56 protein-coding genes (2 of these 56 running past the window's edge) are annotated in these 55,713 nt (G+C 68.8%); 21 read left to right on the plus strand and 35 right to left on the minus strand.

All coding sequences use genetic code 11. The features are described 5' to 3' along the window. Positions 1–396 carry the 5' portion of an ATP-grasp domain-containing protein gene (locus G6N46_RS04670; RefSeq protein ID WP_138249173.1) on the minus strand. 537 nt of this gene lie to the left of the window's left edge, so 396 of the gene's 933 nt are visible here — the first part of the coding sequence; the start codon lies at positions 394–396; its stop codon lies off the left edge, out of view. A gap of 18 nt (positions 397–414) precedes the next feature. Here G6N46_RS04670 and G6N46_RS04675 point away from each other — a divergent pair, with 18 nt between their 5' ends. Then, complete coding sequence (locus tag G6N46_RS04675; protein ID WP_133427668.1) at positions 415–1,389, plus strand: quinone oxidoreductase family protein; 975 nt, start codon at positions 415–417, stop codon at positions 1,387–1,389. Here G6N46_RS04675 and G6N46_RS04680 read toward each other — a convergent pair. After that, positions 1,386–2,315: a DUF1214 domain-containing protein gene (locus tag G6N46_RS04680; protein WP_163693108.1), complete on the minus strand. Its 930-nt coding sequence runs from the start codon at positions 2,313–2,315 to the stop codon at positions 1,386–1,388. The genes G6N46_RS04675 and G6N46_RS04680 overlap by 4 nt on opposite strands. Before the next feature lie 35 nt (positions 2,316–2,350). Continuing rightward, entirely contained in the window at positions 2,351–3,364 is a 1,014-nt protein-coding gene (locus tag G6N46_RS04685; protein ID WP_163692600.1) for a heme o synthase, read from the minus strand. Positions 3,365–3,592: 228 nt separating this feature from the next. Between G6N46_RS04685 and tkt the strand changes: the two genes are divergently transcribed. From tkt to G6N46_RS04720, 7 genes are all read left to right on the plus strand, one after another. Then, positions 3,593–5,686 carry a transketolase gene (tkt, locus tag G6N46_RS04690; RefSeq protein WP_138249171.1) on the plus strand — a complete coding sequence of 698 codons (2,094 nt, stop codon included), beginning with the start codon at positions 3,593–3,595 and terminating at the stop codon, positions 5,684–5,686. A gap of 26 nt (positions 5,687–5,712) precedes the next feature. Further along, positions 5,713–6,822: a transaldolase gene (gene tal, locus G6N46_RS04695; RefSeq protein ID WP_138249170.1), complete on the plus strand. Its 1,110-nt coding sequence runs from the start codon at positions 5,713–5,715 to the stop codon at positions 6,820–6,822. Then, the gene (gene zwf, locus G6N46_RS04700) at positions 6,819–8,378 is read left to right on the plus strand and encodes a glucose-6-phosphate dehydrogenase (RefSeq protein ID WP_138249169.1); all 1,560 of its coding nucleotides are present in this window, start codon (positions 6,819–6,821) and stop codon (positions 8,376–8,378) included. The genes tal and zwf overlap by 4 nt, the downstream gene beginning before the upstream one ends. Beyond that, positions 8,375–9,286 carry a glucose-6-phosphate dehydrogenase assembly protein OpcA gene (gene opcA / locus G6N46_RS04705; RefSeq protein WP_138249168.1) on the plus strand — a complete coding sequence of 304 codons (912 nt, stop codon included), beginning with the start codon at positions 8,375–8,377 and terminating at the stop codon, positions 9,284–9,286. The genes zwf and opcA overlap by 4 nt, the downstream gene beginning before the upstream one ends. Next, positions 9,279–10,013, plus strand: a complete 735-nt coding sequence (pgl, locus tag G6N46_RS04710) for a 6-phosphogluconolactonase (protein ID WP_138249167.1) — start codon at positions 9,279–9,281, stop codon at positions 10,011–10,013. The genes opcA and pgl overlap by 8 nt, the downstream gene beginning before the upstream one ends. Before the next feature lie 2 nt (positions 10,014–10,015). Next, positions 10,016–10,384 (plus strand): ATPase, encoded by a 369-nt coding sequence (locus G6N46_RS04715; RefSeq protein ID WP_138249166.1) that lies wholly within the window; start codon positions 10,016–10,018, stop codon positions 10,382–10,384. Positions 10,385–10,491: 107 nt separating this feature from the next. Then, the gene (locus G6N46_RS04720) at positions 10,492–11,907 is read left to right on the plus strand and encodes an HNH endonuclease signature motif containing protein (protein ID WP_138249165.1); all 1,416 of its coding nucleotides are present in this window, start codon (positions 10,492–10,494) and stop codon (positions 11,905–11,907) included. Between the two features lie 286 nt (positions 11,908–12,193). On the opposite strand, the gene ppc is transcribed toward G6N46_RS04720, so the two are convergent. From ppc to secG, 4 genes are all read right to left on the minus strand, one after another. After that, positions 12,194–15,001, minus strand: coding sequence for a phosphoenolpyruvate carboxylase (ppc, locus tag G6N46_RS04725; RefSeq protein ID WP_138249164.1), 2,808 nt, complete (start codon positions 14,999–15,001; stop codon positions 12,194–12,196). A 54-nt stretch (positions 15,002–15,055) separates the two neighbouring features. Beyond that, positions 15,056–15,421 (minus strand): hypothetical protein, encoded by a 366-nt coding sequence (locus G6N46_RS04730; protein ID WP_138249163.1) that lies wholly within the window; start codon positions 15,419–15,421, stop codon positions 15,056–15,058. Then, the gene (locus G6N46_RS04735) at positions 15,418–15,987 is read right to left on the minus strand and encodes an MspA family porin (RefSeq protein ID WP_407665185.1); all 570 of its coding nucleotides are present in this window, start codon (positions 15,985–15,987) and stop codon (positions 15,418–15,420) included. Before G6N46_RS04735 ends, G6N46_RS04730 begins: the two co-directional genes overlap by 4 nt. Before the next feature lie 209 nt (positions 15,988–16,196). Then, positions 16,197–16,433 (minus strand): preprotein translocase subunit SecG, encoded by a 237-nt coding sequence (secG, locus tag G6N46_RS04740; RefSeq protein ID WP_029105032.1) that lies wholly within the window; start codon positions 16,431–16,433, stop codon positions 16,197–16,199. 169 nt (positions 16,434–16,602) lie between these two features. Here secG and G6N46_RS04745 point away from each other — a divergent pair, with 169 nt between their 5' ends. Beyond that, positions 16,603–16,911, plus strand: coding sequence for a hypothetical protein (locus G6N46_RS04745; protein WP_138249162.1), 309 nt, complete (start codon positions 16,603–16,605; stop codon positions 16,909–16,911). A 4-nt stretch (positions 16,912–16,915) separates the two neighbouring features. Here G6N46_RS04745 and tpiA read toward each other — a convergent pair whose 3' ends face one another. From tpiA to G6N46_RS04765, 4 genes are all read right to left on the minus strand, one after another. Beyond that, complete coding sequence (tpiA, locus tag G6N46_RS28580) at positions 16,916–17,701, minus strand: triose-phosphate isomerase (protein WP_061000936.1); 786 nt, start codon at positions 17,699–17,701, stop codon at positions 16,916–16,918. A 3-nt stretch (positions 17,702–17,704) separates the two neighbouring features. After that, positions 17,705–18,931, minus strand: coding sequence for a phosphoglycerate kinase (locus tag G6N46_RS28585; RefSeq protein WP_138249161.1), 1,227 nt, complete (start codon positions 18,929–18,931; stop codon positions 17,705–17,707). Positions 18,932–18,955: 24 nt separating this feature from the next. Next, a complete protein-coding gene (gene gap, locus G6N46_RS04760) occupies positions 18,956–19,975 on the minus strand; it encodes a type I glyceraldehyde-3-phosphate dehydrogenase (RefSeq protein ID WP_163692602.1) in 1,020 nt (339 codons plus the stop codon). A gap of 132 nt (positions 19,976–20,107) precedes the next feature. After that, positions 20,108–21,070, minus strand: coding sequence for an NAD-dependent epimerase/dehydratase family protein (locus G6N46_RS04765; RefSeq protein WP_138249160.1), 963 nt, complete (start codon positions 21,068–21,070; stop codon positions 20,108–20,110). 59 nt (positions 21,071–21,129) lie between these two features. Here G6N46_RS04765 and G6N46_RS04770 point away from each other — a divergent pair, with 59 nt between their 5' ends. Next, the gene (locus tag G6N46_RS04770; protein ID WP_138249159.1) at positions 21,130–21,696 is read left to right on the plus strand and encodes a TetR/AcrR family transcriptional regulator; all 567 of its coding nucleotides are present in this window, start codon (positions 21,130–21,132) and stop codon (positions 21,694–21,696) included. Between the two features lie 3 nt (positions 21,697–21,699). Here G6N46_RS04770 and whiA read toward each other — a convergent pair whose 3' ends face one another. From whiA to G6N46_RS04805, 7 genes are read right to left on the minus strand one after another with little or no spacing between them, the layout of a single operon-like run. Further along, entirely contained in the window at positions 21,700–22,677 is a 978-nt protein-coding gene (gene whiA, locus G6N46_RS04775; protein WP_029105256.1) for a DNA-binding protein WhiA, read from the minus strand. After that, the gene (locus G6N46_RS04780; protein WP_064858823.1) at positions 22,674–23,744 is read right to left on the minus strand and encodes a gluconeogenesis factor YvcK family protein; all 1,071 of its coding nucleotides are present in this window, start codon (positions 23,742–23,744) and stop codon (positions 22,674–22,676) included. The genes whiA and G6N46_RS04780 overlap by 4 nt, the downstream gene beginning before the upstream one ends. Next, positions 23,741–24,646, minus strand: coding sequence for an RNase adapter RapZ (gene rapZ, locus G6N46_RS04785; RefSeq protein ID WP_020101596.1), 906 nt, complete (start codon positions 24,644–24,646; stop codon positions 23,741–23,743). Before rapZ ends, G6N46_RS04780 begins: the two co-directional genes overlap by 4 nt. 31 nt (positions 24,647–24,677) lie before the next feature. Beyond that, positions 24,678–26,684, minus strand: coding sequence for an excinuclease ABC subunit UvrC (gene uvrC, locus G6N46_RS04790; RefSeq protein ID WP_138249158.1), 2,007 nt, complete (start codon positions 26,682–26,684; stop codon positions 24,678–24,680). A 9-nt stretch (positions 26,685–26,693) separates the two neighbouring features. Further along, positions 26,694–28,007, minus strand: a complete 1,314-nt coding sequence (gene murD, locus G6N46_RS04795; RefSeq protein ID WP_138249157.1) for a UDP-N-acetylmuramoyl-L-alanine--D-glutamate ligase — start codon at positions 28,005–28,007, stop codon at positions 26,694–26,696. After that, complete coding sequence (locus G6N46_RS04800) at positions 28,004–29,335, minus strand: MurL-like N-terminal domain-containing (RefSeq protein WP_138249156.1); 1,332 nt, start codon at positions 29,333–29,335, stop codon at positions 28,004–28,006. The genes murD and G6N46_RS04800 overlap by 4 nt, the downstream gene beginning before the upstream one ends. Then, entirely contained in the window at positions 29,332–30,060 is a 729-nt protein-coding gene (locus G6N46_RS04805; protein WP_138249155.1) for a hypothetical protein, read from the minus strand. The genes G6N46_RS04800 and G6N46_RS04805 overlap by 4 nt, the downstream gene beginning before the upstream one ends. 34 nt (positions 30,061–30,094) lie before the next feature. On the opposite strand from G6N46_RS04805, the gene G6N46_RS04810 reads away from it, so the two are divergent. Then, complete coding sequence (locus G6N46_RS04810) at positions 30,095–30,589, plus strand: GNAT family N-acetyltransferase (RefSeq protein WP_234880636.1); 495 nt, start codon at positions 30,095–30,097, stop codon at positions 30,587–30,589. On the opposite strand, the gene G6N46_RS04815 is transcribed toward G6N46_RS04810, so the two are convergent. From G6N46_RS04815 to G6N46_RS04835, 5 genes are all read right to left on the minus strand, one after another. Continuing rightward, positions 30,564–31,052 (minus strand): PH domain-containing protein, encoded by a 489-nt coding sequence (locus G6N46_RS04815; RefSeq protein ID WP_138249153.1) that lies wholly within the window; start codon positions 31,050–31,052, stop codon positions 30,564–30,566. The two genes, G6N46_RS04810 and G6N46_RS04815, sit on opposite strands and share 26 nt — an antisense overlap. After that, positions 31,049–31,522, minus strand: coding sequence for a 6,7-dimethyl-8-ribityllumazine synthase (gene ribH, locus G6N46_RS04820; protein ID WP_138249152.1), 474 nt, complete (start codon positions 31,520–31,522; stop codon positions 31,049–31,051). Before ribH ends, G6N46_RS04815 begins: the two co-directional genes overlap by 4 nt. Then, entirely contained in the window at positions 31,519–32,778 is a 1,260-nt protein-coding gene (locus tag G6N46_RS04825) for a bifunctional 3,4-dihydroxy-2-butanone-4-phosphate synthase/GTP cyclohydrolase II (RefSeq protein ID WP_138249151.1), read from the minus strand. Before G6N46_RS04825 ends, ribH begins: the two co-directional genes overlap by 4 nt. A gap of 118 nt (positions 32,779–32,896) precedes the next feature. Next, on the minus strand, positions 32,897–33,505 hold the full coding sequence (locus G6N46_RS04830; protein WP_138249150.1) for a riboflavin synthase: 609 nt from the start codon (positions 33,503–33,505) through the stop codon (positions 32,897–32,899). A gap of 9 nt (positions 33,506–33,514) precedes the next feature. After that, a complete protein-coding gene (locus tag G6N46_RS04835; protein ID WP_138249149.1) occupies positions 33,515–33,997 on the minus strand; it encodes a GNAT family N-acetyltransferase in 483 nt (160 codons plus the stop codon). 65 nt (positions 33,998–34,062) lie between these two features. Here G6N46_RS04835 and G6N46_RS04840 point away from each other — a divergent pair, with 65 nt between their 5' ends. Together G6N46_RS04840 and G6N46_RS04845 are read left to right on the plus strand one after the other, a co-directional pair. Further along, a complete protein-coding gene (locus tag G6N46_RS04840; RefSeq protein WP_163692604.1) occupies positions 34,063–34,779 on the plus strand; it encodes an LppX_LprAFG lipoprotein in 717 nt (238 codons plus the stop codon). Beyond that, a complete protein-coding gene (locus G6N46_RS04845) occupies positions 34,779–36,356 on the plus strand; it encodes an MFS transporter (protein ID WP_138249147.1) in 1,578 nt (525 codons plus the stop codon). Before G6N46_RS04840 ends, G6N46_RS04845 begins: the two co-directional genes overlap by 1 nt. A gap of 69 nt (positions 36,357–36,425) precedes the next feature. Here G6N46_RS04845 and G6N46_RS04850 read toward each other — a convergent pair whose 3' ends face one another. The 7 genes from G6N46_RS04850 to G6N46_RS04880 all read right to left on the minus strand — a co-directional run bounded on the left by G6N46_RS04850 (position 36,426) and on the right by G6N46_RS04880 (position 43,844). Beyond that, positions 36,426–36,671, minus strand: a complete 246-nt coding sequence (locus tag G6N46_RS04850) for a hypothetical protein (RefSeq protein ID WP_138249146.1) — start codon at positions 36,669–36,671, stop codon at positions 36,426–36,428. A gap of 328 nt (positions 36,672–36,999) precedes the next feature. Further along, positions 37,000–38,010 carry a bifunctional diaminohydroxyphosphoribosylaminopyrimidine deaminase/5-amino-6-(5-phosphoribosylamino)uracil reductase RibD gene (gene ribD / locus G6N46_RS04855; protein ID WP_338100903.1) on the minus strand — a complete coding sequence of 337 codons (1,011 nt, stop codon included), beginning with the start codon at positions 38,008–38,010 and terminating at the stop codon, positions 37,000–37,002. After that, the gene (rpe, locus tag G6N46_RS04860; RefSeq protein ID WP_138249145.1) at positions 38,007–38,684 is read right to left on the minus strand and encodes a ribulose-phosphate 3-epimerase; all 678 of its coding nucleotides are present in this window, start codon (positions 38,682–38,684) and stop codon (positions 38,007–38,009) included. The genes ribD and rpe overlap by 4 nt, the downstream gene beginning before the upstream one ends. A gap of 5 nt (positions 38,685–38,689) precedes the next feature. Then, positions 38,690–40,159 carry an RsmB/NOP family class I SAM-dependent RNA methyltransferase gene (locus G6N46_RS04865; RefSeq protein WP_138249144.1) on the minus strand — a complete coding sequence of 490 codons (1,470 nt, stop codon included), beginning with the start codon at positions 40,157–40,159 and terminating at the stop codon, positions 38,690–38,692. After that, entirely contained in the window at positions 40,156–41,082 is a 927-nt protein-coding gene (gene fmt / locus G6N46_RS04870; RefSeq protein ID WP_138249143.1) for a methionyl-tRNA formyltransferase, read from the minus strand. Before fmt ends, G6N46_RS04865 begins: the two co-directional genes overlap by 4 nt. Positions 41,083–41,118: 36 nt before the next feature. Next, positions 41,119–43,119 (minus strand): primosomal protein N', encoded by a 2,001-nt coding sequence (locus G6N46_RS04875; RefSeq protein WP_138249142.1) that lies wholly within the window; start codon positions 43,117–43,119, stop codon positions 41,119–41,121. Next, positions 43,116–43,844 carry a lysoplasmalogenase gene (locus G6N46_RS04880; RefSeq protein ID WP_174814018.1) on the minus strand — a complete coding sequence of 243 codons (729 nt, stop codon included), beginning with the start codon at positions 43,842–43,844 and terminating at the stop codon, positions 43,116–43,118. The genes G6N46_RS04875 and G6N46_RS04880 overlap by 4 nt, the downstream gene beginning before the upstream one ends. On the opposite strand from G6N46_RS04880, the gene G6N46_RS04885 reads away from it, so the two are divergent. The 6 genes from G6N46_RS04885 to G6N46_RS04910 all read left to right on the plus strand — a co-directional run bounded on the left by G6N46_RS04885 (position 43,843) and on the right by G6N46_RS04910 (position 50,197). Further along, positions 43,843–44,766, plus strand: coding sequence for an alpha/beta hydrolase (locus tag G6N46_RS04885; RefSeq protein WP_138249140.1), 924 nt, complete (start codon positions 43,843–43,845; stop codon positions 44,764–44,766). The genes G6N46_RS04880 and G6N46_RS04885 overlap by 2 nt on opposite strands. Positions 44,767–44,769: 3 nt before the next feature. Beyond that, entirely contained in the window at positions 44,770–45,744 is a 975-nt protein-coding gene (locus tag G6N46_RS04890; protein ID WP_138249139.1) for an alpha/beta hydrolase, read from the plus strand. 20 nt (positions 45,745–45,764) lie between these two features. Next, positions 45,765–47,243 carry a flavin-containing monooxygenase gene (locus tag G6N46_RS04895; protein ID WP_138249138.1) on the plus strand — a complete coding sequence of 493 codons (1,479 nt, stop codon included), beginning with the start codon at positions 45,765–45,767 and terminating at the stop codon, positions 47,241–47,243. A 106-nt stretch (positions 47,244–47,349) separates the two neighbouring features. Beyond that, on the plus strand, positions 47,350–47,751 hold the full coding sequence (lpqS, locus tag G6N46_RS04900; protein ID WP_138249137.1) for a putative copper homeostasis (lipo)protein LpqS: 402 nt from the start codon (positions 47,350–47,352) through the stop codon (positions 47,749–47,751). Between the two features lie 95 nt (positions 47,752–47,846). Continuing rightward, positions 47,847–48,965, plus strand: a complete 1,119-nt coding sequence (locus G6N46_RS04905; RefSeq protein ID WP_407665078.1) for a PLP-dependent cysteine synthase family protein — start codon at positions 47,847–47,849, stop codon at positions 48,963–48,965. Beyond that, on the plus strand, positions 48,965–50,197 hold the full coding sequence (locus tag G6N46_RS04910; RefSeq protein ID WP_174814110.1) for an MFS transporter: 1,233 nt from the start codon (positions 48,965–48,967) through the stop codon (positions 50,195–50,197). Before G6N46_RS04905 ends, G6N46_RS04910 begins: the two co-directional genes overlap by 1 nt. A gap of 52 nt (positions 50,198–50,249) precedes the next feature. On the opposite strand, the gene metK is transcribed toward G6N46_RS04910, so the two are convergent. The 5 genes from metK to mihF form a co-directional block, all read right to left on the minus strand. Continuing rightward, a complete protein-coding gene (gene metK / locus G6N46_RS04915; protein WP_061006655.1) occupies positions 50,250–51,458 on the minus strand; it encodes a methionine adenosyltransferase in 1,209 nt (402 codons plus the stop codon). A 112-nt stretch (positions 51,459–51,570) separates the two neighbouring features. After that, complete coding sequence (gene coaBC / locus G6N46_RS04920) at positions 51,571–52,830, minus strand: bifunctional phosphopantothenoylcysteine decarboxylase/phosphopantothenate--cysteine ligase CoaBC (RefSeq protein WP_138249136.1); 1,260 nt, start codon at positions 52,828–52,830, stop codon at positions 51,571–51,573. Positions 52,831–52,849: 19 nt separating this feature from the next. Then, complete coding sequence (rpoZ, locus tag G6N46_RS04925) at positions 52,850–53,143, minus strand: DNA-directed RNA polymerase subunit omega (RefSeq protein WP_020101623.1); 294 nt, start codon at positions 53,141–53,143, stop codon at positions 52,850–52,852. A gap of 95 nt (positions 53,144–53,238) precedes the next feature. Continuing rightward, positions 53,239–53,793: a guanylate kinase gene (gene gmk / locus G6N46_RS04930; RefSeq protein WP_138249135.1), complete on the minus strand. Its 555-nt coding sequence runs from the start codon at positions 53,791–53,793 to the stop codon at positions 53,239–53,241. 39 nt (positions 53,794–53,832) lie between these two features. After that, the gene (gene mihF / locus G6N46_RS04935) at positions 53,833–54,150 is read right to left on the minus strand and encodes an integration host factor, actinobacterial type (protein WP_011894593.1); all 318 of its coding nucleotides are present in this window, start codon (positions 54,148–54,150) and stop codon (positions 53,833–53,835) included. Between the two features lie 787 nt (positions 54,151–54,937). Between mihF and G6N46_RS04940 the strand changes: the two genes are divergently transcribed. Both G6N46_RS04940 and G6N46_RS04945 read left to right on the plus strand, forming a co-directional pair. Beyond that, positions 54,938–55,309, plus strand: a complete 372-nt coding sequence (locus G6N46_RS04940; RefSeq protein ID WP_138249134.1) for a hypothetical protein — start codon at positions 54,938–54,940, stop codon at positions 55,307–55,309. 185 nt (positions 55,310–55,494) lie between these two features. After that, on the plus strand, positions 55,495–55,713 hold the 5' portion of the coding sequence (locus tag G6N46_RS04945) for a hypothetical protein (protein WP_138249133.1). It continues 144 nt past the right edge of the window; the window shows 219 of its 363 coding nt (coding positions 1–219); it begins with the start codon at positions 55,495–55,497; its stop codon lies beyond the right edge, outside the window.

Raw genomic sequence — 55,713 nt, forward strand, 5'->3', positions numbered from 1 at the left:
GGGTTTGACCACAACCTCACCGGCGGCCACGGTCACCGACTCCCCCGGCGCGAAGAAAGCACTCGGCACCGTCGGCACCCCGGCCGCCGCCAGATCTGCCAGGTACCGTTTGTCGCTGTTCCACGCGACCACCTCGGGCGCGTTCAGCAGATTGCGCACCTTCGTGGTCCAGGCCAGGAATTCGTCGTGTCGCTCGGTGTAGTCCCACGTGGCCCGCAGGATCACCAGGTCGGCCGCCAGGGTGGCCGGGTCGTCCCACGCGAGCCAGTTCGCATGCAAGCCGCGGTCCCGCAACGCCTTGACCAACCCGTCGTCGTCGCCGTCGCCTTCGACGAGAGCGTTGCAACCAGCCAAAACGATGCGGGGATGACGGATATCGGGCCGCGCGAGTTTCACGTTGGAATGATAGGTGCCATGCATGCCATCGAAGTCGCCGAACTCGGCGGTCCGGAAGTCCTGTCCTTCGTCGAACGCCCCGAGCCCACCCCCGGCCCGGGCGAGGTCCTGATCAAGGCCGAGGCCATCGGCGTCAACTTCATCGACACGTATTTCCGCTCCGGGCTGTACCCGCGTCCGGTCCCCTACATCCCGGGCCAGGAGGTCTGCGGCACCATCACGGCCGTCGGCGACGACGTCGCGGCACTGGCGGTGGGCGACCGGGTGGTCACCGCGGCGGCGGACGCCACCTACTCCGAATACTGCGTCGCACCAGCCGATTACGTGGCCTACGTCCCGGAGGGCGTGGAGCCCGAGGTGGCCGCCGCGGCGCTTCTCAAAGGCATGACGGCCCACTACCTGATCAAGTCGACCTACCCGGTGCAGCAGGGCGACACCGTGCTGCTGCACGCCGGCGCCGGCGGCGTCGGGCTGATCCTGACCCAGTGGGCCACCAGTATGGCCGTCCGGGTCATCACGACGGTCTCAAACCAGGACAAGGCAGAGTTGTCCCGCAAGGCGGGTGCCATCGAGGTGCTGGACTATCCCGACGACCCCGCCGAGTTCGGCGCCAAGATCCGCGAACTGACGGGCGGCAACGGCGTCGCCGCCGTGTACGACGGTGTGGGTGCCTCCACGTTCGAGGCCAGCCTGGCCAGCCTCGCGGTCCGTGGAACCCTGGCATTGTTCGGCGCTTCGAGCGGACCCGTGCCGCCGTTCGACCTGCAACGACTCAACAGCGCGGGCTCGTTGTTCGTCACCCGGCCGACGCTTGCCCACTACACCCGCACCGCCGATGAATTCTCCTGGCGGGCAGGCGAACTGCTGCAGGCCGTCGCCGACGGCACCATCAACGTGACGGTCAGTCAGCGCTACCCGCTTGCCGACGCCGCTCGCGCACACGCCGACCTGCAGGCCCGCCTGACCGTCGGCTCCGTGGTGCTGGTGCCCTAAGCCGGTTCGGCCACCGGGAACGTCCAGCTGTCGTCGAGAATCTCGGGCCGTGGCCGGTACAACCGCACGGTGTAGTTCCACCCCGGAGTGATCGGCAGCAGGTTCGCGGCGTCGGCGCCGCCGAACTGGATCGTCGTCGAGCCGGCGGCGTCCTTGACGGCGGTGATGTTGTTCAGCGAGTAGGCATTCTGGGGGTTGGCGGTGAAGTAGCCGTCCTTGTTGTAGACCGTCACCGACCAGAAACCGTCCACCGGAACATCTTTGACGGTGAGCCGGTGCACGGTGGTGCCGTCGTTCTGGGACGGCACCGCGGTCAGGTAGAGCGCGTCGCGCTGCGGGTTGCCGCCCCACGCGTTGGCCGATCCGATCAGGTGCCGCACCGGGTCCGTGTCGGCCGCGGTACCGAACATGCCCCTGGTGTCCGGCAGCGTGGTGGCGAGCGTGACGAGTGCATTGCGCACGGTTTTCTGGCTGACCGGGTCCCAGTCGGGTACCACGAAGCTTCCCGGGGCGTCCTGCGCGACGGTGATGGCGTCCTGCAGCGCGTGTACGGCGGCCACGTCGGCGGCGTCGCCCGGATCGACCAAAGTGCGGACCGCTGCCGCGACGTAGCGCGTGCCCACCTCATCGCGCGTGAGCGTCACCGCGGCGGGCGCGTAGGCGACCTGGGTCGTGTAGTGGTCCTCATTGATGATCTGCAGCGACATGAATCGGCCCGCGCTGTCGGGCAGGGTGACCGTGACGGGTCCCGCGTCGAGGTCGAACACCGCGGCCGAGTAGAGGGTGTCGCGGTTCTGCCGGATGACGATCTGGTGGTCGATCGAGCTGAGTTCGCGGTTGTGGAAGAAGGCGCCGAAGCCGTCATCGCGGACGATGCCGCCGAAGTACAGATCCGATTCGGCGCGGGCGAAATTGTCGGGGCTCACCAGTTGGGGCATGGTCCCCAAACTAGCTGGTCGGGTCAGTGGAACAGCATCGGCAGCGCGAGCGCCGAGTCGACCGCCAGCGCGCAGAACAGCACCGCGAGATAGTTGTTCGACTGCAGGAACAGGCGCAGCGGCTTGACCGGCTCACCGCGCTTGACACCCGAGTACAGCTGGTGCGCCATCACCAGGAACCACGCACCGGCGACCAGCGCCACCGCCGCGTACAGCCAACCGGTGGCGAACGCCAGCGCGAGCGTCGTCAGGACAGTTGCCCAGGTGTAGATCAGGATCTGCTTGGTGACCTCGCGCTCGGTGGCGACGACGGGCAGCATCGGTACGCCGGCTGCCTCGTAGTCCTCCTTGTAGCGCATGGCCAGTGCCCAGGTGTGCGGCGGCGTCCAGAAGAAGATGATCAGGAACATCACCAGCGCGGGCCATTGGATGGTGCCGGTGACCGCCGACCACCCGATCATCACCGGCATGCAGCCGGCGGCGCCGCCCCACACCACGTTCTGCGAGGTCCGGCGCTTCAGCAGCAGCGTGTAGACGAAGACGTAAAAGGCGATGGTCGCCAGCGCGAGCAGGCCCGACAGCAGATTCGAGCTGCGCCACAGCCACACGAACGACGTGACGGTGAGGATCAGGCCGAAGATCAGCGCGTTCCGGGTCGGAACGGTCGCCCGCGCCAACGGCCGGCGGGCGGTGCGCTTCATCACCTTGTCGATGTCGGCGTCGGCGACACAGTTCAGGGTGTTCGCGCCTGCGGCGGCGAGCAGGCCACCGACCAGGGTGTTGAGGATCAGCAGCGGCTTGATCGGACCCTGGCTGGCCACGACGTCGAAGCGGTGCGCGAGCAGCATCGCCGGGATCGTGGTCACCAGCAGCAGTTCGATGACGCGCGGCTTGGTGAGCGCGATGTAAGCCAGCAGCGTGTCCCGAACCCGGTTCGGCGACTTGTTCGCCGACGCAGCGTCGTGCTCGTCAGACGCTGCAGCTCCGGGACCGAAACCGTGTGCCCCGTGGACGGAACGGCGCTCGCGAATGCTCACGCAGATATCTCCTCGGAAGTCACGGCCGCGCAGCCTCTACTACAGACGATGGTAGACCGCGCACCTGAGTGCTCCACACCGCAGGGTGCATTCGGGTGAACGGAAACCCAATCACGGACAGGCCAAAGGTGAAGCGGTCTGCACCACACCAGCGGCGCGCACTAGGGTAGTCATGCAGCTCGCTTGCAATTTGCCGAGCCCGAGACGTCCCCCAGTAGGAGTGCGCCCGTGACCACAGTCGAAGAGATTTCCGAACTCACCCGCCCGCACCACCCGGACGACTGGACCGAGCTCGACTCGGCCGCCGTCGACACCGTACGAGTGCTCGCCGCGGACGCGGTGCAGAAGGTCGGAAACGGCCACCCCGGAACCGCGATGAGCCTGGCCCCGCTGGCCTACACCCTGTTCCAGCGCCAGATGCGCCACGACCCGTCCGACACCACCTGGATCGGCCGCGACCGCTTCGTCCTGTCCTGCGGGCACTCCAGCCTGACGCTGTACCTGCAGCTGTACATGGGCGGCTTCGGCCTCGAACTGGCCGACATCGAGGCGCTGCGCACCTGGGGCTCGCTGACCCCCGGCCACCCCGAGTACGGCCACACCAAGGGTGTGGAGATCACCACCGGTCCCCTGGGCCAGGGCCTGGCCTCCTCGGTCGGCATGGCGATGGCCGCGCGCTACGAACGCGGCCTGTTCGATCCCGACGCCGCGCCCGGCGAGAGCCCCTTCGACCACTTCATCTACGTCATCGCCTCCGACGGTGACATCGAAGAGGGCGTCACCAGCGAGGCGTCGTCCCTCGCCGGCACCCAGCAGCTCGGCAACCTGATCGTGCTGTGGGACAACAACAAGATCTCCATCGAGCACGACACCAACATCGCGCTGTCCGAGGACACCTGCGCCCGCTACCGCGCCTACGGCTGGCACGTCCAGGAGGTCGACGGCGGTGAGAACGTCACGGCCATCGAAGCTGCGTTGGCAGAGGCACGAAAGGTGACCGACCGCCCGTCGTTCATCTCGGTGCGCACCATCATCGGCTACCCGGCGCCCACCAAGATGAACACCGGTGGCGTGCACGGTTCGGCACTGGGTGCCGACGAGGTGGCGGCCACCAAGAAGGTGCTCGGCTTCGACCCGGACAAGAGCTTCGAGGTGAAGCCCGAGGTCATCGCCCACACCCGTGAGCTCGTCGCCCGCGGCAAGCAGGCGCATGACGAGTGGCAGGTCGCCTTCGACGCCTGGGCCGCCAAAGAACCCGAGCGCAAGAAGCTGCTGGACCGCCTGCACGCAGGCGAACTGCCCGAGGGCTGGGACGCCGACCTGACGTACTGGGAGCCGGGCAGCAAGGCCGTCGCGACGCGTGCCGCGTTCGGCAAGGTGCTCAACGACGTGGCCGGCAAGCTGCCCGAATTGTGGGGTGGCTCAGCCGATCTCGCGGGTAGCAACAACACGACCATCAACGGCGTGAAGTCGTTCGGCCCGCCGTCGATCTCGACCGAGGACTACACCGCCGACTGGTACGGCCGGGTGCTGCACTTCGGCATCCGCGAGCACGCCATGGGCTCGATCCTCAACGGCATCGTGCTGCACGGCCCGACGCGTCCGTTCGCGGGCACCTTCCTGCAGTTCGCCGACTACATGCGTCCGGCGGTGCGGTTGGCCGCGCTGATGAACATCGACCCGATCTACATCTGGACCCACGACTCCATCGGTCTGGGTGAGGACGGCCCGACACACCAGCCGATCGAGCACCTGGCCGCGCTGCGCGCGATCCCGAACCTGTCGGTGGTTCGTCCCGCCGACCCGAACGAGACCGCCTACACCTGGCGCACCATCCTGCAGCGCACGCACGGCAACAACCCGACCGGTTTCATCCTGACCCGCCAGGGGGTACCCGTCCTCGAGGGCACCGACGCCGACGGCGCTGCCCGTGGTGGCTACGTGCTCGGCGGCGGTAACCCGGCCGACGACGCGGACGTCATCATCATCGCGACCGGTTCCGAGGTGCAGCTGGCCGTCGAGGCACAGAAGCTGTTGGCGGACAAGGACATCGTCGCCTACGTGGTGTCGATGCCGTGTCTGGAATGGTTCGAGGCGCAGCCGAAGGAGTACCGCGACGCGGTGCTGCCGCCCGACGTCTCGGCACGTGTTGCGGTCGAGGCCGGCATCGCGCAGCCTTGGCACAAGCTGGTCGGTGACACCGGCGAGATCATCTCGATCGAGCACTACGGCGCATCGGCCGACGACAAGACCCTGTTCCGGGAGTTCGGCTTCACCGCTGAGGCCGTCGTCGCCGCCGCAGAACGCTCGTTGGACAACTGACAACCAATTCAGAAAAGAGCACCCTCATGACTCAGAACCCGAACCTCGCGGCGCTGAGCGCCGCCGGTGTCTCCGTGTGGCTCGACGACCTGTCGCGTGAGCGGCTGCAGTCGGGGAACCTCACCGAGCTGATCAACACCCGCAGCGTCGTGGGCGTCACGACCAACCCGTCGATCTTCCAGGCTGCGCTGTCCAAGGGCACGGCCTACGACGAGCAGGTGCACGAGCTGGCGTCCCGGGGCGCCGACGTGGACGCCACCATCCGCACCGTCACCACGGACGATGTCCGCAACGCGTGCGACGTGCTGGCCAAGGTGTACGAGGCCACCGGCGGCGTCGACGGCCGGGTGTCCATCGAGGTCGACCCGCGGCTGGCGCACGACACCGACAAGACGATCCTGCAGGCCATCGAGCTGTGGAAGATCGTCGACCGCCCGAACCTCCTGATCAAGATTCCGGCGACGCTGGCGGGCCTGCCGGCGATCACCGCGGTGATCGCCGAGGGCATCTCGGTCAATGTCACCCTGATCTTCTCGGTGGAACGGCACCGCGCCGTGATGGACGCCTACCTGACCGGGCTCGAGAAGGCCCGCGAAGCCGGCCACGACCTGTCGAAGATCCATTCTGTCGCTTCGTTCTTCGTGTCCCGCGTGGACACCGAGATCGACGCCCGGCTGGAGAAGATCGGTGGCTCGGCGCTGGGTCTGCGCGGCAAGGCCGGCGTCGCCAACGCCCGGCTGGCGTACGCGGCCTACGAGCAGGTCTTCGGCGGCCCGCAGTTCGCCAACCTCAAGGCCGAGGGTGCCCGCGTGCAGCGTCCGCTGTGGGCGTCGACCGGCGTGAAGAACCCGGACTACCCGGACACGCTGTACGTCACCGAGCTGGTCGCCGCCGACACCGTCAACACCATGCCGGAGAAGACCCTGGAAGCGGTCGCCGACCACGGCCAGATCACCGGCGACACCATCTCCGGAACGGCTGCCGCGGCGCAGGCCGTGTTCGATGAGCTGTCGGCCGTCGGGATCGACCTGGACGACGTGTTCAACCTGCTCGAGGTCGAGGGCGTGGAGAAGTTCGAGAAATCCTGGGGCGAGCTGCTCGAGGCCACGCAGGGTCAACTCGACGCGTTGAAATGAGCGACAGCAGCGAGCGGCCGGCGAATTGGGTGAACCCCCTGCGGGACAAGCGCGACAAGCGCATGCCCCGCATCGCCGGCCCGTGCGCGGTGGTGATCTTCGGCGTCACGGGCGATCTGGCCCGCAAGAAGCTGATGCCGGCGATCTACGACCTGGCCAACCGTGGGCTGCTGCCGCCCTCGTTCGCCTTGGTCGGCTTCGCGCGCCGGGACTGGGCCGACGAGGACTTCGGTCAGGTCGTCCACGACGCCGTCAGACAGCACGCCCGGACCCCGTTCCGGCAGGAGGTCTGGGACCGCCTGGCCGAGGGATTCCGTTTCGTGCAAGGCACGTTCGACGACGACGCTGCCTTCGAACGGCTGCGTGACGCGCTGCACAAGCTCGACGAGGAGCGCGGCACCGGCGGCAATCACGCGTTCTACCTGTCGATTCCGCCGAACGCGTTCCCGCAGGTGTGCGAACAGCTGTCAAGGTCCGGCTTGGCCGACAAGTCCGGCGGCTCCTGGAGCCGGGTGGTCATCGAGAAGCCGTTTGGTCACGACCTGGCCAGCGCCGAGGCGCTCAACGGCGTCGTCAACAGTGTGTTCCCGGAGTCGTCGGTGTTCCGCATCGACCACTACCTGGGCAAGGAAACCGTCCAGAACATCCTGGCGCTGCGGTTCGCCAACGAGTTGTTCGAGCCCGTGTGGAACGCCCACTACGTCGACAGCGTGCAGATCACCATGGCCGAGGACATCGGACTCGGTGGCCGCGGCGGTTACTACGACGGCGTGGGCGCCGCCCGCGACGTCATTCAGAACCACCTCCTGCAGCTGCTCGCGCTGACGGCGCTGGAGGAGCCGGTCAACTTCTCACCGCACGAACTCCAGGCCGAGAAGATCAAGGTGCTGTCGGCGACACACCTGGCCGAGCCGCTGGACGAGACCACGGCACGCGGTCAGTACGCCGCCGGCTGGCAGGGTGGCGAGAAGGTTGTCGGCCTGCTCGACGAGGAAGGCTTCTCGTCGACGTCGACCACCGAGACCTTCGCGGCGATCACGGTCGAGGTCGACACCCGGCGCTGGGCCGGCGTGCCGTTCTACCTGCGCACCGGAAAACGGTTGGGACGCAGGGTCACAGAGATCGCGTTGCTGTTCAAGCGGGCGCCGCACCTGCCGTTCGACGCCACGATGACCGACGAACTCGGACAGAACGCCCTGGTGATCCGGGTGCAGCCCGACGAAGGCATCACCCTGCGATTCGGTTCCAAGGTGCCGGGGCACCTCATGGAGGTCCGCGACGTCAGCATGGACTTCTCGTACGGTTCCGCGTTTGCCGAGGACTCCCCCGAAGCCTACGAACGACTGATCCTCGACGTCCTGCTCGGCGAACCGTCGCTGTTCCCGGTCAACGCCGAAGTCGAATTGTCCTGGAAGATACTGGATCCCGCGCTCGAACACTGGGCCGCGCAGGACAAGGCCGGCGGCCGGCCCGAGGCCTACGAGTCCGGCACCTGGGGTCCGGAGTCGGCATTCGAGATGCTGCGGCGCAGCGGCCGCGAATGGAGGCGACCGTGATTCTCGATCTGCCCGACACCAACACCGGCGCGATCAACAAGAAGATCGTCGCGCTGCGTGAAGAGGGTGGTGCCATCACCCTCGGGCGGGTACTGACCCTCGTGGTGGCACCCGACACCGAGGCCATCCTCGAGGAGGCCATCGAGGCCGCCAACACCGCCAGCCGCGAACATCCGTGCCGCGTCATCGTGGTGATCCCCGGTGACCGGCTGGCCACCGAGGCCCGCCTGGATGCCCAGCTCCGGGTGGGTCGCGACGCCGGCGCCAATGAGGTTGTGGTGCTTCGCCTTTCGGGCCCGCTGGCCGGCCATGCCAGCAGCGTGGTGACGCCATTCCTGCTGCCGGATACCCCGGTGGTCACCTGGTGGCCCGATGTGGCACCCGCGGTGCCGGCGGCCGATCCGCTGGGCAAGCTCGCGATCCGCCGGATCACCGACGCCACCAACGGTGAAGATCCTCAGACCTGCATCAAGAGCCGGTTGGCCGGCTACACGTCCGGGGACACCGATCTGGCGTGGAGCCGGGTGACGTACTGGCGGGCGCTGCTCGCCGCCGCGCTGGACCAGGCACCTTATGAACCGATCACCGAGGCGCTGGTGTCGGGGCTCAAAGATGAACCGGCACTGGACATCCTGGCCGGCTGGCTGGCGGCCTGCATCGACGGGCCGGTGACCCGCGCGGTCGGTGAGCTCAAAGTCGTGCTGACCCGACCGACCGAGACCATCACACTGAGCCGTCCGCAGACCGGCGTCACCGCCTCGCTCACCCGCACCGGCCGGCCCGAGGCCCGTATTCCGTTGGCACGCCGGGAAGCTCGCGACTGCCTCGCCGAAGAGATGCGCCGGCTCGATGCCGACGAGATCTACCATCGCGCCCTCGTGGGCCTGGACAAGGTCGTATATGTCTGAGCAGATCATCGAGAAGTATCCCGACGCAGATGCTCTGGTGACCGCCGTCGGCGATCGCCTCGTGGCGGCCATCAACGGCGCCATCGAGGCGCGCGGCGTGGCATACATCGTGCTGACCGGCGGCGGTACCGGCATCAAGTTGCTCAAGCATGTCGGCGGGCATCCGATCGACTGGGCCAAGGTGCACCTGTTCTGGGGCGACGACCGGTACGTCCCGGCCGACGATGCCGACCGGAACATCAAGCAGGCCCGCGAGGCGCTGCTGAATTCCGTTGCCATCCCGGCAGACAACGTCCACGCCATGGCCGCCAGCGACGGCGAGTTCGGTGACGACGTCGACGCCGCGGCCGCCGCCTACGCGCGCGAGCTGGCACTGGTCGCCGGGAATGGTTCGCCGACACCGGAATTCGACGTACACCTGTTGGGCATGGGCGGCGAAGGACACGTCAACTCGCTGTTCCCGCACACCGACGCCGTCCGCGAGACCGAGCGGTACGTCGTTGCCGTCACCGACTCCCCCAAGCCGCCGCCGCGGCGGATCACGCTGACCCTGCCCGCGGTCCGTCGCTCCCGCCAGGTGTGGCTTGTCGTGGCCGGCGCCGAGAAGGCCGACGCGGTAGCGGCCGCGGTGGGTGGCGCTGCGGCCGAAGACATTCCGGCGGCCGGCGCGATCGGCACCGAGGCGACGGTATGGTTGCTCGACGCCGCCGCGGCGTCAAAACTGTAGCCATGGTCGACAAAGGCGACGGGCGGTCACGACCCGTGCGCGGCCGCATCCGAACGTTGACGGACGCCGCGTTGAACGCCGACGTCATGGTGTCCCAGGTCGACTCGCTGCTGGTCGACATGGAAGGCACACTGGCGACCCTCAGCACTCTGACCGGTGATCTCGACACCACGATGTCGCGGTTCAACGAGACCATCACCCAGATCGACGAACTCGCGCCGCGCATCTTCGGCGTGGTCGACCGGATGGAAGCGATCGTGACGCGCGTGGAGGCCATCGTCGGGGTCGCCGAGACAGTGCTATCGCCCATCACGGTCACAGAAAACGTCGTGCGAGGCATGGTGAAGTCAGTTCGCGGCTGGGCTCCGTAGCAGCCTCTGCTGAGAACTTTGGTCACTTTGTTTGCGCTGGTCACGGTAGGTCGCTGAGGCCACATTCGTCACAGCGAATTGTCGGTGGTTCGAACTATTGTTCGAATATGGCCACCGACCGCACCACCATCCGCACCGCCTACGCGGCCCTGGCGGATGCCCTCGCGGCGGTCAACAGCCTCGACTACACCGGACTGCCCATCGAGGTCCTACTGGAGCTGCAATCCCAGCGCGAAACCCTCAAATGCTCCGCCGAGGCGGTCGATCACCAGATTCTGGCCGCCGCCCAAACCCAGGCCACCGCCAAAGAGATCGGCGCCAAGGATTGGCCTGAGGTGCTGCATGTGCGGTTGCGGATCAGCCGCGAAGAAGCCCGCCGCCGGGTCCGCGACACGGATAATTTGGGCCCGCGCTCGGCCATCACGGGCGAACCGTTGGGACCGGTGTGGGAACTGGTGGCCGCCGCGCTGGCCGAAGGTGCGATCAACAGTGAGCACGTACAGGTCATCACCTGGTTTTTCCAGAAGCTGCCGCTGTGGGCGGCCGACCCGATCACCCTCGCCCAGTGCGAGACCGACCTGGTGGCCGACGCGAGAGTCAAGACGCCCGAGGACCTCCGCAAAGTCGCAGCGGACCTGTTGTACCGGCTCGATCAGGACGGCCCCGAACCCGACGACACCGAACCCGACCCGAAACGCTCGTTCGTCATGGGCAAGCAGCGACCCGACGGCCGCACCGACGTCACCGCCCAACTCGACCCGGAAGGCCGGGCCTACTGGCAGGCACTGTTCGACAAGTACGCCGCCCCAGGCATGTGCAACCCCGCCGACGAGGTGCCGTGCCTGTCGGGGACACCCACCCAAGAACAAATCGATGCAGATACCCGCACCCTGGCCCAACGCCAATACGACGCGTTCAAAATGGTCGGGCGAATGATGCTGGCCTCATCCAGCGGGGTGCACAACGGGTTCCCCGTCGGGGTAGTCGCCACCTGCACCGTCACCGACCTGGAAAAACGTGCCGGGATGGCTGCGACCCACACCGGGACGAAGCTGCCGGTGAAGGATTTGGTGCGGATGGCCGCACAAGGGTCGGACAACTACCTCGCCGTCTTCGACGACCACACCGGCCAACCGCTCTATTTGGGTCGGGCGGCGCGCACCGCCAGCACCGCACAACGGCTGGCCCTGTTCGCCCGCGACCTGGGCTGCACCCGCCCCAACTGCACCGCCCCCGCCTCGCGCTCCCAGGCCCATCACGTCAACACCAACTGGCGTGATGACGGCCCCACCGACATCACCAACCTCACCCTGGCCTGCGGACCCGACAACCGCCTCGCCGACACCGGCGGCTGGACCACCACCATGGGCCCCGACGGCCGCACCCACTGGACCCCACCACCACTCTTAGACGTCGGCCAACCCCGAACCAACCACTACCACCACCCCACGCTCTACCGCACAGAGCGCGGCGGAGACGCCGACAGCGACAGCGATGGCGAAAGCGACAGTCCCACAGGATGATCCGGCACTCCGATGCGGCGAGCCAGCTTCATCGGCGATGCCCGATGGGCGGATGCCGTCGGTGGCCATGCGAATCGGTGCGGCCGGCCTAGAACGGAAGCCCGGGATCCGAGGGCGGCGCGTCGGGGGTCGTCGTGGTCCTGTAGTCGTAGTGAAGGGTCCCGCCCACAATTGGGGATTCCGTGTTGCAACCGCCGAAAATGCCCGTGGCGGCCACCTTGCGATGTCCGCGGAAGTCGAACGCATGTAAGGCATTTCCTAGACATTGGCCGTCGTTGCAGGGCCGCTACCCGCTGTTGCGCAGTGCGGTGGCCAACCCACTCATGGTCAGGAGGATGCCGCGCTGCACGAGTTCGTCTTCGTCACCGGAGCGGTAACGGCGCAGCAACTCGACCTGGAGATGGTTCAGCGGCTCCAGGTACGGGAACCGGTTGAACACCGACCGGGCCAGTGCCGGGTTGTCGGCCAGCAGGTCGTCGTGCCCGGTGATGAGGGCGTGCATCCGGATGGTGCGCTCATGTTCGGCAGCGATCTTGTCGAACACCCGGTGGCGCAGCGCCTCGTCATCCACGAGCTCTGAATACCGCGCCGCCAGACCGAGATCCGACTTGGCCAGCACCTGCGCCATGTTGGACAGCACCGTCCGGAAGAACGGCCACTTCGCGTACAGGTCCTGCAGGACCTGGAGGCCACCTTCGGTGTTGTCGATGAACTCCTCGAACGCGGTCCCAGTGCCGTACCAGCCGGGCAGCATGACGCGCGACTGGCTCCAGGCCAGCACCCACGGGATGGCCCGCAGATCGGCGATCGAGGTGGTCGGCTTGCGCGATGTCGGGCGGCTCCCGATGTTGAGCGCACCGATCTCGCTGACGGGAGTCGATGCCTTGAAGTACTCGACGAATCCCGGTGTCTCGTGCACCAAGTCGCTGTACGCCCGTTGTGCGCGGGCGGCCAGGTCGTCCAGTACGTCGTAGGCGGGTGCGGCGGCGTCGCCGAGCCCTTCGACGTCGAGCAGAGTCGATTCGAGGGTCGCGGCCAGCAGGGTCTCCAGATTGCGATGTGCCGCATGCGGTTCGGCGTACTTGGCCGCGATCACCTCCCCCTGCTCGGTGATCCGCAGCGAGCCCCTGACCGCGCCGGGCGGCTGCGCGAGAATCGCGTCGTAGCTCGGGCCGCCACCGCGGCCGACGGTGCCACCGCGGCCATGGAACAGCCGCAACCGGATTCCGGTCTTGCGGGCCGATTCCACGAGATCGAGTTCGGCCCGGTACAGCGCCCAGTTGGCCGCCAGGTAGCCGCCGTCCTTGTTCGAGTCGGAGTAGCCGAGCATGACCTCCTGCTGCTCGCCCCGCGCGGTGACGATGGACCGGTACAGCGGAATGGCAAGGGCCGCTCCCAGAATCGCCGATCCGCGTTGCAGGTCGTCGATGGTCTCGAACAGCGGCACGATGCCGACCGGGCTGTAGGGCTCGGGTCCGGCGGCGTCGAGCAGGCCGGCTTCTTTGAGCAGCACCCCGGCTTCGAGCAGATCCGACACCGACTGACACATCGAGATGATGTAGTTGGGCACGGCCTGCGGCCCGAAGACCGCGACCGCTCGGGCCGCCGCGGCGACGATGTCCAGTTCCTTGCGAGCCAGTTCCGACAGCTGCGCTTCGCGGCCCACCAACGGCCGGCGCGTGGACAACTCCGCGACCAGGACGGCGACGCGTTCATCTTCCGGCAATGATGCGTAGTCGGGGTGTACCCCGGCCCACGCCAGCAGCTCGGCCACCACCTGCTCGTGCACTTCGGAGTTCTGCCGAAGGTCCAGCCCACAGAGGTGGAAACCGAAGACCCGCACCGACTCTCGCAACCGGGCCAGCCGGTCGTCGGCCAGCACGCTGGTGCCACCGGCGCGCAACGACGCGTCGATGACGTCCAGGTCGGCGAGCAACTCGGCCGGCGCGGTGTACTGCAGCAGGCCGAGCTCCAGCTCGTGCTCGGGTTGCCGGTCGAGGATCTCGGCGGCGGTGGCCGTCAGGCGCGCGCGGATCACGTGCAGCGCCTGGCGGTACGGTTCGTCGGCGTGCGTCGGCTCGGGATGCTGGTCGGCCAGCGCCTGCAGCGCATCGCTGACCCGCACCAGCCGCGCCGACATCGACAATTCGTGTTCCAGCGCAAGGAGTTCGGCGAAGTACCGGTCGAACGCGGTGTAGGCCGCGCTGCCGGTCGCCAGGCGCACCACGTCGGCGGTGACGTTGGGGTTGCCGTCGCGGTCACCGCCGATCCACGAGCCGGGCCGCAGGATCGGCGTCTCCAGCAGTGGCTCACCCGGCCAGCGGGCCTGCAGCGCGCCGCGCACCTCCGCGTTGACGCGCGGGATGACGTCGAAGAACGCGGCCGGGTAGTAGCGCAGCCCGGTGGCGATCTCGTCTTGAATCTTCAACCGCGACAAGCGGATCAGCGCGGTCTGCCACAGGGTGAGGATGTGCCGGCGCAGCTCGGTCTCGAGGTCGCGGCCGTCGCGCGTCAGGCTGTGCCCGTGCAACCGCAGCCGCATCAGTTCGGTGATCCGGTTCTGGGTGTCGAAGATGGTGCGCCGCCGGGTTTCGGTGGGGTGGGCGGTGATCACCGGCGAGACCAGCGCACCGCGCAGCGCATCGGCGACCGCCGCCCCGTCCAATCCCCCGGCTTCGTCCAGCTTGCGGTACGTCGCGGCTAGGCTGCTGTCCTGCGGTGGCTCGCCCGCCGCCACGTGCACCGCACGCCGTCGTTCCCGGTGGATGTCCTCGGCGACGTTGGCCAGCAGCGCGAAATGCGTGAACGCCCGGATCACCGGGATGGCCTGGTGAATGTCGATACCGGCGAACAACGCCGCCAGCTCTGCCCGGTCAATCTCGGAGCGACGCACCCGGAAGGATTCCACCCGCGCGCGTTCCACGAGATCGAAGACCGCGTCACCGTTCTGCTCGCGCACCGTGTCGCCGAGAATGGCGCCGAGCAACCGGATGTCTTCGCGCATCGGTTCGGTGGCCTCACGGCCCAGTTCGGTGCGCTGAACCGATCCGATCGGCAGCAGTGTGGTGTCAGGAGCGTTCGGAACGTCTGCCATCACCCAAGTATCGACGGCAGCGGCCGCTCGCGCAGGGCAGGCGGTTCGGCACGGTCACGGCGGACCGACCGGGACGATCGGCGGCGACGACGTGGTGGGCGTGGCAGGCGCGCTCGCACGCGACGTCGTGGTCGATGGTTTCTGCCCGTCGGGCACCACAATTGGATTCGCATCGCCGGCGTCGCCGCTACTACCGCCACTGTCCGAGTCGACGTTCGGCGGCCAATCCACCGACGTCGGCGGCCACGCCTTCGCCGACGAGCTGCCGCCACCCGGTGGCGCGCAACCGGACCCGGCGCCGAAGTCCCCCGCGCCGGTGCAGTCGGCCGCGGCGACCGGTGCGAAGACCAGGAACCAGGCCGACGCCGCGACGCCGACCACCGCGGCCCGGATTCTCACCGGCATTCGTACGCCGCTCATAGCTGCAGGATGTCCCCGTAGGCGTTCACGCTGTCGTCGTTCCTGTCGGTGTCGATGGTCACCGTCGAGAAGAACCGGATGGCCACCGCCCCGCCGCAGGCGTCGACCTTGACGTGGGCGTCGTGCACGGTGATGCCGCCGGTACGGCCCTTCAGCGCTTTCTTGCCCAGCACCACGTTGGTGATCGTGCCCGGCAGCAGGTTCACCGAGACGTTGCCTTCCAGATCGGCATAGGGGCCGATGGCATTCAGCACGTTTCCGCTGAAACCCGGGTTGATGCCGATGTCGGCGTCGCCGCCGACGCTGGCGCCCTCACTGAGATCGACTTGGCAGCCGAGCTGCAGGCCGACGATCAGCGTCCCGTTGTTGACCGCCGACGAGCCGCTGCCGTCGATCGACGCCTCGGCCCGGCCGGTGACGAAACCTTCTCGCGTGAAAGCCGTCGCAGCCATGTTCGGGACCGAGTTGACGGTCATCTGGGTGAGCGAAACCCCAAGGCGCCAACCGTCTTCGGTGTTGACGGCCTGCCGGACGTCGGCGACCGGGAGTGGATCGGCCGCCGCCATACCCGGGGCCACGCCACCGGCCGCGCAGAGCAGCACCACCGCGCCTGCGCCGATACGAAGAAGATGCACCACGCGGCGAGCGTAGGTGCCGGCGCTAAGTGCGCCCTGTCATCGACATAAGCGCCGGCCCAGCGAACGCTGGGTACTTGCTGTCAGACAAACAGAACCGGCCACGCCTGACAGGCGTGGCCGGTTCGTGAAGTCCGAGGCTAGGCGCCGTACTTGATCTGCAGCGCGATGCCGATGATCGACACCAGCCAGATGCCGGTGATGAAGTACGTCAGCCGGTCGAGGTTCTTCTCGACCACGGTGGAGCCCGACAGGCTGGACTGCACACCGCCGCCGAACAGCGTCGACAGACCGCCACCCTTGGCCCGGTGGAGCAACACCAGCAACACAACCAACACACTGGTGATGATCAACGTGATCTGCAGGGCCAAAATCATGAGCCACAGCTTACCGGGTGGAGCGCCGTCACCCGGCCGCGGTCCGCCGTCGCGTCGTCGCCGTCACCACAATTGCGTTGCTGATTCGGCCGCAGCGGGCGCGGCGACGGCGCACCATGGACAGATCAACATCCACTACTCGGCCTGTTTGGAGGCCAACATGTCCGTCGTGAAACTTGCTTCAGCCACTTTGCTGGCTGCCGCATTGGCCGTCACCACGGCCCCGGTGTCGATCGCCGCGCCCAGCGACGACACCTGGGACATCGAGGCGTACGACAACTGCATGAAGAAGACCGTCCGGAATGCCGACCTGTGCTGCATCGAGTCCGGCGGCATCCCTGGCATGGATCCGGAGACAGGCTGCCACGCACCGCCCGCCAAGGCGGCGGACGCCCCGTTGACCACCACGAGCCGACCACTGCCCGGAGGAATCAACAGGGGCAACCTGCCCACCATGGTGCTGGAGCCGGCGAACTAGCCCGTCAGGGCAGCGGACCGCCTGCGGCGATCGCCGACAGCGTCGCGAACTGCTCGCCGTCGAGTGACGCACCCCCGACGAGTGCGCCGTCGATGTCGGGCTTCGCCACCAGCTCGCCGACGTTCTTGGCGTTGACGGAGCCGCCGTAGAGCACACGCACGGTCGCGGCGATCTCGGGCGAGGCCAGCTCGGCCAGCGTCGAGCGGACCGCGGCGCACACCTCCTGCGCGTCGGCGGCGCTGGCGACCCGGCCGGTGCCGATGGCCCAGACGGGTTCGTAGGCGATCACGACCTGGCTGATCTGCTCGGACGACAGCCCGGCCAGCGAGCCCTGCAGCTGAGCGGTGCAGTGCTCGACGTGATTACCGGCCTCGCGGATGTCGAGCCCCTCACCGATACACACGATCGGGGTCAGGCCGTGCTTGAGCGCGGCCTTGGCCTTGGCGGCCACCAGGGCATCGTCCTCGTGGTGGTAGGTCCGGCGCTCGGAGTGCCCGACGACGACGAACGTGCAGCCCAGCTTGGCCAGGAACGCGCCACTGATCTCACCGGTGTAGGCACCGGAGTCGTGTTGGGACACGTCCTGCGCACCGTAGGTGAGCAGGAGCTTGTCGCCGTCGACCAGCGTCTGCACACTGCGCAGATCGGTGAACGGCGGCAGGACGGTGACGTCGACCTTGGCGAAGTACTTGTCCGGCAAGGCGAATGCGATCTTCTGCACCAGCGCGATGGCCTCGAAGTGGTTGAGGTTCATCTTCCAGTTGCCGGCGATGAGCGGCTTGCGTGCCATGTTCTACGACCCCAGCACTTCGATGCCCGGGAGGGTCTTGCCCTCGAGGTACTCCAGCGACGCGCCGCCACCGGTCGAGATGTGCGAGAAGCCGTCCTCGGCCAGTTCGAGCTGGCGTACCGCGGCAGCCGAATCGCCGCCACCGACGACGCTGAACGCGCCCTTGGACGTTGCGGTGATGATGGCCTCGGCGACGCCCTTGGTGCCGTCGGCGAACGCCGGGAACTCGAAGACACCCATCGGGCCGTTCCAGAACACGGTCTTGGCGTTGGACAGCAGCGCCGTGAAGCGCTTGACCGACTCGGGGCCGATGTCCAGGCCCATCTTGCCGTCCGGGATGCGGTCCGAAGCCACGGTCTCCGGTTCGGCGTCGGCGGCGAACTTGTCCGCCACCACGATGTCGACAGGGAGGTGGATGACGTCGGCGTAGGTGTCCAGCAGCCGCTTACAGGTGTCGATCATCTCCTCCTGCAGCAGCGAGGTACCGACCGAAAGCCCTTGGGCCGCAAGGAAAGTGAAGCACATGCCGCCGCCGATGACGATGCTGTCGGCCTTGGTGGCGAGATTCTCGATCACCGCGAGCTTGTCGGATACCTTGGAGCCGCCGAGCACGACGGCGTAGGGCCGCTCGGTCGAGCTGGTCAGCTGCTCGAGCACCTTGACCTCGGTGGCCACCAACGTGCCGGCGTAGTGCGGCAGGATCTTCGCGACGTCGTACACCGACGCCTGCTTGCGGTGCACGACGCCGAAGCCGTCGGAGACGAACGCGCCGGGCGAACCGTCGGGACCCTCGACCAGAGCCGCCAGCTCGCGGGCCAGGGCCGCGCGCTCGGCGTCGTCCTTGCTGGTCTCACGCGGGTCGAACCGGATGTTCTCCAGCAGCAACACGTCACCGTCGGTCAGACCCTCGGCGCGGGCGAGCGCATCGGTGCCGACGACGTCACCGGCGAGCTGGACGTGCCGGCCCAGCTTCTCCCCCAGCGCGGCGGCGACCGGCGCGAGCGAGAACTTGGCGTCCGGTCCACCCTTCGGGCGGCCGAGGTGCGCGGTGATGACGACCTTGGCGCCGGCATCGGCCAGCGCGGCCAGCGTCGGGACCGACGCGATGATCCGGCCCGGGTCGGTGATGTTGCCGTTCTCGTCGAGCGGGACGTTCAGGTCGGAGCGGACCAGGACGCCCCGCCCCTCTACGCCTTCGGCCAACAGCTCATCGAGGGTCTTGATGCTCATACCTGTCTTTCTCTTACGTGCCGTCTACAGCGACTTGCCGACCAGCGCGGCCAAATCGGCGATCCGGTTGGAGTAGCCCCACTCGTTGTCATACCAGGACACGACCTTGGCTTGGTTGTCGATGACCTTGGTCAGCCCCGCATCGAACAGCGAACTGTGCGGGTCGGTGACGATATCGGACGACACGATCGGCGCGTCGTAGTACTTCAAAATCCCCTTGAGCGGCCCCTCGGCCGCCGCCTGCATCGCCGCGTTGATCTCCGCAGCCGACGCCGACTTGCCCAGCTCGGCGGTCAGATCGGTGACCGACCCGGTAGGCACCGGCACCCGCAGCGCGTACCCGTCCAACTTGCCCTTGAGCTCGGGCAGCACCAGGCCGATGGCCTTGGCCGCGCCGGTGGAGGTCGGCACGATGTTGATCGCCGCCGCCCGGGCCCGGCGCAGATCCTTGTGCGGCCCGTCCTGCAGATTCTGATCCTGGGTGTAGGCGTGGATCGTGGTCATCAACCCGCGCACGATCCCGAACTCGTCGTTGAGGACCTTGGCGATCGGGCCCAGACAGTTCGTGGTGCACGAGGCATTCGAGATGATGTCCTGACTGCCGTCGTACTTGTCGTCGTTGACCCCCATCACGATGGTGATGTCCTCACCGGTCGCCGGCGCCGAGATGATGACCTTCTTGGCCCCCGCCTCCAGGTGGCCGCGGGCCTTGGCGGCGTCGGTGAAGATACCGGTGGACTCGACCACGATGTCCACACCCAGATCCCCCCACGGCAACGCCGCCGGGCCTTCCTTGACCGCCAGGGCCTTGATCTTGGTCTCACCCACGATCAGCGTGTCCCCATCAGCACGCACGTCATAGGGCAGCCGGCCCAGGATCGAATCGAACTTCAACAGATGCGCCAACGCATCCGTCGAGGTCAGGTCATTGACCGCCACGATCTCCAGATCGGCGTTCTTACCCCCCGCTTTTTGCACATCCAGGGCCCGGAAAAAGTTACGCCCGATACGCCCGAAACCATTGACGCCGATCCGAATAGTCACTGCTGTGCTCCCTCGCCGGTACTCCTGGACAGGTCATGCGGTGAATCCTCAGCCAGCCTAGTGCGGTGAGGAACCTCACGTGCGGTACCGGACCCGCGCCCAGCGAGTCGGAGATGTCCTACCGTCCCGAGCTCAGTTGAGCCTTCGCGGAAGCAGCCGGTACCGGGTCCGTTCCGGATCGGCCTGGAACCAGTCGAGTGTCCCGCGGATGCCGTCGTCCCAGCCGGTGGCCGTCAGGCCGGTGAGTTCACGAAACTTGCTGTCGTCCAAGACAAATGGCCGTTCGAATTGGTAGAGCAACTCGCCGCCTTCGCGGACCAGCGGAACGAAGGGACTCAGTAGTCGAACCGTTCTCGCCGTCATGCGCCTGACACCGGGCGTGGTACCGGCCTGCCGCCCGGCGATGGCAATCAAGGCGCGTCCGGTGGTCGGCGCGGCGACCGGAACGTGGAACACCTCGCCCCCGACACCGGCTCGCTGCCCGAGATCGGCCAGCGCCCTGCCGAAATCGCCGATGTAGGTCGGGGTTATCGGCATGTCCGGGTCCCCCGGCCACACGGCACGCCGCCCTGTGAGTGCGGCGGCGAAGACGTTGGACGCAACGAGCGACACCACCCGCGGACCGTAGAGCTCACCGGCGCGACCGATGACCGTCTCGGTCTGCCCCCGCATGTGCGCCGCGGAAATCATTTCGGCGACCAGCGCGCGCAGGGCCCCCTTGTAGGCCACCGGGCGGATCGGCGAGTCTTCCCGCATCGGGCCGTCGACCTTGCCGTACATCCAGGTGTCGTCCGCGTACACCAACCGGGCCCCGACGTAACCGGCCGCACTGATGAGCGACGTCGCCAGGTCCACATATGTGGGCAGCCACGCGTCCATGGGCGGCAGCGCGCAGTGGTAAATGGCGTCGGCGCCACCGCAGACCTCGATCATCTGCCCGGTGTCCGTCGCGTCGGCCGCGATCGCTTGGACTCCCGGCGGCGCGCCGCGCCCACTCCGGCTGACGGCCCGCACGGTGTGGCCCGCCGCCGATAGTTCGGTGCACACCACCGAGCCGGCGGCTCCATTTGCTCCTACGACAACGTGAATACCCATGTCCTCATCCTCTACTTTTGTAGAGGATAGTACTCTACAAAAGTAGAGAGGAGACGCGCGTGATTGAAGATCGTCGTACGGTCGTGGCTGAGGCCGCCATCGCCGCGCTCGCGACCAGGGGTGCGCGCGGCCTGACGCATCGGGCGGTTGATCAGCTGGCCGGCCTGCCCGAAGGCTCGACGTCGTACTACTTCCGCACCCGCGCCGCCCTGCTCCAGGCGTGCGCGGAGCACCTCGTCGCCCGGACGCAGCGCGAGCTGGGACCGGCGCTCGAAGAACGTGCCCAGCTCACCCTTCAGGAACTCGCCGCGCTCGCCGCGCAAGCCGTCTGCGCCTGGACGGCGGAGGGTGGGCTGCTTGTGCTCGCCCGTCACGAGTTGCTCCTGGAATCCGCCAGGCAGCCCGAAATACACCAGACGTTGACTGCAGCCAGCGGCTATCTACAGAAGTGGCTGGAGGACCGGATCGCCGAACTCGGCCTACCGGCGGCGCCCGCGCGTGCCGCCGAACTCATCGCCTGCCTCGACGGCATAGCCCTGGCGGCCGCGGTGGCGGGGCAACCAGACGGGGACGCTGTGGGCCGCAGCGTCACTCGAGTGGTGAACGGGCTACTGACCGAACCGTAGCGGCTAGGCGTCGTCGAGCAGGTCCGGGGTGACGGCCGACTCGGTGTCCGGAATGCCTTCCAGCTTGGCTTTCCGGTCGGCCATCGACAGCAGGCGCCGAATCCGGCCTGCGACAGCATCTTTCGTCATCGGCGGGTCGGCCAGCCGGCCCAGTTCCTCGAGCGACGCCTGCCGGTGCTCGACACGCAACCGGCCCGCGGCCGAAAGGTGGTCGGGCACCGTGTCGCCGAGGATGTCCAGCGCCCGCTCGACCCGGGCCGCGGCCGCGACAGCCGCCCGGGCGGACCGGCGCAGGTTCGCGTCGTCGAAGTTGGCCAGCCGGTTGGCGGTGGCGCGCACCTCGCGGCGCATCCGCCGTTCTTCCCAATTGAGCCGCGTGTCCTGGGCGCCCATCCGGGTCAGCAACGCACCGATGGCCTCGCCGTCGCGCACCACCACGCGGTCACTGCCGCGCACCTCGCGCGCCTTGGCGCTGACCCCGAGCCGGCGGGCCGCACCGACCAACGCCAGTGCCGCCTCCGGTCCGGGGCAACTGACCTCGAGCGCCGACGACCGCCCGGGCTCGGTCAGCGAACCGTGCGCGAGGAACGCGCCGCGCCACGCCGCCTCGGCGTCGCCGACGCTGCCGCCGACCACCTGGGCCGGCAGGCCACGGACGGGCCGGCCACGCAGATCGAGCAGTCCGGTCTGACGCGCCAGTGCCTCACCGTCCTGCGCGACGCGCACCACGTACCGGGTGCTCTTGCGGATGCCGCTGGCCGACAGCACGTGCACGACGGCGTTGTAGCCGTACAGGTCGTAGATGTCCTTGCGCAGGCGCCGGGCGATGCTGCCCAGGTCGACCTCGGCCTCGACGACGACGCGTCCGGCCACGATGTGCAGGCCGCCGGCGAAGCGCAGCAGCGACGCCACCTCGGCCCGGCGTGCGGTCACCGAGTTGACGACCAGCCGGCTCAGCTCGTCCTTCACTTCCGACGTCATCGCCACGAATCGTCACCTCTTGGTCCTTCAGGGGCCGGCTGCTGACGGAATCCGTCGGCCGACCGAGCGGCGGGAGTGGATGGCTCGTATGCGGGCCGGGCCGGTGCGCTGCCATTGAGACGCACCCGCTCCAGAGCTGCCGCAAGCCGTGCCGGGTCATGTAAAGGTGTACCAGGTCGGGATACGTCAGCAAACTCGACCTGAGCCTCGAGAAACGACGCCGCCCGACGCAGTTGGTCGCGTTCCCGCTCACTGGGGACACTGGCCGCGTCCACGATGATGTCGTGCACCGTCAGGCCCGGGGCGTGCTGCGACAGCACGTGCACGTGCCGTTCGGCGGAGAACCCGGCGGTTTCCCCCGGTTCGGCGGCGAGGTTGAGCACCAGGGCCCGGCGCGCCGAGGTCGCCTGCAGGGCAGCCAGCAGCTGGGGCACCAGCACATGCGGGATCACACTGCTGAACCAGGAACCCGGACCGAGCACCACCAGGTCGGCCGACATGATGGCGTCGACGGCCTGCCGGGTGGCCGGCGGATCACCCGGCAGCAGCCGGACCCGCCGCACCTTGCCCGGTGTGGTGGCGACCGCGACCTGACCGCGGATCACGCGGCTCATCCGCGGATCGGCCTCGAGCCCGGACACGTCGGCCTCGATCTGCAGCGCGATGGGACACATCGGCAGCACGCGGCCCTTGACCCCCAGGATCCGGCCGAGCTCGTCGAGCGCCGCGACCGGGTCGGCGAGCACCTCGTTGAGGCCGGCGAGCAGGAGGTTGCCGATCGGGTGACCGGCCAGAGCGCCGCTGCCGTTGAAGCGGTGCTGGATGATGGTGGCCCACAACTGCCCGTGCGGACTGTCAGATGCCAAGGCCGCCAACGCCATTCGGAGATCGCCCGGGGGCACGATGTCCAGTTCGGAACGCAGCCGGCCCGACGACCCACCGTCATCGGCGACGGTGACGACGGCGGTGACGTGCGGCGTCAGCCGACGCGCCGCGGACAGCGTCGCGTACAGGCCGTGCCCGCCGCCGAGCGCGACGATGCGCGCGGGAGCCCGATCCTCCGTCATTCGCGCCCCAGATCCCGGTGCAGCACACGCACGGTCAGGTGGTCACCGCCACGTAGCCGGTTGGCCAGCGCTTCGGCGATCGCCACACTGCGATGCTTGCCGCCGGTGCAGCCGATGGCCACGGTCATGTAGCGCTTCCCCTCCCTGCGATAGCCGTCGATCACAACCCCCAGCAGCCGATGGTAGGTGTCCAGGAACTCGGCGGCGCCCTCTTGTCCCAGCACGTAGTCCCGAACCGCCGGATGCTGCCCGGTATGGGGCCGCAACTCGTCGACCCAATGCGGATTCGGCAGGAACCGGACATCCATCACGGTGTCGGCGTCCATCGGCAGACCATATTTATAGCCGAAACTCTCGACCGTAACGCTCGTCCCGGCGACGGCCTCCCCGCTGAAGGCGCGTTCGATGCCGGCCCGCAGCGCCGGCACCGGCAGTGTCGAGGTGTCGATGATCAGATCGGCCGTGGCGCGCACCGACTCCAGCAATCTCCGTTCGGCGGCAATGCCTTCCGCGAGCGTCTGGTTGCCCTGCAGGGGGTGACTGCGCCGGTTCTGCTCGTAGCGGCGCACCAGGATGTCGTCCGACGCCTCCAGGAACAGCACCCGCGGGAAGACGCTGCGAGTCGCCAATTCACGGCGCACAAAATCGAGGTCGCCCGTGAAGCCGCGGGACCGGACGTCCATCACCACGGCCAGCTTGGTGATGCGCGATCCGGCAGCCAGGCCCAGCTCGACCATCCGGGTGATCAGCTCCGGGGGCAGATTGTCGGCGACGTACCAGCCGAGGTCCTCGAGCACCTTGGCGGCGGTGCCGCGCCCGGCGCCGGACAGACCCGTGACCAGAACCACGTCGATCTCACCGGCAGCACCGTCCATCTGATCGTCCGTCACGACTTCGTCCATCCCCCGCTGCTCATCGACTGGTGCTGCGCGCTCACTGCTCTGTCCGATCATTGCCGATAACCGTCGGCGCCGCCCCAGAATCCGGCTGGGAATCGGACCGCAGCGCATCCACCACCGCCTGCGCCGTCGCCGCCCCGATGCCCGGCACCGCCGTCAGTTCGTCGACGCCGGCCTCCTTCAACCGTGCCACCGAACCGAAGTGGGTGACCAATGCCTTGCGCCGATGTTCACCCAGGCCGGGGATCGCGTCGAGCACCGACGCCGTCATCCGCTTCGATCGTTTGCTGCGGTGATAGCTGATGGCGAATCGGTGGGCTTCATCACGCACGCGCTGCAGCAGATACAGGCCCTCGCCGTTGCGCGGCATGATCAGCGGGTCCGGCTGCTCGGGAACCCACACCTCTTCCAGGCGTTTGGCCAGCCCGATGACCGCCACATCGGTGACGCCCAATTCGTCGAGCACCGCGGCCGCCGCGTTCACCTGCGGCGCACCGCCGTCGACCACGAACAGGTTGGGTGGATACGCGAATCGCTTTGGCCGTACCGGGGTTTCGGTGGCGTCGGTCACGTCTGTGTTCTCCAGCACCTGGGTGTCCGCGACATGACGCGCGAAGCGCCGGCGGGTGACCTCGGCGATGGACGCGACGTCGTCGGACCGGCCGCCGCCCGCGGCCTCACGAATCGCGTAGTGCCGGTAGTCGGACTTGCGCGGCAGGCCATCCTCGAACACCACCAGCGAGGCCACCACGTCGGTACCCTGCACGTGACTGATGTCGACGCACTCGATACGCAGTGGCGCATCATCGAGCTCCAGCGAATCCTGGATGCTCTGCAGCGCTTCGGATCTGGCGTTGAAGTCGCCGGCGCGCTTGAGCTTGTGCTGCGCCAGCGCGTCCTTCGCATTGCGCTGCACCGTGTCCGCCAGCGCGCGCTTGTCGCCGCGCTGCGCCACCCGCAGCTGCACACGCGAACCCCGCAGCCCGGACAGCCAGACGGCGAGTTCGTCGGCGTTGTCCGGAAGTACCGGCACCAGAACCTCTTTGGGCACCGGATTGGTGGTCTCATCGGCCGGTCCGGCGCCGCGCAGTTCGGCCTGATCGCCGTAGAACTGCGTGAGGAACTGGCTCACCAGATAGTCCTCGCCGGACTCCCCCGGTTCGCCGGACTTCTCGATGACCCAGCCACGCTGACCCCGGACCCGGCCACCGCGGACGTGGAACACCTGTACGGCGGCTTCCAGGTCGTCATCGGCGAAGGCCACCACGTCGGCGTCGGTGCCGTCACCGAGCACCACGGCCTGCTTCTCCAGCGCCCGCTTGAGTGCCGAGATGTTGTCCCGCAGCCGCGCCGCCCGCTCGAACTCCAGTTCCTCGGCGGCCTCGGCCATCTGCTGTTCCATGTCCCGCGCCAGTCGGTCGGTCTTACCGGCCAGGAAGTCGCAGAAGTCGTCGACGATCTTGCGGTGCTCGGCGGCGGTCACCCGCCCGACGCACGGGGCCGAGCACTTGTCGATGTAGCCCAGCAGGCAGGGCCGACCGATCTGGTTGTGCCGCTTGAACACTCCGTTCGAGCAGGTGCGCGCCGGGAAGACCCGCGTCAGCAGGTCCAGCGTCTCGCGGATGGCCCAGGCGTGCGAGTACGGGCCGAAGTACCGGACGCCTTTGCGCCGCGGGCCGCGGTAGACGAACAGCCGCGGGTACTCCTCGTTGAGGGTGACCGCCAGCACGGGGTACGACTTGTCGTCGCGGTACCGGATGTTGAATCGCGGATCGAATTCCTTGATCCAGTTGTATTCCAGTTGCAGCGCTTCGACTTCGGTCGTGACGACCGTCCACTCGACGCTGCCGGCCGTGGTCACCATCTGCCGGGTGCGCGGCGAGAGCGCCGACAGGTCGGCGAAGTACGAGTTCAGGCGGCTCCGCAGGCTCTTGGCCTTGCCGACATAAATGACCCGACCGTGCGGATCCCGGAACCGGTACACCCCCGGTTCCAACGGGATGGTTCCCGGCGCAGGCCGGTACGTCGATGGATCAGGCACCGTTACAGGTTAGTTCGACGGGCTGACAGCATCGATGAGCTCGCAGAACGCCGCGGCCTTGGCCACGTAGTTCGCGTACAGGTCATAGCTCGCCGCACCCGGCGACAACAGCACGGCCGTCACTCCCGGCACGGCGGCCGCGACCTGCACCGCCGCCTGCAGACTGTCCACCGGGTGCACGCACGCGGGCTGCGCCGCGGCGAAGCGGCGACCGATCGCGGTGCCGTTGGTCGGTCCCTGGATGAGGTGAACGTCACGTGCGCCCGAGAGCAGATAGTCGTCGATCTGGTCGTAGTCGAGCTGACGGTCCATGCCGCCGACGATGAGCGCCACCCGGTCGTCGGGCCGCATCGAGCGCAGCGCGGCGACGACGCTCTCCCCGGTGGTGGCCAGGGTGTCGTCGATCCAGCGCACTCCCCCGGTGCGGCGCACGACCTGCAGCCGGTGCGGCAGCGCCTCGAATGTCGTTACCGCGCCGAGGAATTCGTCCTCGGTGACCGGCCGGCCGAGCACCTCGGCGGCCGCGACGGCCGCCAGTGCGCCGTTGACGACGTTGTGTTCGTAGGCCATGACGTAATCCCCCTCGGGACGCGTCACGTCCGCCGCGTCGACGGTGCGCACCACCGGTGGCGGCGCGATACCCAGTCGCTCGAGAGCCGCCAGCACCTGCGGCGTGGTGATCAGCACCTCGCCGCCGTGGCTGAAGATGTTGGCCTTCGCGCCGTGGTAGGCGTCGATGTCGCCGTGCCAGTCCAGGTGGTCCTCGAAGAGGTTGGTGATCACCGAGATCCGCGGTGACGCAGTCACCAGCGCGCACTGCTGGCTGGACAGCTCGGCGACGACGACGGCGTCCGGCGCCGGCGCCAGGTCCGACAGCGGGGTGCCGATGTTTCCCGCCACCACGGCATCGGCGCCGAGCCGCCGCAGCAGGTGCGACAGGAACGACGCCGTCGTGCTCTTGCCCTTGGTCCCGGTGACGCCGACGGTCTGTGCCGCGTAGCGGTGCAGGTACCAGTCGGCGGCGCTCGACAAGGTGGCGCCTGCGGCGCGCAGCTCGGCGAAAAACGGCTGATGCCAGGGTATCCCGGGGCTGAGGAACACCACGTCACAGTCCGCCAGTCGGGTCAGGTGTTCGGCGCCGCGCCACAGGCTCAGGTTGGCGATGTCGGTCGGCGCGTCCAGGGTGCCGCGGCCGGCGTCGTCGACGGCGTCGATCCGCGCCGCGCCCTCGGCCGCCGCGGTCCGGGCCAGCGACTGGCCCTCCTTGCCGAAGCCCCAGATGCCGACGGCGACACCGGCGAGCTGCGGACGTTGTGACGTCACGGCCGGTCGTCCAGGGCGGCGCGGTAGCGCTCGGGTACGTACTGCACTGCCGGGCTGTCGTCGTGGTCGGCGGCGACGCGCTCCAGATCGGCTCGCGCACTGCGGAACTGCTCGACCAGCGGCAGGCCGGCCCAGGCCTCGTCGTCGAGGATGGTCAGCATCGACTCGGCGGCCTCGTAGTACTCACCGACGCACTCGAACGGCTTGTGCGCGCCGACCCCGAGGATGTCCTCGAACTCGGCCCGGCTGTCGGTGTCCTCGAACAGGTTTCGCCCGAAGATCGCCTCGACCTCGTCGCGGCCCAGCCGCGGCGCCATCAGCACGAAGACGAACTGACACTTCGGGCAATGCCCGCACCAGGTGGCGCCGCGGCGGCCGGCATCGAGCGCGAACGGCCGGTTACAGCTGATGAACGCGCGGAAGTACTGCGGACTGGCCGCGAACCGGTCGGCGATCTGCGACTCCGAGAGGCCACGCAGCAGCGAGAAATACCGGTCGGGGTTCAGCCCGTACGCGGCGAGGGTGTCTCGCAACAGCGTCTCGTAGGTGACGCTCTTGGACCACTGGTGGTTGATGTCCTGGCCCATCCACTCGACGTTGCCGACGTTGGACGAGCGCTCGTTGGACAGCACCACCGGACCGAGGCCCCTGGCGTCGGCCACGATCAAGCCGATGATGCTGTTGATCGCGGTGACCGGGATGTGCCCGTTGTAGGCGCCGGCCGCGTTGACGTCGATGAGGGTGCGGTCGATGGTCCGCATGACACGCACGTGCGGCAGCCCGCTGATCTCGACGCACCGGTCGATCGGGTCGAACCTGTTGACGTTGAACAACACCGGCTGCAGCGGGGCGAGCGCCTCGATGGTCACCACCGAGTCCTTACCGCCGCCGACCGGCACCAGCGGCGGCGCGTCGGCGTTCCAGGTGTCCGGCTGCTGTTCGCCGATCTCGGCGCGGTCGCCGGTGAGCTCCGGGCTCAACGCGCCCGGCAGGTTGTTGCGGTAGGCGTACTCGCCGAGGCCGCCGGCCAGCACCTGACGCAGATACTCCCGTTCGAAATCGTAAGTCGCGAAAGCGATCTCGATCTGCGGTGGCGCGGCGGCCTTGTAATAGCTCAGCGCGCAGGTCAGCGTCAGCAGCCGCAGCAGCCGGTCGTCGGGCCGGCCACCGCCCAGGGTGTCGCCGAAGTCGACGGTCTCGGCGAAGCTGACGTCGTCGGCGGAGTCGGCCCCGCACATGGTGTAGCGCCCGTGGAACACGCCGCCCTCGATGTCGTAGCCGTCGATGCGGAACGACTTGTAGGACTGTGGGACAAAAGGTTTGGTCACAGCTGCTCCAGGAACGGCGGTTGGGCGGAATCAACGGGAACGGCGTGGTCGCCGAGTTGTGCGACGGGATGCGTGCGGTACTGCGGTGAGATCCACCAGGCGCGCAGCACCTGGTCGGCGGGCACGGCGGCGCGCCACGCGACGGATCGCACCACACCGCACGCCTGCAATTGCTCGAGGATCGAGACGGGTTCGGTGTTCTCGACGCCCACCAGTTCGGCGCCGATGTCGAGGACCAGCGCGCCGGCCACGGCGGGTGTGACGTCGGGGCCGGGCCCGATGCCGTCCACGCAGCCCTGTTCGGCCAACCGGCGCAGCAGCAGGTCCACGGTGCCCAGGCTGGTCGTCCGGGCCGCCATCCGCAGCCACTTCTCGTCGGTCGCCGCCGGTGGGGTCCAGTCGCTGTCGCGCCGGCCGATCCGGACCGGCTCGGGTTCGTACAGCTGCGAGGGTGTGCCCGTCACCGCGCACCGGCCACCGTCGGTGATCGTGACGGTCACGGCCACCAGCTGCCCCTCGAACCGGGCCACCGCGGCACCCAGATCGGCCTCGGACGGCATGGTCAGCCCGAAATAGTCCGCGGGTTCGGCGAGGTGGCGCCACAGCCACGCGGTGTCGACGGGCCGGCCCTGGTAGATCGGCACGGTCACCGTCGGGTACGCACCAAGGCGGCCGACCAGTTCGGCGGGTGCGATCGCCACGACGTCCGGCGGCGGCGAAGGCATGCGAAAATCGGTCACTATCAGCAAATTCTATCCCATGGGAGGGAGCACCCAGGTGGGGGTGATCCGGCTCACCGAAGCCGACTGGCGGGTGTTCGCGGCCCTGCGGCTGCGCGCGCTGGCCGATTCCGCGGGGACCGACGATGCCGAATACCGCACCGAGATGAGCTTCACCGGGACACAGTGGCGCCGGCGGCTGCGGGCGCATGCCCAGTTCGCCGTGGCTCACGAGGACCGGCTGGTGGGCCTGATCGCGGCGCATCGGTCCAGTCCGAGCTCGGTGTACCTCTACTCGCTGTGGACCGATCCGGCCGCCCGTGGCCACGGGGTGGCGCGCACGCTGCTGTCCGCGGCCATCGACTGGGGCCGCGGCCTGGGCGCGCAGATCGTGACCCTGCGGGTGCACCGCGACAACACCGCCGCGCTCGGGGTCTACCGCGCCTTCGGGTTTGTCGCCACGGCCGACCCGGCCGAGGGCTCCCAAAGCTCCGGCCCGGCAGACGAACTCACGATGTCTTTGACGCTGAGCTGAGATCCGGGCGGTATTTCGCGACGAGCTCCCGCAGGCGATCCATCGCGTCGACGGCCCGGGCCTTGTCGACGGTCTGGATGGCCATGATCGGGACGTATTCATCGTCGGGCAGATCGACCCGGGCCCAGCGGGCGCCCAGCGGGAACGAGACCCCCACAATGTCGGACCAGGCAATGGTCTTGTCGCTCAAGACGTTACGGACGACGATGCCGGCCGGTCCGACCCGCAGCCGGGACCGCGTCGGCAGCAACACCGCACCGGCCAGGATGATGCCGAGCAGCGCCATCGACACCTGGTCGGCGGTCTGGAAGATCACCCCGGTGGCACCGATTTTCAGCAGCGCACCGACCGTGACGTGCACGGCGATGATGACGGCGGCCGCGGCGTAGGCGACGTACTTCACGCGCTGCGGCCGGACCTCCAGGTCCCAGCTGCCGGTTTCCCTGGCCATCGGCACGGTCATCGACGCAGGTCGCGCAGGGTGATCGCGGTGGCGAGCGCGGCCGAGGCGGCCTGCTCGCCCTTGTCCTCCGCCGAGCCCGGCAGGCCGGCGCGGTCGATGGCCTGCTCCTCGGTGTTGACCGTCAGCACGCCGTTGGCGACCGGTGTCGACTCGTCGAGCGACACCCGCGTCAGACCCTGCGTGACGGCGTCGCACACGTAATCGAAATGCGGCGTGCCGCCCCGGATCACCACACCGAGTGCGATCACGGCGTCGTGGTTCTTGGCCAATTCCTGTGCCACGACCGGGATTTCGATGGCACCGAGCACCCGGACGATGGTCGGTTCGGCAATACCCGATGCCGTGGCCACCCGGCGGGCGCCGTCGAGCAGCGCGTCACAGATGGTGGTGTGCCAGGTGCTGGCGACGATGGCCAGCTTCAATCCGGAGGCGTCGATCGCCGGCATCTCCGGAACACCGACGCCACTCATTTACCGTCTCCGTCTGTTGCGTCACCGGCGAAATCGTCGAGCCCGTGGAGGTCGTGGCCCATGCGGTCCCGCTTGGTCATGAGGTACCGGATGTTGTCGGCGTTGGGCCCGATGGGCAGGGGCACCCGCTCGATGATGTGCAGGCCGTAGCCGTCCAGGCCGACGCGCTTGGCCGGGTTGTTCGTGAGCAGCCGCATGGACCGGATGCCCAGGTCGACCAGAATCTGGGCGCCGATGCCGTAGTCCCGGGCATCGGCGGGCAGGCCGAGTTCCAGGTTGGCATCGACGGTGTCGGCGCCGGCATCCTGCAGCTGGTAGGCCTGCAGCTTGTGCAGCAGGCCGATGCCGCGGCCCTCGTGCCCGCGCATGTAGAGCACCACGCCCCGGCCCTCGTTCGCCACCATCTCCATGGCGGCGTCGAGCTGGGGGCCGCAGTCGCAGCGCCGGGAACCGAACACGTCACCGGTCAGGCACTCGGAGTGCACGCGCACCAGCACGTCGTCTCCGCCCCGGTCGGAGACGTCGCCCCGCACCAGCGCGACGTGCTCGACGTCCTCGTACATGCTGGTGTAGCCGACGGCCCGGAACTCGCCGTGCCGGGTCGGAATCCGGGCCTCGGCGACGCGCTCGATGTGCTTCTCGTGCTTGCGCCGCCACTCGATGAGGTCGGCGATGGAGATCAGCGCCAGGTCGTGGTCGTCGGCGAAGACGCGCAGTTCCTCGGTCTGGGCCATGGAGCCCTCGTCCTTCTGGCTGACGATTTCGCAGATCGCGCCGGCGGGCTGCAGCCCGGCCAGCCGGGCCAGATCGACCGCGGCCTCGGTGTGGCCGGGGCGGCGCAGGACGCCACCGTCCTTGGCGCGCAACGGAACAACGTGGCCGGGCTTGCTGAAGTCCTCGGCAATGGACGCCGGGTCCGCCAGCGCCTGCATGGTCTTGGCCCGGTCGGATGCCGAAATACCGGTTCCCACACCCTTTTTCGCGTCGACCGTGACGGTGTAGGCGGTGCCGTGCTTGTCCTGGTTCACCGCGTACATCGGCAGCAGACCCAGCCGGTCGCAGACCTCGCCGGACAGCGGAACACACAGGTAGCCCGAGGTGTAGCGGACCATGAAGGCCACCAGTTCCGGGGTTGCCTTCTCCGCGGCGAAAATCAGATCGCCCTCGTTCTCGCGATCTTCGTCGTCAATGACGACGACAGCCTTGCCCGCCGCGATATCGGCTATCGCCCGCTCGACGGAATCAAGCCTCGTCATCTCCACCACCCTTGCCGTGGCCACATCAGGGCCATCTTGATCACCTACCAGTATGAACCACTGGTACAGGCCGACTTACTCCCGCCGGTCCGCTCAGCGGACACGGCATGACCGGGCGCTACTGCGCCGGGGTGAGCAGCCGTTCGACGTATTTGGCGATGACGTCGACTTCCAGGTTCACCGTGGTCCCCACCGGGGCCCGGCCCAGCGTCGTCAGCTGCAACGTCGTTGGGATCAGAGAGATCTCGAACCAGTCGCCCTGCTCGTCGCGGCCCAAGCCCGACACCGTCAGGGACACCCCGTCGACGGTGATGGAGCCCTTCTCGACGACATAGCGGGCCAGCTGCGGCGGCAGCGCGATGCGCACGACCTCCCAGTGCTCCGACGGTGTGCGCGACAGCACAGTGCCCGTCCCGTCGACGTGACCCTGGACGATGTGCCCGCCCAGCCGGCTGTTGATCGCTGCGGCGCGCTCGAGGTTGACCCGTCCCCCGACCTCGACGCCGGCCAGGCTGGACCGGTTGAGGGTCTCGGCCATCACATCGGCCGAGAAGGCGCCGTCGGGCAGCACGTCGACGACGGTCAGGCACACGCCGTTCACCGCGATCGAGTCACCGTGCCCGGCATCAGTGGTGACCAACGGGCCGCGGATGACGAACCGGGCCGCGTCGGCCAGTTGGTCCTTGCTGACGATCTCGCCGAGCTCTTCGACAATGCCGGTGAACATGGCCTCAGCTTAAAGCTGCTTCTCGCCGAAGTAGTGCGCCACCGGGTTGCCGTTGAAATTCGCGATCGGCCGGTACCCCTCCGACTCGTACAGCCGCTGGGCATGGGGTTGACGTGAGCCGGTGTCGAGCCTGGCTACCGTGTAACCCAGCCCGCGGGCGGCGTCCTCCAAGGCCCGCAACAGGATTCGCGCGAGGACCTGCCCACGCGCCTCGGGTGCCACGTACATGCGCTTGATCTCGCAGGTCCCGTCGGGCAGCCGCTTGAGCCCGCCACCGCACACCGGTCGGCCGTCACGGTATCCGGCCAGGTAGACGCCGTGCGGCGGGCCGAGTTCGGCCGGTCCGGCCTTCGGCATGTTCGGCGCGTTGAGATCGAGTCCGCTCCGGACGTCGGCATACAGCTCGGCCATCTCGGCCTCCATTGCGCCCACCAGTGCCGCGCCGTCCCCGATATCGATCGGAACCGCCCGAAATTCGAGTTCAGCAACCATGGTTGTGGTTCTACAGGCCGATCGAGGCAACTTGTTAGTCGGGCGCACCTATTACGATGCAGGACATGCAGACGCGCAAACGCTCCGCCATGCTTGTTTCCCTACTCTCCACCGTGATGGCCGGGGTGCTCCTGGTCTCCGGTTGCTCGAAGTCCGAAGAGTCCAAGACCCCGCTGCCCGAGGCCGCGCCGCTGCTCAAGCAGTCCGCCGACACCACCCGTGGCCAGCAGAGTGTGCACCTCGTGCTCCTCGTCAACGGCAAGATCGCCAAGATGACGGTCACCAAGCTGACTGGTGACATGACGCTCACCCCGGCCGTCGCCGGCCAGGGCAAGGCCAACCTGTCGGTCGGCGGCATGGGCGTCCAGGACGCGCCGTTCGTCGTCTACGACAACCACCTGTACGCCTCGCTGTCGTCCGGTGGCCCGCTGTCCGACTTCGGGCCCGCCGACGCCATCTACGACATCTCGGCGATCCTGCGTCCGGAGACCGGCCTGGCCAACATCCTGGACAACTTCACCGACGCCAAGGCCGTGGGCCGCGAGGACATCAACGGCGTGAAGACCGTCAAGGTCACCGGCACCGTCAGCGCCGAGGCCGTCAACAAGATCGCCCCGCAGCTGAAGGTCACCTCCGCACTGCCGGGCACCGCCTGGATCGAAGAGGGCGGCAACCACCAGCTGGCACAGGCGCAGCTGGAGACCAGCCCGGGCAACAACCTGCAGATGACGCTGACCGACTGGGGTAAGCCGGTCACCGTCAACAAGCCCGACGTTCAGTAATGGCCGGGGGTAGCAACCGCCACGTCGCCATAGCCGCAGGCAGTCTCGCGGTCCTGCTCGGCGCGCTCGACACTTATGTCGTCGTGACGATCATGACCGACATGATGAAGGACCCGCCGGACGGGATCGGCATCCCGATCAACAAGATCCAGCAGGTCACGCCCGTGGTCACGTGGTACCTGCTGGGCTACATCGCGGCGATGCCACTGCTGGGCCGGGCCTCCGACCGCTTCGGCCGCAAGCTGGTGCTCCAGGCGAGCCTCGCGCTGTTCGCGGTCGGCTCGATCGTCACGGCGATTGCCGGCATGTTCGCCCCGGCGAACGAGATGGTCGAGCCGCTGATCCAGCTGATCGTCGGCCGGACCATCCAGGGCGTCGCCAGTGGCGCGCTGCTGCCGGTGACGCTCGCGCTGGCCGCCGATCTGTGGGCCGCGCGCAACCGCGCCGGTGTGCTGGGCGGTATCGGTGCCGCGCAGGAGCTGGGCAGCGTGCTCGGCCCGCTGTACGGCGTGGCCGTGGTCTGGCTGCTGCACGACTGGCGCGATGTGTTCTGGATCAACGTGCCGCTGACCCTCGCGGCCATGGTGATGATCCACTTCAGCCTGCCGTCACGTGCCGAGACCGAGACGCCGGAGAAGATCGACGTCCTCGGCGGCGTGCTGCTGGCCGTCGCGCTCGGACTGGCGACGTGGGGTCTGTACAACCCCAACCCGGACGGCAAGCAGGTGCTTCCGGAAAACGGCCCGCCGTTGCTGATCGCTGCCGCGGTCGTCGCGGTCGCGTTCTTCGTATGGGAGAAGATCGCCCGCACCAAGCTGATCGATCCGGTGGGTGTGCACTTCCGGCCGTTCCTGGCGGGCCTGGCGTCCTCGCTGTGCGCGGGCGCGGCGCTGATGGTGACGCTGGTCAACGTCGAGCTGTTCAGCCGCGGCGTGCTCGGCATCGACCAGTCTCACGCGGTCTTCAAGCTGGCCTGGTTCCTGGGCGCGCTGCCGGTCGGTGCGCTCGTCGGCGGGTGGATCGCCACCCGGGTCGGCGACCGGATCGTCGCCTTCGCCGGCCTGGTCATCGCGGCGGGCGCGTACCTGCTGGTGTCGCACTGGGACATGAACGTGCTGGAGGCCACCCACGACCTCGTGGTCGTCTCGCTGCCGAAGCTGCCGACGGACCTGATCATCGCGGGCCTGGGCCTGGGTCTGGTCATCGGACCGCTGACGTCGGCGACGCTGCGGGTGGTTCCGACCGCACAGCACGGCATCGCCTCGGCCGCCGTCGTGGTGTCCCGCATGATCGGCATGCTGATCGGCATGGCGGCGCTGTCGGCATGGGGTCTGTACAAGTTCAATCAGAACCTGGCGGCGCTGCCGCCGGCCAAGGGCGGCAGCCTTGCCGACGCGGCGGCCCAGATCGCGAAAAACGTGAAGACCGCGTACACCATGCAGTACAGCTCGATCTTCCTGATCACCGCCATCGTGTGTGTGGTGGGCGCGCTGGCCGGTCTGCTGATCGCCGGCCGCCACGAGCAGGCCGACGAACCGGAGACCGCGCCCGAGGTTGATCCGGCACCGGTGGCATAGGCCATAACGCAACGGAGCCGCAGAGTCGATCGACTCTGCGGCTCCGTTGTATCTGGCCTCTTTCCCGGGCTAGCAGCGTTCCAGACCTGGGCGCATCAGCACCACATTGGCCGGGATGTACGCCGGGGTCGGGGCGGGCGCGGGCGCGGAGTGGGACCCGTTCGCGTGGGCCGCGAGGCGCTCCAGCGCCACGTCCACGGCCTCGTCGAACTCTTCGACGACACTCAGCACCGCCCGTAAGGGCCGGCGGAACATCATGTCCTTGATGCCATCGTCACTCGGACGGAAGCTGAGCCAGTCCTGCAGTGCAGTCATGCTCGTATCCTTTGCTCGTGATCACCTTCGCTCTAACAACATCGGTGAGCGCGATATTTCAGCCGGATCCAGGTGATCCGGTGTCTGTCCTCAATTTTACGGATGCGAAATCAGGGCTTCCTGCACGAATGTCGCGGCGTTGATCTCGAACTGATAACGATTAGCAAAACTAAAGATGGGCCGCGGTGAGCCCAATCACATTGGGCGCGACGGTGAATCGCACATCTCACGCATTTTGGGGAATCGGTTCGGGTCTGTCAGTCGGCCACTCTGCGCAGCCGAGCCGCCGCGGGCAGGCGCAAAAAGTTCGCTGGAAGCCCCCGAGCAATCAGTTCGGCACCAGGCTGAGCCGGACGTCGGCACCGACGGTCGTGACGCCGTCGAACCGCCAGCGGCGGGCCTGTGCGATGGTCGACACCCCGGCGTCGTCGATCGCTGTGATGGGTCCGCCCAGCAGCGTCGGCGCCAGATACGCCAGAATCCGGTCCACGAGTCCCGCCCGGACGAACGCCCCGGCCAGGGTCGGACCGCCTTCGAGGATCACATCGGTGCGGTCCGACAGCGCCTGGAGCACCTCGAGCGGATCATGGGTCCGGATCACCATGGTCCGGGAATCGTCGTTCAGGACGTTGGCCTCCGACGAGATTTCGCGTTCCCCGACCACCACCCGCAGCGGCTGACGGGCCGTCGGGGTGCCGTCGGACCGACGGGCCGTCAGCGTCGGGTCATCGGCCAGCACCGTCCCGGTGCCGACGACGATGGCGTCGGCCACCGCACGGTGCCGATGCACGTCGGCCCGGGCCGCGGGGCCCGTGATCCACTGGCTGGTGCCGTCGGCGGCGGCGCTGCGCCCATCGAGGCTCGCCGCGAATTTCCATGTCACATGGGGCCGGCCGGTGCGCTGGCGGTGCAGCCACTCGCGCAGCGGGCCACCGCTGACCTCGTCGGCCAGGACGCCCGAGGACACCCGCACACCGGCGTCGGTCAGCCGCTGGGCGCCGCCCGCGGCCACCGGATTGGGGTCGGCCACGGCGAACACCACGGCCGCCACCCCGGCGTCCAGCAGTGCGTCCACGCACGGGCCGGTGCGGCCCTGGTGGTTGCACGGCTCGAGCGTCACCACCGCGGTGCCGCCCGCGGCCCGGGTACCGGCCCGCCGCAGGGCCATGACCTCGGCGTGTGCCTCCCCCGGCGGCTGGGTCCCGCCGACGCCGGCCACCTCGCCGTCGCGGTCCAGGATCACCGCGCCGACCGGCGGGTTCGGGTAGGTGGTGCCTTTGACCGCGTCGGCCTGGCCGATGGCCAGTCGCATGGCCGTCTCGATGGCCTCCGGCGTCACAGCACCAGGTGCGGTGACGCGGCCGCGGCCTGACGCCGCAGGGATTCCACCGCGGCACCCGGATCCGCCGCGTTGTACACCGCGGAACCCGCGACGAAGCAGTCCACACCGGCCGCGGCGGCGGCTTCGATGGTGTCGTCGTTGATGCCGCCGTCGATCTCGACGACCAGGGTCAGCTCACCGGAGTCGACCAGCCGGCGCACCGCGGTGACCTTGGGCAGCACCTCGGCGATGAACTTCTGTCCACCGAATCCCGGCTCGACCGACATCACCAGCAGGGTGTCGAAGTCGCGCAGGATGTCCAGGTAGGGCTCGATCGGGGTACCGGGTTTGACGGACAGGCCCGCCTTGGCGCCGGCCGCGCGGATGTCGCGGGCGACGGAGATCGGGTCATCGGTGGCCTCGGCGTGGAACGTCACGTTGTAGGCGCCGGCTTCGGCGTAGGCGGGGGCCCAGCGCTTGGGGTCCTCGATCATCAGATGGCAGTCCATCGGGATGTCGGTGACCTTCAGCAGGCTCTCGACGACCGGCAGACCCAGCGTCAGGTTGGGGACGAAATGGTTGTCCATGACGTCGACGTGCAGCCAGTCGGCACCCTCGACCGCTGCCGTTTCTTCGGCGAGCCGGGCGAAGTCGGCGGAGAGGATGGACGGGGCGATCAGTGGTCCTGCCATGGCGGTCAGACTACTTTGAGCGCGGCCGCGAACATCGCATCGGTGCCATGCCGATGTGGCCATAACTGCACATGTGGTCCGAGGCCGAGCCGATCGGCCGGGGCGAACAGCGGACGGGTGTCGATCTGTTCGACCGGCTGACGTCGCACCGCGTCGGCGATCACCCCGACGGTTTCGGCCAGGTGCGGCGAACACGTCGCGTACAGCACCACCCCACCGGGCCGGGTGAGTTTGATTGCCGCCGCGAGCAATTCACGCTGCAGCCGGGCCAGGCCCGGCACATCCGACGGCTGCCGGCGCCACCGCGCCTCGGGCCGCCGACGCAGCGCGCCCAGGCCGGTGCAGGGCGCGTCGACCAGCACCCGGTCGAAGGATCCGGGCTCCAGCCCCGACTCGCGGCCGTCGACCCGCAGCACCTCGACACCCATGCCGAGGGTGTTGCGCTCCACCAGGTCGGCGCGATGCTCCGTCGGTTCGACCGCGGTCACCGTGGCGCCGCACTGCGCGGCGATGGCCGCGAGCATCGCGGTCTTGCCGCCGGGTCCCGAACACAGATCCAGCCAGCGGGTGTCGTTGCCCTCCAGCGGCACCTCGGTGAGGGCGCGGGCCACCAGCTGGCTGCCCTCGTCCTGCACCTGTGCCAGACCGTCGCGGATCGGGTCCAGCTGGCCGGGGTCGCCGCCGGGCAGGTACACCGCGTACGGCGAGAACCGGCCGACATCGCCGCCGGTCGCCGCGGCAAGCTCCTCGGCACTGATCTCGCCGGGGCGGGCCGCGAGGTGCACGACGGGGCGTTCGTCGTCGCTGGTGAGCATCGCGTCGAGCTCCCCCGCATCGGCGCCGAGTGCGTCGGCGAATGACTGCGCCACCCAGCGCGGGTGCGCATGCGTGAACGCGGTGTGGCCGATCGGGTCGGCGGCGGCCGACGGCGCGAGCTCGGCCACCCAGGCGGCCTCATCCTTGCTCGCGATGGTGCGCAGCACGCCGTTGACGAAACCCGCACGCACCGAATCGAATTCGATGCCGGCCTGCTCGACGGTCGTGTCCACCGCGGCGTGGGCGTCGACGCGGGTGCGCAGCAGCTGGTAGGCGCCGAGCCGCAGCAGGTCGAGCAGGACCGGGTCGATCCGGTCGGTGGGCCGCCCGGCGGCGCTCTCGATCACCGCGTCGAGCAGCCCGACGCAGCGGCAGGTGCCGTAGGTCAGCTCGGTGGCGAAAGCCGCGTCGCGGCCGGTGATGTCGCGCTCGCGCAGGATGGCCGGCAGCGCGAGGTTGGCGTAGGCATCGCGCTGCGACACCGCGCGCAGCACGTCGAACGCGGCCCGGCGGGCCGGATCGAGCGGCTTGCGGCGCGGGCCGCGTGGCGCCTGCGACCGGCTCGGCTGGCGGTCCTGACGGTCCCGGCCACCCGCGAGGCCCTGGTTGTTGGGACGACCCTGCCGGCCCCCGCGCCCATTGTTACCGCGTTCAGTCACCGGGCCACCACACCTTCGTCCAGCCGGGCACCGCGCGCCCAGTCCGCCGCATTCATCAGTTTCTTCCCCGGCGGTTGCACCATGCCCAGACGCACCGGAGTGCTCCCGGTGCCGACCAGCACGCCCGACTTCTGCACCCGAATTGCCCCGGGCGCCAACGGTTCTGCCTCGACCGGAACCACCGGCCCGAGCTTCACCCGCAGGTCGCCGATCTCGGTCCAGGCGCCCGGATTCGGCGTGACCGCGCGGATGCGGCGGTCGACGACGTGCGCCGGCAGGTCCCAGCGCACCCGCGCGTCCTCGACGGTGACCTTGGGCGCGATCGTCACGCCGTCTGTGGGCTGCGGCACCGCGGTCAGCGCACCGTCCTCGACACCGTCGAGCGTCGACTCCAGCAGACCGGCGCCGGCGTCGGCCAGTCGGGCCAGCACGTCGCCCGCGGTGTCGATGGGTCGCACCGTCTCGGTCAGCACGCCGTACACCGGGCCGGAGTCCAGGGCGCGTTCGATCTGGAAGGTGGTGGCGCCGGTCACCTCGTCGCCCGCCGCGATGGCGGCCTGCACCGGGGCGGCACCGCGCCACGCCGGCAGCACCGAGAAGTGCAGGTTGATCCAGCCCAGGCGGGGCACCGCCAGCAGCTCGTCCCGCAGCAGCGCACCGTAGGCGACGACGGCGCAGCAGTCGGGGGCCAGCTCGGCGAGTTCGGCGACGAACTCGGGCTCATTGGGCTTGGCGGGCCGCAGCACCGGAATACCTTCGGCGAGAGCGAGTTCCGCGACCGGGGACGGCGCGGGCTTGCCGCGGCGACCGGAGGCCGCGTCCGGACGGGTCAGCACCGCGACCACCTCATGGCGGGGCGACGCGATGAGCCGACGCAATGACGGCAGCGCGGGTTCCGGGGTTCCGGCGAAGACGATACGCACGATCCACCAGGCTACTTGTGCAGCGGCCGAACCTTCTCATCCGATGTGCAGCGGATCGATCTGCACCCGCACCGGCTCCTGATCGTGGCGGGCGCTGAGCACGCCGGTCGCCCGTCGCAGCGCCGCCGCCAACACCAGCCCACGATCGCGCGAGACCCGCACCAGCATCCGGTGCACGGGAACGCCCGGGTCCACACCGGGCGGACGGCGGGCGCCGAACGGCAGATCGACCGGGCCCAGCACCTCGGCATCGGGCGGCAGGGCGGCCGCCTCCAGCAGCGCGTCCGCCGCCTCGGGCACCCCGTCGACGGCCGCCAGATGCACAGCGGGCGGCAGCCCGACCTCGGCACGGCCGTCGAGCTCGGCCTCCGCGTGCCCGACCGGGTCCCAGCGCACCAGCGCCTGCACCGTCGGGATCGACGACTCCGCCACCACCGCGACCGTGCCCCCGGCCGCGCGGTCGAGCACCATGGCCGATGCCGACAGCCACCGGCGCAGCGTGTCCTCGGCCGCGCGCAGATCCTGACGGCCCAGCAGCGCCCAGCCGTCCAGCAACAGCGCCGCACCGTAGCCGCCGTCGGCACGCGGTTCGGCGCCGGGAGTCGCCACGACGACCGCAGGCCGGGCGGGTACCTCGGTCACCACGGCGTCACCGCCGGAGGTGACGACGGGCACGCCCGGGAAGGCCCGGCCCAGCTCCTCGGCGGTGCGCCTGGCCCCGACCACCACGGCGCGTACCGCGTCCGAGCCGCACCGGCCGCAGCGCAGCGTGATGTCCTGGCGGCCGCACCACCGGCACACCGCGCCGACGGTGTCGCGGTCGGGCAGCGACAGCGGCCCGGTGCAGTGCCGGCACCGGGCGATGGTCCGGCATTTGCCGCAGGCCAGTGCGGGAACGTAGCCGCGGCGCGGCACCTGGACCAGCACCGGCCGGCCGGCGCTCAGCGCGGCCCGCGCCGCCCCCAGCGCCATCGACGGCAACCGCGCGGTACGGGCCGCGGCGTCGCGTTCGTGGGTGTGGGCGTCGTCGTCGAGCGCGATGACCCGCGGCGCCCTGGCGCGCACCACGCTGCGGCCGGCCACCAGGTCGTGCGCCCACTTGCCGCGCACCAGCGCCTGCGCCTCGGCAGTGCGCGCGAAGCCCCCGATGATTGCGCCGCAACGCAATTGGTGCGCCCGCAGCATCGCGACCTCGCGGGCGTGCGGATACGGCGCGCGGGGTTCCGCCAGCGAGTCGTCGCCGTCGTCCCACACGACGATGAATCCCAGGTCGGCGACGGGTGCGAAAACCGCGCTGCGGGTACCGATCACGAGGCGCGCCTGGCCGCGCAGCACCGACAGCCAGCGCCGGTAGCGCTGCGACGGGCCGAGACCGGCCGACAGCGCCACCACCCGGGACTCGTCGACGAGCGTCAGCGCCGCGGCGTGGACGGCGTCGACGTCGCGCTGATCCGGCACGATCAGCAGTGCCCCACGGCCGGCGTTGACGACGACGGCCGCCGCCTCGCAGAGCCGCCGGGCCCAGTCCTCCCCCGGCAGCGCCTGCCACACCGCGCGCGCGGCCCGGCCCTCGGCGAGCGCCTCCAGGAACTGCTCGCCGCGGCCGTACTGCTGCCAGGCGCCGGCGTCGACGTCCCGCGGCACGAGCGGCGGCAGTTCGGGCGGCGGTTGTTTCTCCACGGTCGCGTGCCGGGGCGGAATGGCCAGCCGCAGCACGTCGGGCCGGCTGCCGGCGTACCGGGCCGCCACCGCCTCGGCGAGACGCTGCACATCGGGGGTCAGGACCCGCTCGGCCGACACCACGCGGTCCAGCCAGCCGAGCTTGCCGGAATGGTCGGTGTCAGAACGTCTTTCGAGGATGAAGGCGTCGACCAATCGGCCGTTGAACCGCACCTTGGCACGGACGCCCGGCTGGGCGTCGTCGGACAGCTCGGCCGGCACGAGGTAGTCGAACTCGCGGTCCAGGTGCGGCACCGACAGCATGGGCAGCACCCGAGCCACGGGCTCGTGCTCGGCCTGCTGTCTGGTCGCGGTCACGCAGTCGGTGTAGCAGACACGGCCGACACGTGCGACACCGTCCGGCCTGCGAAGAAGCCGGCGGTGATCAGGAGCAACGAGGCGGCGTACGCCCACCAGATCGGGACCGCCAGCCTCTCGTCACCGAGCACGAACTTGCTGATGCCGATCATGCCGTCACTCACCGCGAAGCACAGCGCGCCGAGCGCGGTCCAGCGGGTCGGCAGGTCGGCGAACAGCGCCGTGCACACCATGGCCACCAGGACCGCCATGTACACGGTGACGGGGATGGTCATCTGCTGGGCGACCAGGCTGGGCCAGAACCAGATGATGAGCCCGACGCAGATGACGATGAGGATCGCCGCGCCGGCGGTGGCCGCCGGGGTGCGACGGGCCAACGGCAGCAGGGCGGCCAGGAAACACAGGTGCGCGATCAGGAACGAGCCGAGTCCGAACACGAAACCCATGGGCCAGCCCGGCACGGCCAGCAGGAAGTCCCCGCCCGCCGAGAACACCAGCGCCGCCACCAGCCAGTTGCGTTCACGGACGATCGGATGTCCGGCGGCGGCCACCGCCAGCAGCAGCGCGGGCAGTGCCTTGATCTCGGGCTGTAGCGCGAACTGGCCGGTCAGGTCGGCGCCCGAGGGCAGCCGCAAGGCCGTCACGATGAGGAAGATGCCGTAGCCGGCGGCGACGACGGCGGCCGCTATCCACAGCCACCGACGCACTGCGTACGGTGAACTCATGTCGGACACTGCGCGTCCCCCGCTCGATCCCATTCTGCAAAAGGTACTGGAAGCGGTTCCGTTCCAATTGACCATGGACGGCGGCGTCGAAGCCGCGCGGGCCCGGTTCCGCGAGCTGCCCCGCAAGCCCGTCTTCCCTGAGGTCCGCGCCGAGGACCGCGTCATCGACGGCGTGCCGGTCCGCGTCTACTGGCCCACCGACGTCGAACCGTCGGCGCCGGTCGTGCTGTTCTTCCACGGCGGCGGCTGGGTGGTCGGTGATCTGGACACCTATGACGGCACCGCCCGCCTGCATGCCGCGGGGACCGGCGCCGTGGTGGTGTCGGTGGATTACCGACTCGCCCCCGAGCACCCGTTCCCCGCCGCGGTCGACGACGTCTGGGCCGTCACGCAGTGGGTGGCCGCCCACGCCGACGAGATCGGCGGCGACCCGAATCGTCTTGCCGTGGCCGGTGATTCGGCCGGCGGCAACCTGGCCGCGGCGGTCGCGCAGCTGGCCCGCGACGCCGGCATCACGCTGCGCGCCCAGCTGCTGTGGTACCCCGCGACCACCTGGGACACGTCGCTGCCGTCGTTCGCCGAGAACGCCGACGCCCCGGTCCTGGGCCGCGACGCCGTCGGCGGCTTCTCGTTGCTGTACGCCACGGGCGTCGACCTGCGGAACCCGCCGCCCACGCTCGTCCCGGCGCGCGCCGAGTCGCTGGCCGGGCTGGCACCGGCGTACATCGCCGTCGCCGGATACGACCCACTGCGCGACGACGGCATCCGTTACGGCGAGATGCTCACCGCGGCCGGGGTTTCCGTCGAGGTGCACAACGCCGAGACGCTGGTACACGGTTACCTCGGTTACTACGGCGTCGTGCCGGCGACGACCGAGGCGGCCGACAAGGCGCTGGTGGCGCTGCGGGCCGCGCTAGCCTGAGGCATGACTTCAGATGTGACGCCGGACACCCGGCCCGCCATCGACCCCATCCTCAAAGCCCTCCTGGACGCCGTGCCGCTGGAGTTCACGATCGACGACGGTGTCGAGGTGGCGCGGGCCAAGCTCGCCGCGGTGCGACCGCCCGCCGCGATGCTGCCGGATCTGCGGATCGAGAACCGCGTGCTCGATTGCGGTGCGGCAGGCCAGATTCCGGCCCGCATCTACTGGCCGCCCATCGACGGCGAGACCCGTCCACTGCCGGTCGTGGTCTTCTACCACGGCGGCGGCTGGGCCATCGGTGACCTGGATTCGCACGACCATGTGGCCCGCGCCCACGCCGTCGGCGCCCGCGCCATCGTGGTGTCGGTCGAGTACCGGCTGGCGCCCGAGCACCCGTTCCCGGCCGCCATCGAGGATTCCTGGGCCGCGCTGCAGTGGGTCGGCGCGCACGCCGCCGAGCTCGGCGGCGACCCGACGCGTCTCGCGGTCGCGGGTGACTCCGCCGGCGGCAACATCTCCGCGGTGATGGCGCTGCGGGCGCGCGACGCGGGTGGCCCCGCACTGAAGTTCCAGCTGCTCTGGTATCCGGTCGCCACCGGTGACGTCACGCTGCCGTCGTTCACCGAGAACGCCGACGCCCCCATGCTCAACAGCAATGTGACGGCGGCCTTCCTGGCCTGGTACCTGCCCGGCATGGACCTCACCGACGCCTCGACGCTGCCGACCGATCTGGCCCCGGCGAACGCCGAGTCGCTCGAGGGTTTGCCGCCGGCCTACATCGGGACCGCCGAGCACGACCCGCTTCGTGACGACGGCGCGCACTACGCCAAACTGCTTGCCGCGGCCGGTGTTCCGGTCGAGTTGAGCAACGAGCCGACCATGGTGCACGGCTTCGTCAGCCTGGCTCTGGCCTCTCCGGTGGCGACCGAGGCCACCAACCGTGGTCTTGCGGCCCTGAAAGCCGCCCTCTACGCCTGAGTTTGCGCAAGTATGGACCCATGACAACGCCTGATGTCCAAACGGTGATCGTCGGCGCCGGCTTCTCCGGGATCGGGGCCGGCATCCTGCTGGACCGCGCCGGGCTCGGCGACTACCGGATCCTCGAGGCCGGCTCCGGTCCCGGCGGTACCTGGTTCTGGAACACCTACCCCGGTGTCGCCGTGGATATTCCGTCGTTCTCCTATCAGTTCTCATTCGAGCAGAGCGCCGACTGGTCGCGCACCTACGCCAAGGGCCACGAGCTCAAGGCCTACGCCGAGCACTGCGTCGACAAGTACGGATTGCGGGACCGGATCCGGTTCGGCGCCGAGGTAACCGGTGCCGAGTACGACGACGACGCCGACCTGTGGCGCGTACACACCAGCGGCGGCACCATCACCGCGCGGTTCCTCATCAACGGCAGCGGCGTCCTGACCGTGCCCAAGCCACCGGACATCGACGGCGTCGAGGACTTCGCCGGCATCACGCTGCACACCGCGCGCTGGGACAGCAGCATCGACCTGCGTGGCAAGCGGGTCGCGATCATCGGCACCGGCGCCTCGGCGGTGCAGGTGATCCCCGAGATCGCACCGGTCGTGGAGCACCTCACGGTATTTCAGCGGACGCCGATCTGGTGCTTCCCCAAGCTGGACCTCCCGCTGCCCGCGGCGGCCCGGTGGGCGATGCGGGTCCCCGGCGGCAAGACGCTGCAGCGGCTGGCCAGCCAGGCCTACGTCGAGCTGACCTTCCCGCTGTCGGCGCAGTACTACAGCGTGTTCCCGTTGGCCGACGGTGCGGCCCGGATGGGCCGGTCGTTCCTGCGGCGCGAGGTGCACGACCCCGTGGTGCGCGACAAGCTCACGCCGCGCTACGCCGTGGGCTGTAAACGACCGGGCTTCCACAACACCTACCTCGCGACCTACAACCGCGAAAACGTCAGCCTGGTAACCGAATCCATCGAGCGCATCACGCCGACGGGGGTACGCACCGCCGACGGTCAGGAGCACGAGGTGGATGTGCTGATCCTGGCCACCGGATTCAAGGTGATGGACGTCGACAGCGTGCCGACGTTCCCCGTCACCGGCGCCGGCGGACACACCCTCGGCGAGTTCTGGGAGAAGCAGCGGCTGCAAGCCTACGAGGGCGTCAGCATCCCCGGTTTCCCGAACTTCTTCACCGTCATGGGCCCGTACGGCTACGTCGGTTCGTCGTACTTCGCGCTGATCGAAGCGCAGACTCACCACATCGTGCGGTGCCTGCAGCGCGCGGAAAAGCTCGGCGCCCACCGGGTGGAGGTCTCGCAGGAGGCCAACGACCGCTACTTCGACGAGATGATGCGCAAGCGTCACCGCCAGGTGTTCTGGCAGGACAGTTGCCAGTCGGCCAACAGCTACTACTTCGACAAGAACGGTGACGTGCCGCTGCGGCCCGCCACCACGGTGGAGGCCTACGTCCGCAGCCGCCGTTTCGACCTCGACGACTACGAGTTCAGTGCCTGACATTCCTGCCGCCGCGGATATGAAAGTTCTTTGAACCCGGTAACTTTTCCGCATGCGTTGGCATCGGCACGGCTATGGGCGCTGAATCGTCGGTACAGTCGCGGAGGTGACTTCCCGGCCGATGCGATGGCGGACAGCGGCAGTGCTGCTCGTCGCGCTGCTCGGGATCGGCCTGGGAATCCAGCTGGGCGCCAAGCCCGTTGCCACCGCGCACGCGCACGCCGCCCCCATGCTCGTCGCCCCCGGACACACGCTGCCGTCGGTGACCCCCGAACACCCGCACGCGCGCGACGGCTCGATCCTGCCGGCTCCTGAGCTGTTCGCCACCGCGGGTCTCCCCCGGTCCGCCACCACGCTCCTGGCTCTCGGCCTGGCCGTGGCGCTGTGTGTCGCCACGGCGTGCTGGTGCGCGCTGCGGACGGTCACCAGTCGTGGTCCGCCCCGGCGCGCGGCCACGATCATTACCGGCCGGGCGGTCCTGACCCGGCTCTGCATCTCCCGACGCTGATCGGTCAGCTCAGGTCGGCCACGGTTCGTGGCTGATCGGTGTTCGCTGTCCGATCCCGCTGCCGCGCCGCGGCCCAAGCGAAAAGTGATGCACCCATGAACAATTCGTCCAACCTCACCCTGCCCAGGAAACCCTCTCGACCGGCGTCGGGGCCGTGCCGGCTGGCCCGCTACGACCGGCCGGGCACCATGGTCGGCGGCACGCCGGTGCTCCGCATCGCCGCCCCGTTCACCACCGACGACCGTGGCTTCTGGGCCAAGCTCGAAGGCGTCAACCCGGGCGGCATGAAAGACCGGCCCGCCATGTACATGGTCGAGCGCGGCCGCGCCCGCGGCGACCTGCTGCCCGGTGCGCGCATCGTCGAATCCACCAGCGGCACACTCGGGCTCGGTCTGGCCCTGGCCGGCACGGTGTACGGGCATCCGGTCACGCTGGTGACCGATCCGGGTATGGAACCGATGATGCTGCGCATGCTGGCCGCGTACGGCGCCGACATCGACCTGGTCACCGAGCCGCATCCGACCGGCGGCTGGCAGCAGGCCCGCCGCGACCGGGTGGCCCAGATCCTGGCTTCCGATCCCACCGCCTGGTACCCCGACCAGTACAACAACCCCGACAACGTCGACGCGTACCGCGACCTCGCGCTCGAACTGCAGTCGCAGCTGGGTTCCGTCGACATCCTGGTGTGCTCTGTCGGCACCGGCGGGCACTCGGCCGGGGTGGCGAAAGTGCTGCGCGAGTTCAATCCCGACCTGAAGTTGATCGGCGTCGACACCATCGGGTCGACGATCTTCGGCCAGCCCGCGCAGAGCCGGCTGATGCGTGGCCTGGGGTCGAGCATCTACCCCGACAACGTCGACTACGCCGCGTTCTCGGAAGTGCACTGGGTGGCACCCGCCGAAGCGGTGTGGGCGTGCCGGGCACTGGCCTCGACGAGCTACGCCAGCAGCGGCTGGAGCGGCGGCGCGGTGGCGTTGGTCGCCGGCTGGGCGGCCCGACACCACGACGCGGACACCACGATCGCCGCGATCTTTCCCGATGGGCCGCAACGGTATTTCGACACCGTCTACAACGACGACTACTGCCGCCGGCACAACCTCCTCGGCATCGAGCCGCCCGCCGAGCCCGCGGTGATCGCGGACCACACTGAGCGCGTGGTGGATTCGTGGACCCGCTGCACCACGGTGCGCAGGCCCGAAGCTGCGACGCTCTGATGGAGGTGCTGACGCAGTTCCGCAGCTTCGGCTGGCCCAGCCGGGTGCTGATGCTCAACCAGTTCGGCATCAACCTCGGCTTCTACATGCTGATGCCGTACCTGGCCGGGTATCTGGCCGGCCCGCTCGGCCTGGCCGGCTGGGCCGTCGGCCTGGTGCTCGGGGTGCGGAACTTCTCGCAGCAGGGCATGTTCATCGTCGGTGGGACGTTGGCCGACCGGCTCGGCTACAAGCCGCTGATCGTGGCGGGCTGTCTGTTGCGCACCGCCGCGTTCGGCCTGCTTGCCGTCGCACAGTCCCTGCCGGCGCTGCTGATCGCCTCGGCGGCAACCGGTTTCGCGGGCGCACTGTTCAACCCGGCGGTGCGGGCCTACCTGGCCGCGGATGCCGGCGAGCGCCGGGTGGCGGCGTTCACGGTGTTCAATGTCTTCTACCAGGGCGGCATCCTCGCCGGCCCGCTGGTGGGGCTGGCCCTGATGGCGCTGGACTTCCGGGTGACGGCAGGGATGGCGGCTGTGGTGTTCGCGGTGCTGACCATCGCGCAGCTCTTCGCGCTGCCCAAAGACCACGCCGATCATGCTGTCGCCGAACGTGTCTCGGTCCTGCACGACTGGCGCACCGTGCTGGCCAACCGCCCGTTCCTGTTGTTCGCCCTGTCGATGGTGGGCACCTACGTGGTGACGTTCCAGGTGTACCTGGCGTTGCCGCTGCACGCCGGAATGCTCGCGCCGCACCATGAATCGGCCATCGTGGCAGCGGTTTTCGCGGTGTCGGGGCTGGTGGCGATCGGCGGCCAAATCCGCGTCACGGCCTGGTTCACGGCACGCTACGGCCGCGCCCAGTCACTGACCATCGGCGTGCTGGTCCTCGCGGCGGCGTTCGTCCCGCTCATCGTGGTGCCCGACGACCGGTGGGGACAGCCTGCCGCGGTGGCCGCGCTGCTGCTGACGGCCGCGCTGCTGGCCGTCGGCTCGGCCGCGGTCTACCCGTTCGAGATGGACACCGTGGTGTCGCTGGCCGGCGACCGGCTGGTCGCGACGTACTACGGCTTCTACAACACCATCGTCGGCATCGGCATCCTGGTGGGAAATCTCGCCACGGGCGCGCTGATGGAGACGGCGCGTCACGCCGGCCGGCCGGAACTGGTCTGGGTGTCGCTCACGGCGATCAGCCTGCTGGTGGCCCTCGCCCTGTACCGAAGCCGTCGGCTGGAACCGGCACCCGTCGCCTGACCAGACGCAGATGGCCCCGCACCAGACGGTGCGGGGCCATCGCGCAGAAAAACTAGACCGAGGCCTTCAGGTCGTCGACCTTGTCCAACTGCTCCCAGGGGAGCTCGATGTCGGTGCGGCCGAAGTGGCCGTACGCGGCGGTCGGCGCGTAGATCGGCCGCAGCAGGTCGAGGTCGCGGATGATGGCGCCGGGGCGCAGGTCGAAGACCGAGGTGATGGCCTTCTCGATGCGGGCCGGGTCGAAGTGCTCGGTGCCGAAGGTCTCGACGAACAGACCCACCGGGGCGGCCTTGCCGATGGCGTAGGCGACCTGGACCTCGACGCGGTCGGCCAGGCCGGCCGCAACGACGTTCTTGGCCACCCAGCGCATCGCGTACGCCGCCGAGCGGTCCACCTTTGACGGGTCCTTGCCGGAGAAGGCGCCGCCGCCGTGGCGGGCCCAGCCGCCGTAGGTGTCGACGATGATCTTGCGGCCGGTCAGGCCGGCGTCACCCATCGGGCCACCGACGACGAAGTTGCCGGTCGGGTTGACCAGCAGCCGGAAGTCGGAGGTGTCCATGGTGTCGTGGCCCAGGTCGGCCAGCACGGTCTCGACGACGTGGCGGCGGATGTCCGGGGCCAGCGTCTTGTCGAGATCGACGCCCTCGGCGTGCTGGGTGGACAGGACCACGGTGTCCAGGCGGACGGGGACGTTGTCGCGGTACTCGATGGTGACCTGGGTCTTGCCGTCGGGCCGCAGGTAGTCGACGGTGTTGTTCTTGCGGACCTCGGTGAGGCGCCGCGACAGCCGGTGCGCCAGCGCGATCGGCAGCGGCATCAGCTCCGGGGTGTCGTTGATGGCGTAACCGAACATCAGGCCCTGATCGCCGGCGCCCTGGGCGTCGAGCGGGTCGCCGGCGCCCTCGACACGCGCCTCGTGCGCAGTGTCGACGCCCGCGGCGATGTCCGGAGACTGTGCGCCGATGCCGATGTTGACGCCGCAGGTGGCGTAGTCGAAGCCCTTGTCGGAGTGGTCGTAACCGATCTGACGGATCCGGTCACGGACGATCAGCGGGATGTCGGCAAACGCTTCCTTGGCGCTGGTGGTCACCTCGCCCACGACATGGACCTGACCCGTCGTCACGAGGGTCTCCACCGCGACCCGCGACTTGGGATCCTGCGCGAGGAGCGCGTCCAGCACCGAATCGCTGATGGCGTCGCAGATCTTGTCCGGATGTCCTTCGGTCACTGACTCGCTGGTAAACAGCCGACCTTCACTCACGTCGCAAATCCCTTCCAAAACTTTAGTCCGGCGCATAATATCCGCGCCCGGCTACCGACTGTCGTGTACCCCTGCGCAGCAAACCCGTCCCGCGGCGCGGTTCAGGCTACGTTCATTCGTCCTTGCCACGCAGGAAGGCCGCCGTCGCATCGGCGATGCGACTGGCCATCAAGGTCTTGGACCCGTGCTCCAGCGCTGACTCGGTGCCGTCGGCGGCCAGCAGCCAGCCGTCGTTGACGTCGACCTCGAAGGCCTTGCCATTGCCCACCGCGTTGACAACCAGCAGGTCACAGCCCTTGCGCTGCAGTTTGGCCCGGGCGTGGAACAGGACGTCGCCGTTGGCGTCACCGGTCTCGGCGGCGAAACCCACGATGGCGCGGAGCGCCGGCAACTGACCGTCGGTACGAGCGCGCACCGCGCCGGCCAGGATGTCGTCGGTCCGGGTCAGTTCGATGACGGGGGCTCCGTCGGCTTCGCCGGGGCCGTGCGTCTTTTTGATCTTGGTGGTCGCTACCTCGGTGGGACGGAAATCGGCGACCGCGGCGGCCATCACGAGGACATGCGCGTCGGACACGTACTTGAACACCGCATCGCGCAGCTGAGCCGCCGAACTGATGTGCACGACGTCGACGCCCGCCGGGTCGGCCAGGCCCACGGTGTTGCCGGCGATCAGGGTGACCTCGGCGCCGCGCTGGGCCATCACGCGCGCCACGGCGTAGCCCTGCTTGCCGGAACTGCGGTTGCCGATGAAGCGGACCGGATCGATGGCCTCGCGGGTGCCGCCGGCGGTGACGACGACCTTGACCCCGGCCAGATCGCGGGGCAGCGCGTCGCCGCGCTCCAGGAGCAGCTGGGCGAACGTGGTGATCTCTTCGGCCTCGGGCAGCCGTCCGGCACCGCTGTCGGCGCCGGTGAGGCGCCCGGAGGCCGGGTCCAGCACGACGACACCCCGACGCCGCAATGTCGCGACGTTGTCGACGGTGGCCGGGTGCATCCACATCTCGGTGTGCATCGCCGGGGCGAACAGCACCGGACAGCGCGCGGTGAGCAGCGTGGCGGTCAACAGATCGTCGCCGCGCCCCGCCACCGCCCGTGCCATCAGGTCGGCGGTGGCCGGTGCGACCACGACCAGGTCGGCCTGCTGGCCGAACCGGACGTGGGGCACCTCGGAGACGTCCTCGAACACGCCCGTGTGGACGGGATTGCCGGACAGTGCTTCAAAAGTGGCGGCGCCGACGAACTTGAGCGCCGACTCGGTCGGCACCACGCGGACCGAATGCCCGGCCTCGCTCAGTTGACGAACCAGGGTGCACGCCTTGTAGGCGGCGATGCCTCCGGCGACTCCGACGACGATGCGTTTGCGGTCGGCCATGTTCGGCGCCTACGCGGCCTTACTCGCCCTCGGTGTGCTCGAGCAGGTCGCCGTGGATCTCGCGCATGGCGATCGACAGCGGCTTCTCCTGCAGGCCCGGCTCGACCAGGGGGCCGACGTACTCGAGGATGCCGTCACCGAGCTGGTTGTAGTAGTCGTTGATCTGGCGCGCCCGCTTCGCGGCGTAGATGACCAGCGCGTACTTGCTCGACACGCGATCGAGCAGCTCGTCGATCGGCGGGTTGGTGATACCCAGCGGCGTGTCGTAGGCGATGGCGGCGTCGGAGTCGATGCTCTCGACAGTGGTGCTCACGAAGGATTCTCCCGGCGTTCGGCTGTGTTGATGGCTCAGTACGGCGCTGCTATCAGCGATATCTGTGCTTTGAGGTGGCTTGAAGCGCAGACCGCTCAGCGGCCCACCAGCAAGGATACCAATTCTGCACAGGCGGATTCCAACTGACTGTTGACAACAGTCACATCGAAACTGTCCTGAGCGGCCAGTTCGGCCCGCGCGGTGTCCAGGCGGCGGGCCTGTACCTCGGCGCTCTCGGTGCCGCGGCCGATGAGACGGCTCTCGAGCGCCTCCCAGCTGGGCGGCGCGAGGAACACCGTCAACACCTCGGGCATGGCCTGTTTGACGGCCCGGGCCCCGGCCAGATCGACCTCGATCAAAACCGGCCGACCAGCGGCGATGGCGTCCCGGACCGGGCGGGCGGGCGTGCCCGAGCGCTGCAGTCCCCCATGAATTTCGGCCCATTCCAGCAGCTCACCGTCATCGATGAGGCGCTGGAACTCGTCAGCCGAGACGAATGTGTAGTCGACACCGTCGACCTCGCCCGGACGCGGTGCACGCGTCGTGGCGGAAACACTGAAATGCAGGTCGGGCACCCGCTCTCGCAGGCAGCGCACGACCGTGGATTTGCCCACGGCAGAGGGGCCGGACAGCACAACAACACGGTTCATCGCCGTCCGGCCCCTACTGCTCGTCAGTCTTGCGTCAGATCAGGAAAAGTCGAACTTTTCCAGCAGGGCCTTGCGCTGACGGTCGCCCAGGCCGCGCAGACGGCGGGTCGGAGCGATCTCCAGCTCGGTCATGATCTCCTGCGCCTTGACCTTGCCGACCTTGGGCAGGGCTTCCAGCAGAGCGGAAACCTTCATCTTGCCGAGGACCTCATCGGTCTCGGCGTCCGTCAGGACCTGCTTGAGGTTGGTGCCGCCGCGCTTGAGCCGGTCTTTCAACTCGGCACGTGCTCGACGTGCGGCAGCAGCCTTCTCCAACGCTGCCGCGCGCTGTTCGTCGGTCAACTGGGGAAGGGCCACGGGGTTCCTCCGTATCTCCGTCAAATAATTTCTGTCACGGCTGGGGTGAACCAGCCAGCGACGACGACCGTACCCACGCTTCCCGACAAGCGCTAACCCCACCCCCCGGGTAACGAAGCTAAAAGCCCAGCGTGTAGTGCGAACGGCGGCTCCGGGTGGCCGCGAAGTGCAAGCTCCACAAGGCCCGTCGCGGGGCACTACAGCCACAGATCTGCCTGCGTATCAAGGGTTTTGAGCACTCAGTGGGAGGACGGCCGATCCGCCGCGGCGCGGCCGCGCGCATTTTCGGGCCGCCGGCCGGGGTTCATCAGGAAAATTTTCGCAGGTCACGGCGTGTCGGGCGTGTCGGTGTGGGGCCGAACGGGTCGGTGCACCGCCGACGCGGCCGTCGGCGGATTTGGGCGGTCGGACCACCCAAATCGAGGCGGTTTCGCCGGCCCGAGGACTGGTTCAGTACCCCGCAACGCGGCCGGCGCGCCGCGGCCGCGCGCCGCTGCGCAGACTCCGCAAACTCGGCCTGTTCCCGTCTCACCGACGTAGCCGACCCCCGACACCTCGCCCCGGAGACCGGTTGGTGATGAAACCGTTTCCCGGCCAATGCCTTCCATACGAGCCAGGTTCCACACAGGCAACGATCAGCGCTCGGTGACCGAACCGTTGCGACACGCACAGCACACACCTAACGACACCAAAGTTCGCGCACATTAGGCGCACCTAACTTCAATTCCAGTGCGACGGCGATACGCCCACCACATGCAAAACCCATCACGAGGAGGACTTCGCAGCGATGAACTTCAAGCGAGCGTTGACCGCATCCACCCTGGCAGCCGGCATCGGCGTCGCTGGACTGTTCGGAGTCGGCCTGGCCGGCGCCAATGCCGACCCGGGGTGCCCCCCGAACGCGCCGTGCGGCCAGCACGACAACCGGGGGCCGGGCGACAACCGCGGCCCAGGTGACAACCGCGGCCCGGCGGCCCCCGTCGGCCGTGACGACAACTGGCACGACAACCAGGGCCGCGACTGGCAGCACCGCGGCATCGACGATGCCCGCTTCGACCACCAGCCGTTCGACTACAACGGCCAGTGGGTGAACCCGGTCTGGGACAACGGCCACAACGCGTGGGGCTTCTGGCTCGGCCCGATCTGGATTCCGCTGTGATCGACGCCCGCTAGTCGTTCCCGGAACGAGACGGCCCGCCACGATGTGGCGGGCCGTCTCGTCGTCTCCGGGACTGCATCCCAAACTCGCTGCCGCACAACATGTTCCCGGCTGTACCGCCATGCACAGCAAACACCTAAGTACAGCTAAGTGCACGCCCATCGAACCGCCATAGCGTCAGCGGTATGAAGATCAAGCAGGCATTGACCGCGACCACGGTGGCGGCCGGCATCGGCGCCGCCGGACTCTTCGGCGTCGGACTGGCGACGGCGAGTGCCGACCCGTGGTGCGGGCCGGGTGCACCGTGCTGGGGGCCGCACAACGACCACCGCGACGACCGCGGCGGCTGGCAGCGCGGCGTCGACTGGCACCAGGACCGCGACGGCTGGCGCGATGACCGTGGC

It is taken from the genome of Mycolicibacterium phocaicum (assembly GCF_010731115.1).
GTDB classification, from domain to species: Bacteria; Actinomycetota; Actinomycetes; order Mycobacteriales; family Mycobacteriaceae; genus Mycobacterium; species Mycobacterium phocaicum.

What these genes read in the sequence shown, in the direction of transcription:
- G6N46_RS04675 (WP_133427668.1), top strand. Translation starts at nt 415, where the DNA reads ATGCATGCCATCGAAGTCGCCGAACTCGGCGGTCCGGAAGTCCTGTCC.
- tal (WP_138249170.1), top strand. Translation starts at nt 5,713, where the DNA reads ATGACTCAGAACCCGAACCTCGCGGCGCTGAGCGCCGCCGGTGTCTCC.
- zwf (WP_138249169.1), top strand. Translation starts at nt 6,819, where the DNA reads ATGAGCGACAGCAGCGAGCGGCCGGCGAATTGGGTGAACCCCCTGCGG.
- pgl (WP_138249167.1), top strand. Translation starts at nt 9,279, where the DNA reads ATGTCTGAGCAGATCATCGAGAAGTATCCCGACGCAGATGCTCTGGTG.
- G6N46_RS04715 (WP_138249166.1), top strand. Translation starts at nt 10,016, where the DNA reads ATGGTCGACAAAGGCGACGGGCGGTCACGACCCGTGCGCGGCCGCATC.
- G6N46_RS04720 (WP_138249165.1), top strand. Translation starts at nt 10,492, where the DNA reads ATGGCCACCGACCGCACCACCATCCGCACCGCCTACGCGGCCCTGGCG.
- ppc (WP_138249164.1), bottom strand. Translation starts at nt 15,001, where the DNA reads ATGGCAGACGTTCCGAACGCTCCTGACACCACACTGCTGCCGATCGGA.
- G6N46_RS04730 (WP_138249163.1), bottom strand. Translation starts at nt 15,421, where the DNA reads ATGAGCGGCGTACGAATGCCGGTGAGAATCCGGGCCGCGGTGGTCGGC.
- G6N46_RS04735 (WP_407665185.1), bottom strand. Translation starts at nt 15,987, where the DNA reads ATGGCGGCGGCCGATCCACTCCCGGTCGCCGACGTCCGGCAGGCCGTC.
- secG (WP_029105032.1), bottom strand. Translation starts at nt 16,433, where the DNA reads ATGATTTTGGCCCTGCAGATCACGTTGATCATCACCAGTGTGTTGGTT.
- tpiA (WP_061000936.1), bottom strand. Translation starts at nt 17,701, where the DNA reads ATGGCACGCAAGCCGCTCATCGCCGGCAACTGGAAGATGAACCTCAAC.
- G6N46_RS28585 (WP_138249161.1), bottom strand. Translation starts at nt 18,931, where the DNA reads ATGAGCATCAAGACCCTCGATGAGCTGTTGGCCGAAGGCGTAGAGGGG.
- G6N46_RS04765 (WP_138249160.1), bottom strand. Translation starts at nt 21,070, where the DNA reads ATGGGTATTCACGTTGTCGTAGGAGCAAATGGAGCCGCCGGCTCGGTG.
- whiA (WP_029105256.1), bottom strand. Translation starts at nt 22,677, where the DNA reads ATGACGTCGGAAGTGAAGGACGAGCTGAGCCGGCTGGTCGTCAACTCG.
- G6N46_RS04780 (WP_064858823.1), bottom strand. Translation starts at nt 23,744, where the DNA reads ATGACGGAGGATCGGGCTCCCGCGCGCATCGTCGCGCTCGGCGGCGGG.
- rapZ (WP_020101596.1), bottom strand. Translation starts at nt 24,646, where the DNA reads ATGGACGAAGTCGTGACGGACGATCAGATGGACGGTGCTGCCGGTGAG.
- G6N46_RS04805 (WP_138249155.1), bottom strand. Translation starts at nt 30,060, where the DNA reads ATGCCTTCGCCGCCGCCGGACGTCGTGGCGATCGCACCCGCCGAACTG.
- G6N46_RS04810 (WP_234880636.1), top strand. Translation starts at nt 30,095, where the DNA reads ATGGGAGGGAGCACCCAGGTGGGGGTGATCCGGCTCACCGAAGCCGAC.
- G6N46_RS04815 (WP_138249153.1), bottom strand. Translation starts at nt 31,052, where the DNA reads ATGACCGTGCCGATGGCCAGGGAAACCGGCAGCTGGGACCTGGAGGTC.
- ribH (WP_138249152.1), bottom strand. Translation starts at nt 31,522, where the DNA reads ATGAGTGGCGTCGGTGTTCCGGAGATGCCGGCGATCGACGCCTCCGGA.
- G6N46_RS04825 (WP_138249151.1), bottom strand. Translation starts at nt 32,778, where the DNA reads ATGACGAGGCTTGATTCCGTCGAGCGGGCGATAGCCGATATCGCGGCG.
- G6N46_RS04830 (WP_138249150.1), bottom strand. Translation starts at nt 33,505, where the DNA reads ATGTTCACCGGCATTGTCGAAGAGCTCGGCGAGATCGTCAGCAAGGAC.
- G6N46_RS04835 (WP_138249149.1), bottom strand. Translation starts at nt 33,997, where the DNA reads ATGGTTGCTGAACTCGAATTTCGGGCGGTTCCGATCGATATCGGGGAC.
- G6N46_RS04840 (WP_163692604.1), top strand. Translation starts at nt 34,063, where the DNA reads ATGCAGACGCGCAAACGCTCCGCCATGCTTGTTTCCCTACTCTCCACC.
- G6N46_RS04845 (WP_138249147.1), top strand. Translation starts at nt 34,779, where the DNA reads ATGGCCGGGGGTAGCAACCGCCACGTCGCCATAGCCGCAGGCAGTCTC.
- G6N46_RS04850 (WP_138249146.1), bottom strand. Translation starts at nt 36,671, where the DNA reads ATGACTGCACTGCAGGACTGGCTCAGCTTCCGTCCGAGTGACGATGGC.
- rpe (WP_138249145.1), bottom strand. Translation starts at nt 38,684, where the DNA reads ATGGCAGGACCACTGATCGCCCCGTCCATCCTCTCCGCCGACTTCGCC.
- G6N46_RS04885 (WP_138249140.1), top strand. Translation starts at nt 43,843, where the DNA reads ATGTCGGACACTGCGCGTCCCCCGCTCGATCCCATTCTGCAAAAGGTA.
- G6N46_RS04880 (WP_174814018.1), bottom strand. Translation starts at nt 43,844, where the DNA reads ATGAGTTCACCGTACGCAGTGCGTCGGTGGCTGTGGATAGCGGCCGCC.
- G6N46_RS04890 (WP_138249139.1), top strand. Translation starts at nt 44,770, where the DNA reads ATGACTTCAGATGTGACGCCGGACACCCGGCCCGCCATCGACCCCATC.
- G6N46_RS04895 (WP_138249138.1), top strand. Translation starts at nt 45,765, where the DNA reads ATGACAACGCCTGATGTCCAAACGGTGATCGTCGGCGCCGGCTTCTCC.
- G6N46_RS04905 (WP_407665078.1), top strand. Translation starts at nt 47,847, where the DNA reads ATGAACAATTCGTCCAACCTCACCCTGCCCAGGAAACCCTCTCGACCG.
- G6N46_RS04910 (WP_174814110.1), top strand. Translation starts at nt 48,965, where the DNA reads ATGGAGGTGCTGACGCAGTTCCGCAGCTTCGGCTGGCCCAGCCGGGTG.
- coaBC (WP_138249136.1), bottom strand. Translation starts at nt 52,830, where the DNA reads ATGGCCGACCGCAAACGCATCGTCGTCGGAGTCGCCGGAGGCATCGCC.
- gmk (WP_138249135.1), bottom strand. Translation starts at nt 53,793, where the DNA reads ATGAACCGTGTTGTTGTGCTGTCCGGCCCCTCTGCCGTGGGCAAATCC.
- G6N46_RS04940 (WP_138249134.1), top strand. Translation starts at nt 54,938, where the DNA reads ATGAACTTCAAGCGAGCGTTGACCGCATCCACCCTGGCAGCCGGCATC.